Source organism: Burkholderia sp. AU30198 (assembly GCF_020419825.1).
Taxonomy (GTDB): Bacteria; Pseudomonadota; Gammaproteobacteria; order Burkholderiales; family Burkholderiaceae; genus Burkholderia.
Genome location: NZ_JAIZSA010000029.1, coordinates 1 through 57671 on the forward strand (window position 1 = coordinate 1; position 57671 = coordinate 57671).

Consider the following 57671-nt stretch of genomic DNA (forward strand, 5'->3'; position numbering starts at 1 on the left):
CGAACAGTCGGTGAACATCTACAACTGCGAGCGGCCACATGCCGCCCTCAAATACAAAACGCCCGATGCGGTGCATCGGGCGTTTAGCGGGTGAACACTGTCAACCTATTCCAGGACTTGACACCGGCTCCGGAAACACACCCCCATCGTCACGAACGAACCCATCGGTTCGGTTTGCGCGCCCAGCACCGGTGAGCCGTGACGGCTTACTGCGAATCCGGCGACAGCCAATTGTCCCGCGTGAATGCCACCACCCGCGCCACGTTGCGTCTGACTTTCCAGGTCACCGCAATCCGCACCCGATTCCTGACGCCCGACACCGCCATCCCCCACCTCCACCCAAAACCGGGATTTCCCTAGGCTGACATGCCGGCGCTCACGCGGTTAAATAAATCAACGTGATTTATTTAATGCGCCACCAACCGGCGCACCATGGAAGGAGACGCCATGAGAAGCCCGCACTTCGGCCAGGGAAGCAATTCGGCCAACGTGCGCCGTTACAACGAGCGCCTGCTGCTGAAGACGCTGCGCCGCGCCGGCAGCGCATCGAAGGCCGACCTCGCCCGCCTCGCGAGCATGACGGGCACGGCGGTCGGCAGCATCATCGCGTCGCTAGCCGACGCAAAGCTGATCGAATTCGCGGGCCGCACCGAAGGCCAGCGCGGCCAGCCGGCCTCGTTGATTCGCCTCGACCCGCGTGGCGCGTTCGGCATCGGCGTCCATCTCGACCGGATGCGCATCGAAACGGCGCTCGTCAACTTCGCGGGCGACGTGCTCGGCCGGCGCTCCCACGACACGCTGCTGCCTCCGCCCGCCGACGTGCTTGAAATCGTCCGTCACGACATCGACGCGATGCAGGCCCTGCTCCCCGACCACGAGCGCGCCCGCCTGACCGGCATCGGCGTCGCACAGCCGTACAACCTCGGCGCGTGGATGCGCGAACTCGGCCTCGCACCCGACACGTTCCGCGCGTGGGAAGACGTCGATTTCGCAAGCGACCTCGGTCGCGCGCTGTCGCTTCCGGTATTCGGCGAAAACGACGGCAACGCGGCCGCGATCGCCGAGCTGTTCTACGGATACGGCCGGCAGTGCGACGACTTCGTCTACCTGTTCATCGGGCCGGCGATCGGCGGCGGCATCGCGATCGACGGCGACTGCCTGCGCGGGGTGACCGGCAATGCGGGCGACATCGCCGTGATTCCCGTGCCGCCGAGCCGGCTGGCATCCGCGCCGCCGCCGCGCGGCCCGTGGGACATCCTGCTCGCGCGCGCGTCGCTGCATGCGCTCGTGCGCCATTTGCGCCATCACGGCGAGACGGTCGACAACCGGGCCGATCTCGAAGCGTGCATCGCCCGCGGCCTGCCCGCGGTCGACGAATGGATCGACGATTGCGTCGACGCGCTCGCGCCGGCGTTACGCGCGGTGCTGTGCGTGGTCGATGCGCCGGTGGTCGTGCTCGACGCCGATACCGACGCGGGCCTGCTCGACGCCGTCACGACTCGCCTGCGCGCGGCGCTCGTGGCCACCGCGCCCGAAGCGCGCGGCACGCCGGTACTCGTCCGCGGCACGTTCGGCGCCGACGCCGGTGCGATCGGCGCGGCCACGCTGCCGATGTTCTTCAACTTCTCCCCACGGGCCGGCATCCTCAAGGGCGCCCGCACCGACTCGCAGGAGGCCAGCCATGTCGCGATCTGAGTCGCCCCGCCCGCTGCTCGAGATGCGCGGGATCAGCAAGACGTTCCCGGCCGTACGCGCGCTCGACAACGTCAGCCTGACCGTCTATCCCGGCGAGATCCATTCGCTGATGGGCGAAAACGGCGCGGGTAAATCGACGCTGATGAAGATCCTGTCGGGTGCCTACCGTGCCGACGCCGGCGGCGAGATCCTGATCGACGGCGCCCGCCTCGACATCGACGGCCCGCTGGCCGCGCGCGATGCGGGCGTCGCGGTGATCTACCAGGAGCTGTGCCTGTCGCCGAACCTGACCGTCGCGGAAAACATCTACATCGGCCGCGAACTGCGGCGCGGCAACCGGCGCTGGGGCACGATCGACCGCGCGGCGATGGCGCGTGGCTGCGAGGACGTGCTCGCGCGCCTGGGCGCATCGTTCGGGCCCGAGACGCTCGTCGATACGCTGTCGATCGCGGAGCAGCAACTCGTCGAGATCGCGCGCGCCGTGCATACCCGCGCACGCATCCTCGTGATGGACGAACCGACCACGCCGCTGTCGTCGCGCGAGACCGAGCACCTGTTCCGCCTGATCCGCCAGTTGCGCGAGGAAGGTCTCGCGATCATCTACATCAGCCACCGGATGGCGGAAATCTACGAACTGTCCGACCGCGTGTCGGTGCTGCGCGACGGCGCGTACGTCGGCACGCTCGAACGCGCATCGCTGTCGGCCGAGCGTCTCGTCGCGATGATGGTCGGCCGCGACATCTCCGGCTTCTACAAGAAGGAACACGCGCCGTACGATCCCGGCCACCTGCTGCTATCGGTGCGCGACATCGCCGACGGCGCGCGCGTGCGCGGCTGCAGCCTCGACCTGCACGCCGGCGAAGTGCTCGGCATCGCGGGGCTCGTCGGCGCCGGCCGCACCGAACTCGCGCGGCTGATCTTCGGCGCCGAACCGCGCGAGCACGGCGACGTGAAGGTGGGCGACCGCACGTTCGGCGCGCACTCGCCGCGCGACGCGATCGACGCGGGCCTCGTGTACCTGACCGAAGACCGCAAGCGCCAGGGCCTGTTCCTCGACATGAGCGTGCGCGACAACATCAACATCTCGGTCTGCAACCGCGATGCGCGGCTCGGCGCGCTCGACCTCGCACGCGGCGCCGACCGCGCACGCGACGCCATTGCGTCGCTGTCGATCCGCGTGCCGAACGCAAACGTCAACGTCGGCGCGCTGTCAGGCGGCAACCAGCAGAAAGTGCTGCTGTCGCGCCTGCTCGAGACGAAGCCGCGCGTGCTGATCCTCGACGAACCGACGCGCGGCGTCGACATCGGCGCGAAATCCGAGATCTACCGGATCATCAACGAGCTTGCCCGGGCCGGCGTGGGCGTGATCGTGATCTCGAGCGAACTGCCGGAAATCATCGGCGTCGCGGATCGCGTGCTCGTGATGCGCGAAGGCGAGATCGCGGGCGAACTCGGCGGCCACACGCACACGCCCATCACGCAGGAAGCGATCATCGCGCTCGCCACCGGCTCGCAGGCCGAACTCGCCGACGCGCACTGAATCAGCCCTTTCATTTCACTTTTACATTCAGGTTACCGAAATGATCAACCCGACCAAGCAGCGGAACCTCGCTTCCGCGACGGCCCAGCCGGTGGCCAACCGTACGCCGATGTTGCGCGGCACCGATCACCGTGCCCGCATGCAGTCGCTGATCCGCACCGCCGGCATGCTGCCGGTGCTGCTGGTTCTGTGCATCGGCTTCGGCTTCCTGACCGACGGTTTCTTCACGCTGCAGAACCTGTCGATCGTCACGCAGCAGGCATCGATCAACATCGTGCTCGCGGCCGGCATGACCTTCGTGATCCTGACGGGTGGCATCGACCTGTCGGTCGGCTCGGTGCTCGCCGCCGCGGCTGTCGCCGCGCTGCTCGCGTCGACGATCCCCGGCTGGGGCTGGCTCGGCGTGCCGTTCGCGCTCGTCGTCGGCCTCGTGTTCGGCGCGATCAACGGCGGTCTGATCTCGTTCCTGCGCCTGCCGCCGTTCATCGTCACGCTCGGCGCGATGACGGCCGTGCGCGGTGTCGCACGCCTGATCGGCAACGACACGACCGTGTTCAATCCGCAACTGCCGTTCGCGTTCATCGGCAACGGCACGATCCTCGGCGTGCCGTGGCTCGTCGTGATCGCGTGCGCGGTGATCGCGATCTCGTGGTTCATCCTGCGCCGCACGGTGCTCGGGATGCGGATCTATTCGGTCGGCGGCAATCCGGAAGCCGCGCGCCTGTCGGGCATCAACGTGCGGGCAATCCAGATGTTCGTCTATGCGGCATCGGGGCTGCTTGCGGGCCTCGGCGCGGTGATGTCGGCCGCGCGGCTCTATGCGGCCAACGGCCTGCAGCTCGGCCAGTCGTACGAACTCGACGCGATCGCCGCGGTGATCCTCGGCGGCACGAGCTTCGTCGGCGGCGTCGGCTCGATCGTCGGCACGCTGATCGGTGCGCTGATCATCGCGGTGCTGACGAACGGCCTCGTGCTGCTCGGCGTGTCCGACATCTGGCAGTACATCATCAAGGGGCTCGTGATCATCGGCGCCGTCGCGCTCGACCGCTACCGCCAGCGCGATTCGGCGCGAACCTGAGCCCCTTCCCGTCCATTCGACCTTGCGGCGCAGGCCGATCCCTGCGCCCGCTCGCCAAGCAACTTCACGGAGACACAACGACATGTTCAAGCACAAAGCCGCCCTGACCGCCGCTGCCTGCGCACTCGCCTTCGGCGCTTCCGCCGCGCACGCGGCGGACAAGCCGCTCAAATCGATCGGCGTCACGGTCGGGTCGCTCGGCAACCCGTACTTCGTCACGATCGTCAAGGGCGCCGAGGCGCGCGCCAAGCAGCTCAATCCGAATGCGAAGGTCACGGCCGTGTCGGCCGACTACGACCTGAACAAGCAGTTCACGCAGATCGACAACTTCATCTCCGCGCACGTCGACATGATCCTGCTCAATGCAACCGACCCGAAGGCGATCGAGCCGGCGGTGAAGAAAGCGCAGGCGGCCGGCATCACGGTCGTCGCGGTCGACGTCGCGGCCGCCGGCGCGAACGCGACCGTGCAGACCAACAACGTGAAGGCCGGCGAGCTCGCATGCGATTACATCGCGAAGAAACTCAACGGCAAGGGCAACGTGATCATCGAGAACGGCCCGCAGGTGTCGGCCGTGATCGATCGCGTCAACGGCTGCAAGACCGTGCTCGCGAAAAACGCCGGCATCAAGGTACTGTCGAGCGACCAGGACGGCAAGGGCTCGCGCGAAGGCGGGATGAATGCGATGCAGGGCTACCTGACGCGCTTTCCGAAGCTCGATGCAGTATTCACGATCAACGACCCGCAGGCGATCGGCAGCGATCTCGCCGCGAAACAGCTGAACCGCCCGGGCATCGTGATCACGTCGGTGGACGGCGCGCCCGATATCGAAGTCGCACTCAAGACCAACACGCTCGTGCAGGCGTCGTCGAGCCAGGATCCGTGGGCGATGGCGCAGCAGGCCGTCAACGTCGGCTACGGCATCATGAACGGCCAGAAGCCGGCCAACCCGATGATCCTGATCGAACCGACGCTCATCACGCGCGACAACGTGAAGAGCTACAAGGGCTGGAGCGCCCCGCGCTGATCGCGCCGCCCCGCCGCAAAACCGGGCAGTGCCCGGCCGCATCGCCGCACGCGACGGCCGGCGCCGCCCGCCTCTGACTTCCCCCCGTGCATGGCCGCGCGCAACGTCGCGGTACAAGGTTTCGACATGACGACGACGTTTCCCCGCCTGATCGTATTCGGCGAAGCACTGACCGATTTCATCCGCGACGACGCGCAGCGCTGGCACAGCGTCGCCGGCGGGTCATGCTGGAACGTCGCGCGCGTCGGTGCGCGGCTCGGCGTGCCGACGGCCTTCGCCGGCACGGTCAGCCGCGACATCTTCGGCGACGAGCTGATGCGCAAGAGCGCCGACGCGGGGCTCGACCTGCGCTTCATCCGGCAAGTCGATCGCGCGCCGCTGCTCGCGATGGTCGTGTCGAAGCAGCCGCCCCACTATTTCTTCATCGGCGAGAACAGCGCCGATCTCGTGTTCGATCCGGCGGACCTGCCCGCCGGCGCACTCGACGCGGCCGAGATCGTGCACGTCGGTTCGCTCGGCGTCGTGCGCGAGCCGCTCGCGGCCCGCCTGATCGATGTGGCGCAGGCCGCGCGGGCCGCCGGCAAGCGGATCTCGTTCGACCCGAACTTCCGTGCGCCGATGGCCGCGCCGTCGTATCGCGACACGCTGCGCCGGCTGGCCGGGCTCGCCGACTGGATCAAGGTATCCGACGAGGATCTGCGCGGGCTGTTTCCCGAGTTCGACGAAGCCGCCGCGCTCGCGCAACTGCGCGCCTGGGCACCCGACGCAACGATGCTCGTCACGCGCGGCGCGTCCGGCATGCAGCTCCTGCATCGCGACACCGTGCTGTTCCAGCCTGCGTTTCCGACCGAGGTTGCCGACACCGTCGGCTGTGGCGATGCGAGCATCGGCGGCTGGCTCGCGAGCCAGCTTGCGCGGCCCGATGCGTCGGCCGCCGAGCATCTGCGCTATGCAGCCGCCTGTGCGGCGGTCGCCTGCGCGCATGCAGGCGCCTATGCGCCGACGGCGGCCGAAGTGACCGACATGATCGATCGCTCGGCCGACACCGTGGTTTCGCAATAACACGCGCCGGCGCGCCGCCCCCGCACTGTCAAGCGGCAGTCGTTCCGCCACTACCGTTCGGCGGCATCCCGGCCTGCAGCAGCTGCAGGCTCTCGTCGACGCTCAATTCGGACATCGCGTCTTCGCGCAGTGTTTCGTCCGCTGCGCGGCGCAACGCATGCAGCGCGTGCACCTTGAGCCGCACGATCGCAAGGCGCAACCCGCGCGCCGTGCATTCGGCCGCGAACGTGCGCAACGATTCGATCGTCGTGCCGTCGACATCCGGCGTTTCCTCGAGGCTCAGCATCACGGTACGCGTGTCCGGCGCGGCCTTCATCAGCGCACGCACGCGGTTCAGCATCCGGTCCGCATTCGCGAAGAACAGCTGCGCCTCGGGCCGCACGATCAGCACGCCCGGCACCGGCTTCGCTTCGGCGTGGCTCGCCACGTCGACGAAGTCGTGACTGTCGCGCAGCCGGCCGAGCACGCTGACGTTCGGCTCGGACAGCTTGCGCAGCGTCAGCAGCAGGCTCACGCCGATGGCCGCGAGCAGCCCGTGCAGCACACCGAGCACGAGCACCGCGAGCAGCGCGGCGATCACGACGACCCGGTCGCGATGCCAGGCCCAGTACGGCCGGAATACCGCCGGATGCAGCGAGTGGCTGACCGCGAAGATCACGATCGCCGCGAGCACGGGCTCCGGCGTGCGCGCGAGCTGCGGCAGCAGCAGCCAGACGATCAGCGCGACCACGCCCGCCGCCCACAGGCCGGCAAAGCGCGACTGCGCGCCGGCCGCTTCGTTCGCCGAGGTCGCCGAATAGCCGGCACCGACCGGCATCCCGTGCAGCAGGCCCGACACCAGATTCGCGCAGCCGAGCGCGACGAGGTCGCGGTTCGGCGACACGCTGTCGCCATGCTTCAGCGCGAAGTTGCGAATCGATCCGTACGACTCCGCGTACAGGATCAGCATCAGCGCGAACGCAAGCTCGATGGTCTGCATCCACGCATTGCGGTCGAGCGTCGGCAGCCCGAACTCGATGTGCTTGAAATCGATGTGGCCGACGATCGCGATCCCGTATCGCTGCCAGTCGATCGCATAGCCGGCCGCGATCGACAGCACGATCACGACGAGCGTCGCGGGCACGCGCGAACTCCGCCCGAGCGTGAACAGCAACGCCAGTGCAGTCGCACCGAGCGCGACGCTGGCGAGATTCGCATGCGGCGCGCCGGTGATCAGGTCAAGCGCGACATGCGGCGCATCGCTGTGCTGCACGGAAATCGCGAGAATCTTCGGCAACTGCTTGATGACGATCGTCACAGCGAGGCCGAACGTGAAGCCGCGCAGCACCGGCCGCGCGACGAAATCCGACATGCCGCCGAGCCGCGCGGCACCTGCCAGGATGAACAGCACGCCCGTCATTGCGACGAGCGCCGCCGCAAGCGCGAGCTGCGCGGCGAGCGCCATCCCCGACTCCGCGAGCACCGTCGCGGCAAGCACGGCGGCGGACGACGACGTCGACGACACGATCGCGAAGCGGCTGCTGCCGGTGAGCGCATAGACGACGAGCCCCGACAGCAACGCAATGAGACCGGCCTGCGGCGGCAGGTTGGCCAGCCCCGCGTACGCGACCGCCTCGGGTATCAGCAGGCCCGCGATCGACAGGCCGGCCAGCGCGTCCAGGCCGATGCGCCGCTTGGGTGGCGGCGAAGTCGTGTCGAGCACGGCGAAATGGTCGGCATGCTGCGGGCCGGCATCGGGGCGGATCGGGGTGGTCGTCATGAGGCGATCAGGGCTTGACGGCAATGACGCCCGACCAGCCGGGCAGATAGCGCGCATCCTGCTCGTGCGCGCGATGCAGTGCGATATCGAGCGCCTTCGCGAAGTTCTTGCGAATCTGGTCGAGCGGCACATGCTGGCGCAGGTAGTCGGCCCACAGGAATTCGCTGAACGGCGTCGCGTCCTTTGCATAGCCGCCCGCCGTGCGCAGCTCGCCGGCAAGGCTGCGGTACGGATCGTCCACGAGCCCCGTCAGCGCCTTCGGCAGATTCGCGTAGTCGCGACGCGTGCCGTCCGCGCCGAACGGATGCACCCATTGGTTGTGTTCCATCATCCGCCAGAAGATCGTGTGGTCGAGCCACGACAGATCCTTCAGCAGCATCGCGTTCACGCGCGCCTCCCCTTCCTCGATCAGCGCGAGGCCGAGATGGTGGTGATCGGTGATGTAGTGCAGCCCGTCCGGGCCGAGCACGGCCGGGAACCAGTGCGATTCGATCGCGGCCTTGCGCGCACGCTTGCTGAGCCCCTTCCAGTGTTTGCGCTTCGCCTTGACTTCGCGATAGCCGACCGTCATCTGCGTGGGACGCAGTTCTTCCAGCTTGACGGGAATCAGATGAACATCATTGCCGAGTGCCATGGTCGTACCCCATGTTGCGAAATTCCGGCAACGATACTCCTGATCGCGCGAGCCGTTAATACGTCATGACCTCGATACGCATCCGGTTGACGATCTCTGACAACCGCCCAACCGCCCAACCGCCCGCGCAGCGCCGCGCTACGCGCGCAGATCGTTGCGTTCGAGACGATGCCGGATGTAAGGAATGCCATCGTGCACGACGTTCACGCGACGCATCCCGAGCTTGCGCGCGACATTCAGCGAGCCGCTGTTGGCCTCTGCGATATCGGCGATCACGCGCGGTAGTCGCACGGTGTCGAAGGCGTGACGCACGACGGCTGCCGCAGCCTCGCTCGCAATGCCGCGCCCCCATGTCGCGCGCACCAGCCGCCAGCCGATCTCGACGTCGCGCGCGCCGTCCGCATAGTCGGGAATCAGCAGGATCCAGCCGATGAACGCATCGGGCGCGGCCTTCTCGAAGATCGACCAGTAGCCGAGTCCCGGCGGATAGTCGCGTGTGATCCGGTGCGTGACGAAGCGCCGATGCTCGACGGGATCGTGCCACGGGCCCGCGATGTGTCGCGTAACCTCGGGATCGCGATCCATCGCGACGCACGCATCGAGATCGGCCAGCACGCGCGGACGCAGCCACAACCGGGCGGTTTCGAGCACGGGCAACGTGGTGGCGGAAGGTTCGGTCATCGGGACTCCTGATTCGGTGACGATGTGCACCGGGCGCATTACAAAACAACTACAAACAGCCTTCCGGAATGATACAGATGCCTGTCGCCTGTTCCGCGCGACGCCGTTTCCCTTTCCGCAACAGTTCATTTCCTAGGGATTATTCCCGATTCGACGTTATCGCGCCCTACATCGCTCGGCGCCGCGGCCTACACTCGATCAATGCCCCCGCACCGCGCGCAAGCCGGGCCGGCATCCGCCTGCACATCGTGAGCGCGCAAGCCAACGAGGAGACCTCGGACATGAGCTGGACCCGCGAACAACGCAACGTCACGATCGCCGCCTATCTCGGCTGGACACTCGATGCGTTCGATTTTTTCCTGATGGTTTTCGTGCTGAAGGACATCGCCGCCGAATTCGGGTCGACGATCCCCGCCGTCGCGTTCGCGCTCACGCTGACGCTCGCGATGCGCCCGCTCGGCGCGCTGATCTTCGGCCGGCTCGCCGACCGCTTCGGCCGCCGCCCGACGCTGATGGTCAACATCGCGTGCTATTCGCTGCTCGAACTCGCGTCGGGTTTCGCACCGAGCCTGACCGCGCTGCTCGTGTTGCGCGCGCTGTTCGGCGTCGCGATGGGCGGCGAATGGGGCGTCGGCTCCGCGCTGACGATGGAAACCGTGCCGACCCATGCGCGCGGCTTCGTGTCGGGGCTGCTGCAGGCCGGCTATCCGAGCGGTTACCTGCTCGCGTCCGTCGTGTTCGGCCTGTTCTACCAGTACATCGGCTGGCGCGGGATGTTCATGGTCGGTGTGCTGCCCGCGCTGCTCGTGCTGTACGTGCGTGCGCACGTGCCCGAATCGCCGGCATGGAAGCAGATGGAGAAGCGCCCGCGCCCGAGCCTTGGCTCCACGCTGAAGCAGAACTGGAAGCTCACGATCTACGCGATCGTGCTGATGACCGCGTTCAACTTCTTCTCGCACGGCACCCAGGATCTCTATCCGACGTTCCTGCGCGAACAGCATCACTTCGATCCGCATACCGTATCGTGGATCACGATCGTGCTGAACATCGGCGCCATCGTCGGCGGCCTGTCGTTCGGCGCGATCTCGGAGCGGATCGGCCGGCGTCGTGCAGTCTTCATCGCTGCGTTGATCGCACTGCCCGTGCTGCCGCTGTGGGCGTTCTCGAGCGGCCCGGTTGCGCTCGCCGCGGGGGCGTTCCTGATGCAGATCTCGGTGCAGGGTGCGTGGGGCGTGATCCCGGTTCACCTGAACGAGATCTCGCCCGACGAGATCCGCGCGACCTTCCCCGGCGTCGTCTACCAGCTCGGCAACCTGCTCGCGTCGGGCAACGCGACGATGCAGGCCTCGCTCGCCGTTTCGCACAACAACAATTACAGCTTCGCGCTCGCGCTCGTGGCCGGCATCGTCGCCGTCGTGATCGCCGTGCTGATCCTGTTCAGCCGCGAGCGGCGCGGCATCGACATGACGCAATCGGTCAATACGCGTAGCGCGGTCAGCTGACCCCGCACATTGACGCATCGCACCATCGCGCGTGCCCCGCCCTGCCGAGGGCGCGCGCGATACTTTCCGCATCTGCACATCGAACTAGAGGAATTTGTCCAGATTCCGCGCTTGCCCGCTCCGCCCGCCCTTTTTTATCTTAATAAAAACGACTGTTTGAATCAGACAAACAAATCACCAGTTCGCGGCCGGGCGACCGGCATGGGAGGCGGGACATGGCAGTAAGTCAGGAAGGACGGCCATCCACGGGACGGCCGTCCGGGCAGCGGTCATCCGGCACTCGGCAGACCGGCGGGACGAAGGCGCGCATCCTCGATGCGGCCGAGGATCTGTTCATCGAGCATGGCTTCGAGGCGATGTCGATGCGCCAGATCACCTCGCGCGCGGCGGTCAACCTGGCCGCGGTCAACTACCACTTCGGCAGCAAGGAAGCGCTGATTCACGCGATGCTGTCGCGCCGGCTCGACCAGCTCAACCAGGAACGCCTCGGCATCCTCGACCGCTTCGATGCGCAACTCGGCACGCACATCACCTGCGAGCACGTGCTCGGCGCGATGTTCATTCCCGCGCTGAAGGCATCGCGCAATCCCGAGCGCGGCGGGCCCGGGTTCCTGCGTCTGATCGGCCGTGCGTACACCGATCCGTCGCCGTTCGTGCGCAACTTCCTGACTGCGCACTACGCGAGCGTCGCGGGCCGCTTCTTCGACGCGTTCCAGCGGGCCTTGCCGCACCTGCCGCGCACGGAGCTCGGCTGGCGGCTGCACTTCGCGATCGGCGCGCTGTCCGGCGCGCTCGCCGGCGCCGAAACGGAAAGCCTGATCGACGAGTTCTCGCAAGGCCGCACGATGAACGACGTGCAGATGATCGCGCGACTGTCGTCGCTGATCGTCGCCGCGCTGAAAGCGCCGATGCCAGACAGCGCGCAACTGTCGATCTTCGCGGCCGTGCTCGACGACGCAGGCGCGAGCGAAGCGTTCGGGCTGCCGCAGTCGTGCGCGACCACCGCCGATACGGCAACGCTGCATTCCACGAACTGAGCGCGCGAGGCCACGCGCGACTTCCTGTTCACGATTTGATTGAAACGCGCGGTCATGCGGGGCGTCGATGCGTCCCCGTCGATCGACCGTGCGGCACAGGGCACAGGCGGGTGCCGAAGCGCCCGCCGTCGCCGAGAGCAAAGACCGGAGACACGTCATGTCATCTTCCGCAGCAACCGCAGCGGCCCAGGTTCCGCCCAACTCCGACGGCATCTGGTACGCGTCATACCCGCCCGGCGTCCCGCACGACATCGACGTCACGCAATATGCATCGCTCGTGCAGTTCTTCGACGAATGCACCAGCCGCTTCGCCGAGCGCGTCGCCTATGTGAGCGCAGGCGCATCGATGACCTACCGCACGCTCGCGCAGAAAGTCGACGCGTTCGCGTCGTATCTGCAAAGCCTCGGCGTCAAGCCCGGCGACCGCGTCGCGATCATGCTGCCGAACACGTTCCAGTACCCGGTCGCGTTGTTCGGCACGCTGAAGGCAGGCGCGATCGTCGTCAACGTCAATCCGCTCTACACCGCGCGCGAACTCGCGCACCAGTTGAAGGACAGCGGTGCGCAGACGATCGTCGTGTTCGAGAATTTCGCGCGCACGCTGCAGGACGCGCTGCCGGAAACGCAGGTGAAGAACATCGTCGTCACCGCGCTCGGCGACCTGCTCGCCGATGGCTTCAATGCGAAAGGACGCCTGATCAATTTCGTGCTGAAGCACGTGAAGAAACTCGTGCCGACCTACCACCTGCCGCAGGCCATCCGGTTGCGCTCCGCCCTCGCGCTCGGTGCGCGCGGCAAGCCGCAGTCGGTGCCGATCACGCGCGACGACCTCGCGTTCCTGCAATACACGGGCGGTACGACGGGTGTCGCGAAAGGCGCGATGCTCACGCATGGCAACCTGATCGCGAACCTGCTGCAAGCGAAGGCCTGGATCGCCGACCAGGTATCGGGCGACGTCGAAACCGTGCTCACGCCGCTGCCGCTGTATCACATCTATTCGCTGACGGTGAACGCCTTCATCTTCATGGGGCTCGGCGGACGCAACATCCTGATCGCGAACCCGCGCGACATGACGATGGTGATGAAGATCATCCGCAACGAAACGTTCACCGGAATCACCGGCATCAACACGCTGTACAACGCTTTCCTCGACAACGAGGAATTCCGCAAGCGCGATTTCTCGAAGCTGAAGCTCGCGATGGCGGGCGGGATGGCGATGCAGCACGCGGTCGCGGAGCGCTTCCAGCAGGTGACGGGCCGGCCGGTCGTCGAAGGCTACGGCCTGACCGAATGCTCGCCGATCGTCACGATGAACCCTGTGGACCTGAACGACATGGCCGCGTTCAGCGGGTCGATCGGCCTGCCCGCTCCGTCCACCGTCGTGCGCTTTCGCCGCGAGGACGGCACCTGGGCGCCCATCGGCGAACCGGGCGAGCTGTGCGTGCACGGTCCGCAGGTGATGCGCGGCTACTGGCAGCGCCCCGACGAGACGGCCAAGGTGATCGACGCCGACGGCTGGCTCGGCACCGGCGACATCGGCGTGATGGACGAACGCGGCTTCATCCGCCTGATCGACCGCAAAAAGGACATGATCCTCGTGTCGGGCTTCAACGTGTATCCGAACGAAATCGAGGAAGTGCTCGTGATGCATCCGGGCATCAGCGAAGCAGCGGCGATCGGCATTCCTGACGAGGTACAGGGCGAACGGATCAAGGTGTTCGTCGTGCGCCGCGACCCGTCGCTGACGGTCGACGACGTGCTCGCGCACTGCCGCAAGAACCTGACCGGCTACAAGATGCCGAAATTCGTCGAGTTCCGCGACGCGCTGCCGCAAACGAACGTCGGCAAGATCCTGCGCCGCGCGCTGCGTGACGAGGAACTCGCCAAAATCAAGGCCGCGAAGCAAGGCTGAACGATCCATCGCCCCGGGAGACGCCGTCGATGAACGAAGGAAAGAAGCACCACGCGCGGCATGCCGCCGCCGTGGCGGTCGCCTGCCTGTTGTCGCTCGTACACGCGGGCCTGCATGCACAGGAAACGGCCGCCGCCGCGAGCGCGGCAGCGGGTGTCGCGCTGCCAGCGGATCTCGCGAAAGTCACGCGCGAGCCGATCGCACAGCAGGCGCGCTGGCTGCGCACGGCAGCACAGCGCGGCACGCTCGCGCAACTCGATGACGCGACGCTCACGGCGCTCTTCAAGGCACTCGATCCGCTCGCCGTACCGCTTTATATCCGTAACGGCCCCAACGGCTATCCGTCATACCAGTTCACGATGGTGCGCCAGGAGCGCATCAGCGGAAAATGGTCCGATACACCCGACCGCATGCTCGTGAAAACCACCCGCGAGCCGCTGCGCGTCTATGCGAAATGGCTGCCGGGCGGTGCGCATGCGGGCCAGGAGACGATCTACGACACGACGCAGCGCAAGGACGAGATGTACGGCCATCTCGGTGGCCTGCTCGGCAAGATTCCGCTGTGGACGGCACTCGACGGCGCACTCGCGCGCGCTCAGTCGAATCACCAGGTGACGGATCTCGGCACCGAGTTCATCACGAACCTGTACCTGACCGAAGGGAAGAAATACGTGGAAGCCGGCGTGCAGCGGCCGACCGATGTGGAAGCCAGAACGATCGGCGGCGTGCGCGTCGTTGCGCTCACCTACGAAACGCCGACCGGCCGACCGCAGTTCTACGCGAAGAAGGAAGTCCTCGGGCTCGACCTGCACGCGCCCTATTTCCGGACCGTCGAGTCCTATGACAACGACGGCAAGATCTTCGAACGGATCGTCATCGAGAAAATCGCGCCGGCGACGCTCGACGACACCGCGTTCGCCCCGAAAAACCCCGACTACGCGTTCTGATGCGCGCCGGCGGGGCTCGCCTCGGGCTCAATCGTCATCGTCGTCGCCGTGGTGCTTGCGCCAATGCTTGTCATAGTGCTTGTGCCACTTGCGATAGCGATCGTCGTCGTCATCGCCGTAGTAGCCGTATCCGTATCCCGGATAGGCGACCACGGCCGGCTGCGGCGCCACATAGACCGGTGCCGGCTCGACATAGACCGGCGCGACCGGCACACCGATGCCGACCGACAGGTCGACATGCCCCGCCATCGCACTGCCGGAAGCCAGCAACGCCACGGCCCCGACCCACCCTGCCCATCGTCTCTTGTTCATGTTCTGAATCCCTGATATGCCGGCCCGCCCGGCTCGCGCAGCCAATCTACGCGCGGCGCGCAAATCAAGGTGATACGGCACTGCGAGAGTCGTAACGCGGCGTAACGAAATGGCGCTGGCCGTTCGGCCGAATCGCGAAAATGCGCTGGAACGTCTATAGTGGGTTACGGTTCGACACAATCACGGCTACGCGCTCCCCGATCGAACAGGGTAGAATCCCGCCAAACACCTTGTGGACGAACACGCCACACACACGCACAACATATTCTCTGACGCAGGCTCCTGCCGCACCTCAATGGCCAATCCCGCAGAATCCCATCCGCAAAACGACTTCATCAATTCGGCGCGCAAGGAACGTAAGCGCGTTGAAATCTATCTCGTCAACGGCATTCGTCTGACGGGGTGCATCGAGTCGTTCGACCAGTACCTGGTGATGCTGCGCACCCCCGTGGGTCTGCAAGGCATCTACAAGCGCGCGATTTCCACGATCCAGCTCGACACGGGCGGCTCGCGTCCGGGCGGCAGCGGTCCCCGCGGGCCGCGCACCGGCGGGCGCCCGGGCGGCCGTGAAGGTGGCGGTCACAGCCCGTACGGCTCGCACGGCGGCCCGCGCGAATCGCGCGGCGATGGCGGTTACGGCTCCCGCGAACCGCGTGAAGGCTATGGCTCGCGCGAACCGCGCGAGGGTTACGGCTCGCGTGAGCCGCGCGAAGGCTACGGCGCCCCGCGCGAACCCCGTGAACCGCGCGAAAGCTACGGCGCGCCACGCGACGCCGGCGACGCATCCGGCAACGCATCGCCGTCGGATTCGCGCGGCGGCAACGGGCCAGTGATCGTGACACGCCGCCGGCGAATCGTGCCGGACGGCCAGTAAAGCAAAAGGGCAAGCCAACCGGCTTGCCCTTTTTACTTGTGCGGCTGGCGCGGCATGTCGCCGCACCGCCATCGGGTTCAGTGTGCCGTCGTCGGCAGGCCCGCATCGGCCTCACGCTGCAACGAACGCACCTGCTGCTGCAACGCCCGCAGTTGCGACTGCAGTTCGGCCTGCTGCGCCTGCAATGCGGCCGTCTCGTTACGTACGCTCTTCTGGCGATCCGCGACTGCCGTCTGCTGCTGGCGTGCGATCGAGATATCGGCCTGCAAGCGCCGCGCGCGATCCTGCGTGACTTCGATCTGCTTGTCCATTTGCGTCTTCTGCGATTCCAGCTTCGCTGCCCGCAGTTCGTTCACGGCCAGCCGCTCCGCCTGATGCGAGAAATCGCGATAGATCGCTTCCGCACGCGTTTCGTCGTAAGTCTTGATCACGCGCCAGAACGCCTTCTGCTGGAACAGTGCAACGAAGTACGCACCGTCCTTGACGTTGAACAGCAGGCTCGCACCGTAGCTGCCGTTGTAGCTCGTGCGCATTTCCGTCAGCGTGTGCGCCTGGATCTGGCGCTGCAAGTCGTCGACCGTGCTCGGGCCCGTCGACTCGCCCGCCTGCGGCTGCACCGACGCCTGCGAGTCGATCACCGGAATCGCCGCCACCGGCGCCGACGCCTGTTGTACGGCCGGCGAACCGCTGTCTGCCAGACTTTGCGCGTACGCGCCCTGCATGCCTCCCACCAGGGCGAGCAATACGCACGCCCTTCCCAACCCCGTCTTATGGCTCATGAAGTTCTATTCCCGCCCGAGTCGTTGTAATTCAGCGCGATTTTATCTCATTAATTACTCACTTTCGCGGGTCTCGGGCTCCTCGTCGAAGATCTGATATTTGCGCATTTTTTCCCACAATACCTTGCGGCTGATGCCGAGCTGCTGCGCCGTATCCTGACGCCGCCAGCCGTTTGCGTCGAGCGCCGCAATGACGCGGCTGCGCTCGTTCATGTCCCACTTGCTGCGGTCGACGAAGACCTCCGCCGCGCTCTCCGCCGGTACCGGCTGCGCCGAATTGCGCGCGTGCGCGATCAGTCGCTGCAACCGCGCGGCATCCCACCCGCCCGTCTGCCGCACCGTCACGCCGACACGCTCGGCGAGGTTGCGCAGTTCGCGCACGTTGCCGGGGAAATAGCTGTCCGCGACCGAATCCGTCAGCCAGTACGGCAGGTCGGACAACTGAGCGAGCCGATCCTCGCCGACGACTTGCGCGACGAACGACTTGAACAGCGCGATCTTGTCGACGGCGCCGCGCTCTTCCAGCGACGGAATGCTCAGCTCGATCACCGCGAGCCGGTAGTAGAGATCGGCACGGAACAGGCCGTCCTTCACGAGCTGCGGCAGCTTCTTGTTACTCGCCGCGACCAGGCGGAAATCGACCTTGACCGGCGTCGCCGCACCGACGCGCAGCACCGCGCCGTCCTCGAGCACGCGCAACAGCTTGACCTGCTGGTACAGCGGCAGATCGCCGACTTCGTCGAGGAACAGCGTGCCGCCCCCTGCCTGCTCGAAATAGCCTTTATGCGCAACAACCGCACCCGTGAACGATCCTTTCGCATGACCGAAGAACAGCGATTCGAACAGGCCGTCGGGAATCGCGCCGCAGTTCACCGGTACGAATTCGCCGTGCCGGTAGCGCGAATGCTTTTCGTGCAGCAGTTGCGCGATGCGCTCCTTGCCGACGCCGGTTTCGCCGTGCAGCAGCACGTTGGTGTCGCAGTCGGCGAACGTATCGACTTCATGCAGCAGTGCCTGCATCGATTCCGAGTGCGCGACGAGTTCGGTCGGATGCGACGTTTCAGCCGTATGCGCACGCAGCTGCGTGACGAGCTTGCCGATCATGCCGCGCAGTTCGGCGCAGGTGAAGTCGAGCGGCAGGATATGCGAATACTCGGGCGGATACTGTGACGCGTCGTGGTCGCGCGCCGCGCCGACCCAGACAACCGGCATGCCGATGTTGGCCTGCCAGTCGCGCAGGAACGCCGCGCCGGTTTCGATCATCGTCACGCTGATGATCGCCAGCGACGGCCGCAACGCGGCGCGCTCCGGCGAGATTTCCGCATTGTCGGCGCGGATCACTTCGACGTCGAAGCTCGCCATGCAGCGGGCAACGCGGTCGACAATGTCCGCTTTGCCTTCCCAGACGTACAGGTCGAGCTCTTCGATTGCGGAGGTGGGTCTCATCAATTTGATCCAGCTACTTCAGTTGAAAACGCACTTAATTACCTACTAGCTGCGGAACGGCGCATGTCAACGACATGTTATGGACGGTCGCAACCCCGACCTGAACGCCCAATAGCTGCAGCAATGGTACGAGCAGCTGGTCGAGAGCGCTAAAAATACCGTTCAGTACTGTATTCGACAGCATTCCGAGCAGGTCGCCGATCACCGATGTACCGACCGTGATCGGGACACCCAACAGCGTCACCGTCAAGGTCAGGCCGGTTCCCTTGGAAAGCGCAGCGGCAGGCCCCGATAGCGCGTTCGTCAGCACTTGTCCGACCTGGTTGGAATTGACGCTTTGATAGTCATCGCTATTTCCAGTAATGCCGTCAAATACCAAAGGACCGCCAACGGATGCGACAGCGGGTACCGAAATGGCGGGAACCGTCGCGGTGACCGATGTCTTCAAACCCAGCGCGCTCAGAACACCAACGTTCAGGAGCGTCGCAACCTGCGGCGAGCCGCACGAGTAGCCACCAGACACGTCCATCGCGCCCTGGCTGTTCAACGGCGCGTCTCCGATACATATATTCGCCAACCCAGGCTGCGCAACGATATTCGCGCGGCTATTGGCCCGCGTTGCTGCACAGCTCGTCGATGTCAACCATGCTGTTCCAGGGGCTACTTCGAGGTATAGCGGCAACTTCACACTCAAATTGAGAAGGCCGTTCAGCAGCCCGCCCAAGGAACCCCACGTTCCAAGCCCGACGTTCAGGTAGACCGCGATGTCTGCAGTGTGGGCGAGCGTGCGCCAAGGATTCCCTGGCTTCGTTGGATCGGTGCCGCCTTCACCAATGGCAATGACTGGCGGCCGGATTACCTGCACTTGCAGCGCGGCTTGTGCAAGACCGAGAAGATTGAGGCCGGTATTGACACTCACAGCGGGGCTGTTCGCGTTGGCATTCGCGATTTCTGCTGCGGTAAACAACAGATCGAGCAGGTTAACCGTCGCATTCGCTGCATTTTGCGTGTTTGCCAGACCGATTGACAACAAGCCCGGAGTAGACGCCGAGTTTCCAAGCGCGATTGGCCCAGGCACGTTCAGCTGAGTAAGCACCTTCAGTATCTTCAGGCTTTCGGTAACGTTCGCCTGCACATTCGCAACGGACGTCTGCCCCAGCGCAGTGATCATCAGCTTTGCAAGCTTGCTGATCGACGCGGTCCCATTCAACAGTTGATCGACAGTCCCCACCTGGAGCGCCGCGCGCAAATCGTCGATTTTGATGCTCGTGCATGCCAACGCCTGATACGTACCGATATTGAAGCTCAACGACGTATTGAGCAACGCACCCAACAACGAATTGACCAGGCCTGGATTGTATGCATTGCTCGTAATCACATTTCCGTTGCAGTCGGTGTTACTGCCGAACATCGCCAGCGACGTACCGATCGAAAATGCATCCACCGCCGCCGCGCGGGCCGTCGAAGTCGCAGAGATGGTCACCGGCCCGGCAACGGTCGACCAAAGCATTCCCAGGAACGAATAACGCAGCTTGCGTGTCATCGTCACTTGCGCGGCGTTGAGTTGGGGGCATGACTGAGTAGCAGGCGAAGCACTGGGTTGAGGACAGGCCATGCTCGCGTTGGCGACCTGATACGTCGACGATCCGCTCGCCGTTGCAGGAGGATCCCATCTGCCGCAACTCGACTGGATCTGGTCCGTGCCATTTACCGGAGCGATCGTACCGAGCTTGTATGAGTCATTCAACTGCGCCACGCTCTGCGCGGCCTGATTCGCACTGGAACAAGACATGTCCGTCGGATTGGTCGGCGCGGCGGCCTGCGCGGCCGCCAACGCAGCCATATCCGCAATCCTTTGCAGATCCCGCCGCTGCAAATACAGATTCCCGATATCGAGCGCCCCCAGCACGACAATCGCGACCATCACCCAGATCGCCGCCATGACCGCAATGGAGCCACGCTGACGACGCATTCCGGGCCAGCCAGTGCTGCGCCGCCGACGTACATGTGATTGATCTACACGCATCGCCATGTCGCTTATTGCGCAGCCTGCCCACCACCCGACATACCACCACTGGTGGAACCAATCTGCGAACTCATCGAGTTCGGAATCTTGTTCTTGAACGAATCCAGATAACGTTGATAGACAAGGGATGCAACGTCCCCGAGCATGGGCTGCGTCGGCGCCGCCGCGCGGTTGTCGCGCTGCATCGAGAGCCACGCCCTAGTCGAGCCGTTGACGTCGGATACGCCTGGCCTCGTAACCTGCTGCCCATATGCAGCAGCGGTGCTCATTGCCACCCCGACGATCGCGCCCAGAATCGCGATTCGACCCGCGCGTGTATTTCGCTGATGTTCATTATTCATATCGTTCCCCGCCTGTCCGTTCATTGTGCAAACCGTTGCAGCAGCGGCACGGTCTGGTCGTAGCCAAAATTGTTCGCCATCGGTTCACTCACGCCTCGCCGTTGCACGACGAGCGGCGTAGCGGCCGCACGCTTCTGTGCGCGTACGGCAGCAGCAACTTTCGCGGAGTCAATACCGATATCCTTGCGGATATCCGCAGGCAAATGCTGCTGAGTCATCAACATCTGCGCATCCTGCGTGTGCCCCGCCGCAAACAGATAAAGCGCAAGATTGCTGACGATCTTGGGATTATGCTGATCCAGTTCGGCCGCCTTTAGCAGCGGCACCCGCGCGCCAACGACATCACCATTGCGTAATTTCGCGTAAGCAAGATCGGATAACAGCGACGCATCGGTCGGCGCGAGTTCGGACGCCTGCGTCAACGCCTGCACCGCATGTCCAAAATCGCCCGCCGCGCCGGCGATCAGCCCAAGCCCTCTGTAACCGCGAGCCGCGAGCGGCGTTTTCAGCAACTGCGTGTACGCTGCCGCGCTGGCAGCCGGCTGATCAGTCATCCGAAGTGCATCCGCGCGCAGCAGGATCGTGTCGGGCGACACGCCGTACGCTTTGTCGTATGCGTCGATGTGCGCAAGCGACGCATAATAAAGACCCTGTACCTGCATCCGCTGGATCAGACCCAGATACATCGCCGGTGTGTCCGGCACCGACTGTTTCTGATCGGCCGCCTGAATCAGCGCAGCACGCTCGGTCTGCGTGTTGACGCCGTACCCGTTCTCCTTGGTCGCGCACGCGCCGAGCAGCAACGCTGCTGTCGCTACACCTGCGTACCGCACCATCCCGCTGGTCCGCTTCATCATTTTTCCTTCGTCCATCAATGGTGCGACGCCAGCGCATGCATCACCGCCAACATCCCGGGCCCGGCCGTCACGATCAGCAGCGCCGGCAACAGGGTCAGTACCATTACACCGGTCATCTTCACGGTCAATCGGCCAATCCGCTCGCGAAGCATCGCACGACGCGTCTCACGCAACCTGTCTCCGAATTGCTTGAGGGGCTCCTGGACTGCACCGCCGTGCTTGTCAACCTGAACCATCAATCGAACGATCGCGCGCAGATCCTCATTGTCGAATCCTCCGGACAGTCGTTGCATCGACTGCTCGCGCGTACGGCCTGCCGCAAACTGACGCTGCGCGATACCCATTTCCGACGACAGCACCGGCATCATCCCGCGGAAATCGTTCGTCACGACTTGCAGACTCTGATCGAGCGACAGCCCGACGCCCTGCAACAGGCGCAGCATGTCAACGAGCAGCGGCAACTCGTCGACAACGCTCTGTCTGCGGGCAGCTGCGCGACGTTGCACATAGAGCTTCGGCACCATGAAGCCGAACCCGAATGCGGCAAACATGCCGATCATCCAGTAACCGCTCTTCATCTGACCGCTCGCAAATATCGCAAACAGCAGCGGCAACCCGATCGCGCATGCAATTCGCACGCTCAGGAACAGTCCACGCGTACGCGCATCGATGTATCCACACTGTTCGAGCAAACGACGATCTTCTTCGGCAACGATGTATTTGCCGAACCCCGTGTCGAGCCAGCGCATTCCCGTCGACGACAATCGATCGAGAAAATGTGCAACGCGCTCGCCACCACTCGCGTCCGGCTTCGCAGAAGTGCTGTCAGCTGTTTCAGCCTTGGCCTTGGCTGCCTCAAGTACAGCCATGCGCCGATCCAGTGCGTCGACGAGCGCGCGTTCGGCGCGCGTCGTGGCACTCGCGCGCAGCACTGCCAGCATTCCGAACAGCAAAACGCCAAGCGCGCCCAAGGCCAAAGCAATCGCTCCAATCTGAGTTGCCGTCATACCGTTACCTGAGTCGAGCAATTCGATACAACCACACGCTGCCGGCCAACTGCAGCAGAAATGCCAGCGTGAGAATCAGTCGTCCGCTCGGATCGCCCCACATCCCTTGCAGATACTTGGGATTATTCACGATGACAAAACTGCCGATCACGATCGGCAACATTACAAGCACGAACGCCGACAGCCGCGTCTCTGCTGACATCGCAGTCAGCTCACGCTCCGCCTGTTCGAGATCGCGCATGAATACGGCCATGCGTTCGAGCATTACGTCTGCGCGACCGCCATATTTGACCGACAGACGCAGCACTGAACCGACGAGCTCGAACTCCTCGGTCCGATATATCTTCGCGATATGCGTCATCGCGCGATCGATCTCCACACCACCGCGCAGCATCCGCGATACGTGATCAAGACAGCCGCGCAGCGGCTCCTCCGTTGTCAGCAGTGCGGCCTGAAATGCGGCCGGCACACTATTGCCGAGCGTCACGAGACGTACGATTCCGTCCAGAAACGACGGAATCTGCCGAACGATTTTGAGTCGCCGCCGCTGAATTCGTGACGCCAGCCAAACCCCGAGTATCGAAACCCCACACGCAAACGCCGCGAAGCCAGCAAGCGCGCCGCCGTGGCTGCCGGCGATCACCACGATTGCAACGAGTACGATCAGCGCGACAATCGATTTGCCGCGTGCCCCGTCGATCCCCGCGCGAGACACGAGATTGTTCAAATACTCCGTGGCGATCACATACCAGTGCACCCGAAACGTATCGGACGCACTCCGTGCAACACCCAAGGGCGACGAGGGACGCGGCGCGCCTCCCGCCGCCGGCCGAGATGCTTGCGCCGCCGCCCGTACACCAGGTTCGAGCCGGCTGTCGATGAAGCGCTTCGCATCGGTTCTCACGCGCCGCGCTTCCGCGTGCCGCCACAACATCAGGGCCGACGCGACGCACAGCATCGCGATCGCGAGAACCCAGATCATCGGGCTATACATTGAAGCCTCCGCCGCGACCAAAGCCGCTGCCACCAAAGCCGCCGCCGAAACCACCGCCACCCAGGCCGCTGTTCACCAGCGCCTGACGATAGCGCGCAAGCTTCGGTGAATGTGGATGGATGCCGAGCGACTCCCAGTGGTCGATCTCCTCGCCTTCAGGGGTTACGCGCGCTTCGTAGCGGTAAAGTTCCTGCGTCGCGATGATGTTGTCGGACAAACCGGTCACTTCGGTAATCGACAAGATCCGGCGACGCCCATTCGACAGACGCCCGATCTGCACGATGAAGTCGATCGCGTTCGCGATTTGCCGGCGCAGACTCGACTCGGTGCCTTGGAAGCCTGCGAAGCCCGCCAGCATCTCCAGACGATACAGACACTCGCGCGGCGAACTCGCGTGCACGGTGCCCATCGAGCCATCGTGGCCGGTGTTCATCGCCTGCAACATTTCGAGCACTTCGCCGCCGCGAACTTCGCCGACGATGATCCGGTCCGGGCGCATCCGCAGCGTGTTGCGCAGCAGGTCGCGGATCGTCACGACGCCGGTGCCGTCGAAACCACCAGGCCGGCTCTCGAGCCGCACGACGTGCGGGTGGTTCAGCGACAGTTCGGCCGTGTCTTCGATCGTCACGACACGTTCCGCCTCGGGAATATGGAACGCCAGTGCGTTGAGCAACGACGTCTTGCCGGAGCTCGTGCCGCCCGACACGAGCACGTTGCAGCGGGCTTCGACCGCCGCCTCGAGCAGTGCGCCGATTTCTTCGTTGTACGTGCCGTTGCCGAGCAGGTCGGACGGCTTCAACGGATCCTTGCGGAATTTTCGGATCGAGACGATCGGACCGTCGATCGACAGCGGCTCGATCACGACGTTCACGCGACCGCCATCGGGCAGACGCGCATCGACCATCGGATTCGACTCGTCGAGACGACGCCCGATCGGCGCGAGAATGCGGCGCACGATCCGCAGCAGATGCGCGTTGTCGGTGAACCGCACGGGCAGCTTCGCCAGAATCCCGTGACGCGACACGTACACGTCGTTGTAGCCGTTGATCAGGATATCCTCGACCGCCGGATCCGCCAGCAGGTCCTCGATTGGCCCAAAGCCGGCAAGCTCCTTGGTCAGCGCCTCGGCAATGGCACGCACCTCGTTCTCGTTGAGCGGGATGCGGCGCAGGCGCACGAAGCTGTCGATCTCGAGATCGACGAACTGGTTGATCGCCTGGCGGGACCAGCGACCGAACTCGGCGCCGAGTTCCTCGATACGCGTCAGCAGATGCTCGTGCGCGGCATTCTTGATGTCGTGAAATTGCTGCGTCTGGGAAAACGGCGCTGCGCCGTCGGCGAATTGAATGTCGTGTGCCATCGCTTACGACCGCTTGGACGAAGGTTGAATGAAACGTTTCAATGCAGACAGGCTGGGCGCGATACGCGACGCGCCCGCCATGCCGGACACCCCGGGCAATCGTGTAGCCAGAGATTCAAGCGCTCGCACGTATGGATCGCGCTCGGCCATATCGACAATGAGCCGGCCCTGGTTCGCGGCATGGCAAATCGCAACGCGGCGCGCCGGCAGCGTACCGACCAGCGACAACCCCAAGCGCTCGGCGATTTGTCCGGGCATCAGGTTCAGGGCGGAGTCGTATTGATTAACCACGAGCTTGACGCGATCGGTATCGACGCCGGCGTCGCGTAGGCCTGTGAGCAGATCAGCCGCGGACACAATCGACGCCACGCCCTGATCGCAAACAAGCCATGCCTCGTCGACGGATGCCGTGATCTGCATGACAAACTCGCGGTTAGAAAAGCCGCCGAGATCGATGACCTGCTGATCGAAGAATGCGCGGAGACGGTTCAGCAAACCGATGCACGACGCATATGACACGTCGCGCAGCCCGGCAAGATCCGGCGGCAGTGTCGTCAGCGCGACACCGCTCGAGTGCCGCGTCAGCGCGGTGTTCACGAACGTGCGATCGATGCGGCGGAGGTTCTGCACAGCATCGACGAAATGGAATTCGCAGCGCGTGTTCAGAAACAGCGCGCAGTCACCGGCCGGCAGGCCCAGATCGATCAGCGCGGTTTGACGGCCGGCCGGTGTGCCGCCATCCGGAACCGCCGCCGCGCCCGGGCCGAGCGCGCGCTTTTGCAGCCAGACGGCGAGATTCGCTGCGAGCGTGCTGACACCCATACCGGCACGCGCGCCGACCAGCGCGAGGACCTTCCCATGGCGGCTCGCGGGCTCGCCGACATGCGCGAGCAGTCCACGCGTCGTCCGCAGCGCCTCCTCGGTCGATGCGGACACGTCAATGAAGTCGCGCACGCCGGCACGCAATGCAGCGAGCGTGCTTTCCGGTTGCGCGAGCGAACCCAGCGCGACGATCGGCAACCCCGGATGCGCAGCGCGCACCATCGCGGCGGCCACGCTCGCCGCCTCTCCTCCCTCTGAGAAATCGATGAACACCAGCGCCGGATTGACGCCCGTGATGCGCTGCGCAAGCACACCCGGCTCGAGCGACGCCGCCTCGACCGCGCCGGCCGACACAAGCGTATCGGCAAGCCAGCGGACGCGCGCTTCCTTCGGCGATGCGCAAACGAAATAGTCGGTCACGGCGGGTTCACACAATGACTGGGTTCGTGCGTTCATGTCGAACACCCCCGATTACGCAAGGCTTCGCGTTCATTTCGAAAATCCCGGCGCTGCATCCGGCGCCGCAATGCCGCCCAGATACGATCGCCAGACCGGCCCGTCACGCTGCTCGGACAACTCGCCGGGTGTCGCCGGCAACGCCGCGCCCTTCGCGATCGGCGCAACGAGATGCGGCGTCACGATTATCAGCAATTCCTTGTCGTTCTGCTGATAGTTCAAATTCTTGAAGAACGTACCGATGATCGGAAGGTCGCCAAGCAGCGGAACCTTGCTGACGTTCGACATCGTCTGGCGATCGATCAGGCCGCCGATCACGAAGCTCTCTCCGTCGCCTAGTTCGACCGTCGTGTCCGCGCGACGCGTCGTGATCCCCGGCACTGCGACACCGCTGATCGTCACGCTGTTCACGAAGTCAAGCTGGCTCGACTCGGGCGCGACCTTCAGCGCAATCCGCTGCGGACTCAGCACGGTCGGCGTCAGCGTAAGTCCGACGCCATATTGCTTCCACTGAATTGCGGTCGAACCGAGTCCTTGCGGTGACGGGACCGGAATTTCGCCACCCGCGAGGAAGCTCGCGCTTTGACCAGACAGCGCAACGAGCGTCGGTTCGGCGAGCACCCGGGCGAAATTGTTCGCTTCGAGCAGCGACAGCTCACCGAAGATGCCGCGTCCAGCAGCATTCACGACCAGGTTGAATGCCGACGTCACGGGTGAGCCGAGCGTCGGAATATACCCTGCAGAGCCGGGACCGGAACCGCCGCTATACGACTGCACGCCGCCCGGTGAAAACGAGCCGAACGAGAAACCGTTGTTCTGTTTGAAGAAGTTGAACCCGACCTGCTTGAGCACCGACCGGCTGAACTCGACGACGCGCACATCGACCTGCACAACGTTCTTGCCGGCAAGCGTCGACCGATCGATCACGATGCCCTTCCCGGCCATGTTCTTGGCGACTGCGACTGCGCGTTCATGTGCGTCAAGCGATGCCGACGCACCACGCAGCACCGCCGTTCCGCCATATGCATTCACGCGCGGTGTGGAATCATCGAGCACCGCTTGCGCGGCTGCGTCGACGACCTCGATGCTCCAGACCGTCGGCTCGTCGTGACCACGCTCCCACAGCATCACATTCGTCGCACCGGGCGCCTTCGCGGTCAGCAGTACCGAGCCGGACCGGCTGCCTTTCATGATCAGCACGTCGGCGATCGCCGGGTCGCCGACCGCCACGCGCTGCAATGCATGGCCAGCCGAAATCTGCCGCTGCGCGCCGACCGGCAGTTCGATCTTGCCGCTCGCGCTCGCGAGCGATGCGAATGTCATGGTCCAGATAGCAATCGCGAATGCAATCAGTGTGTTTTTCATTGTTTGGTAGACCGTCACACGGCCTTTACTTGTCGTCGCTGATATCGATGGCCATCGATGTCGTTCAATACGCAACCGTTTCCGACCGGCCGCCGCGGATCACCTCGATGCTGCTTCCGCCACCGCCACCAACCGACCGTACTGCCGGCGGCAGACGCGACGGCAACGGCGGTACGTTCACGTTAGCCACGGCAGTTCTCGGCGTGCCAGACAGTTGTTGCAGCGATACCCCGGCCGCAGCCAGTGCCGACGGCGACAGCTTGTTGTCCGTGCGCACGGCAACCGTTTGCATCGCAAGTTCGTCATCGCGGGGATTGCGCAGTGCCAGCGTCAACCGGCCGCTTGCCTCGCCAAGCGTCAGCGCATCGACCTGCGCGGTCGGTACCGCGAGTACAGCGATGCGCACGTTGGTCGGCTGGCTGCTATTGCCGTTGTTGTTTCCGCTGTCGCGATCCGGCGTCGCGTCGCCAAACGACAACACGCGCACCTTCGACATCAAGAGCCGCGCTTGCGTCTGCGAGACTTCGCCGTCGAGCATCGAGCCGCCTTCGCGCTTCAGATTCACGAACACGTCGACGAAATTGCCAGGCCGCAAACGGTTGCCGACCGCATTGGTCTCGTCGACCCGAACCGCAATCGCGCGCTCCCCCGGTTGAACGTCTTCGGCAAGCCCCGAGACCAGTGCGTCCGAGACGACCGGAGCCGATGCCAATATGTCTCTCGCCGGAACGCGACCAACCAATGTGGCCGGATCGGCAAACGCGCCTGTGGGTGCAGGCGCGGTCGGCTGGACCTTCAACGCGTCGGCCGCGATTGGTTGACCGACGGGCAGCGTGCGCGTGGCAATCACGACCGGCACCGGATTGGCCACAACGGGCTGCTGCTGTGTCGGAACGGCATGCGGTGCGCTGCGTCCGAGCATCCATGCGTAGATTCCGAGCAGAACGGCGATCGCAATCAGCAGCCCCGCGATGATTTTTGTCAGGTTGTTGGCCATGTTGATATTGGAATGCCGGAAGCAGGTTCTGGAGCGTAAATTCAGTGAGCCGGCTGATTCATAGGGAGCTGACTCGTTGCGTCAAAGCATGCTTGGGGTGACTTGCACCGTTGCACTGCCCTGCAACTGGGGAGCGGTAAATACAAACAGCCACGGAATCAACGGATTTTTCGCGTACGAATATGTCACTGTTACCATTACGTTAAATGTCGATGTAGCCGTAGGCACGAATGCAGATGCATCGCAAGTTACGCCCGTTGTTGAGCTCGTGGACGGCGTCGACGTTGAAACCTGCGCGGAGAACTGAACGTTTTTCCCCCACGGCGAGCCATTCAGCGCTTGCGTCACTGCCGTTCCCGCATTCACGTTTAACCGGTCACACGGTGTCAGCGTGTAATTCAATGCCGCACGCGCCCCTTCGGAAGCAGCAAACGTCAGGCTCTGCTGAATGACAAAAATCATCCCGAACGTGACGATCGCGTAGAAAATCAGGAAGAACAGCGGAAAAGTAAGTGCAACTTCGATTGCCGTTGCTCCTCGTTGACGCTCCAACCCGTGCAACAGCAAGCGGCGAGCCCTCATATTCCCCTCTGCACCAGAAGATATCCCAGCCAAACAACCGCCGGCATCACGAGAAATGCCGCATAAGGCGTTGCGCGACGATTACCGACTACCATCGTCGGCATACCACGGCCAAACAATTCGCCGACCGACATGCGGGATATAAACATCACGCCAAGCGCATGCGCGCACGCAGCCAAACTGGCCACAATCCAGATCCCCAACAACGCGTGTGTGCCGCACCACGCGCCCATTACGGCAAATATCTTGACATCGGCTGCGCCCATTAATCGCAATGCAAAAAATGGAAAAAGACAAATCAAGCCGCACAAGGCCCCAATAAGCGCCTGAACAAGTGAAATGCCGAACGGATTTTCGTTAGCAAACGCACATAGCAATGCGCCAACCAAACCCGCAACAGTTAGCGAATTCCGAATACGCCGAAAACGAATATCACTGATCGCGACAAGCACCGCCCAGGCCACAAACACGCCTGAGAAAAACAAGGATTTCATATCGACCGCCGATACAAGCGCAAGAAAGCGGCAAGCGAATCAACATATCTCGCTCACCGCTTTAGCGTGACACTTATGGCGAACACTGGGCAGAGGCGCCCGAGGCTGGCGATACGCAAAGCGCAATCTTCTGGAACATGCCTTCGAGGCCCGTCCCGATCGATGTAACGCTCGCCAAGATGACTACAGAAATCAACCCCGCGATCAGACCGTATTCGATCGCGGTAACCCCGCTCTCTTCCGTCAGGAAGCGCTTGATGAGTGCTTTCATTTTTGTTTCCTCGTGCCTATATATACGTTCTTGGCCTTTTATACGTCTTACATCCCCGCATATCTGGCCGCTTGCCCCGCGTCGTTCGTCACATTTCCGCAACGACGACCAGGTGCGCTTTCTTTATAGTTCGCCCCGAAGAGCGTGTATCGCAATTTGATGCAAGTTAACATTCGCGATAGGAACCCTCCTCGAACGTCGTGTACCGATCCGTACATTTGCTTACATCTGACCTGAATCTTATCTCTGATTCCCTCCAATTTCCAACCCATTTTTAGCGATGGGGATCGAAATTTTTTCCGTAAGCACAGCGTATTTGTACGGCGTTTCGGCACGTCTTACACATAGGACTTACGATAGGTTAGATGTGCACATCTATTCCACCAGTAAAACAACCGCCCAGCCAGCCTGCCGTGTCCGCACAAACCCGATGTTACGCCGCATCCGTAACGCCAATGTTGTGACGTTACGTTACGAAACGGTCGAAACCGTTCTCATTTGTCTGTACTTAAACAGATTCAACAATCTTTCAATTTCCATAACTTCCTTTTCCAACAAGGAATTGCCCCGTTTAAAACCTGTTGTCGAACCGTCGGGCATCGAAATGGCACGACTGTTGCAGAGTAGTCCGCGCACCACTCAACACAACGAAGTTCACAACACATTTTTAATGCGAGGACAAAATGGACATTAAGGTTATCCCTCATGGCGTGTTCCGGACGACTCTGATCGCGGCCACCGTTGCAGCCATGCTTTCCCTCTCCGCGTGCGGCGGTTCCGGCTCCATCAGCCAGGGGCTCGGCGGCGGCTCGAGCTCGGGCGCTGGCGATTCGATCTCCACGTCGGGTGGCGGTACGTCCGGCACGAGCGGCACCTCGGGCACGAGCGGCACTTCCGGCACCAGCGGTACGTCGGGCACGAGCGGTACCTCCGGCACCAGCGGAACCTCGGGCACGAGTGGTACCTCCGGCACCAGCGGTACGTCGGGTACGAGCGGTACCTCCGGCACCTCGGGTGTGTCGTCGAACGCAGTGGGAAATGTCCTCGCAAGCAGCAGCAACATCGTCACGGGTGTCGGCGGAACCGTCTCGGGTCTCGGCTCGGTCATCGCCAACCAGTCACTGCCGGGCGTCAACCCGGCCACTACGCAGGCCGCAGGCGGCATCGTGCAGAACGTCGGCGGTGCCGTGACCGCGCTCGGCAACGGCCTTGGCAACGGTCTCGGCCAACTCGGCGCGACGAAGGATCCGCTCGGCACCACGCTCGCCAGCACGGGCGGCGTGGTCAACCAACTCGGCGGCGCAGTCACGCAGACGGGCAACCTGGTCTCGAGCCTCGGCAGCGGCCCGCTGACGCCGCTCGCGCCGGTCACGGGCGCCGTCGGCGGACTTGTATCGACGCTGGGCGGCGCCGTATCGAACGGCGGCACCACCCTCACCAACGCACTGTCGACCGGCCCGATCCAGCAAGTCACGCAGACGGTCAGCTCGGCGATCACGCCGATCACGACGATGGTCGGCCAGACGACCCAGACGATCGGCACGGCGACCGGTCTCGGCGCGCCCGTCAATACGCTGCTCGGCACGGTCGGCAACGGTCTGAACCAGGCCGGCGCCCTGCTCGCGTCGACGGGCGGCAACCCCGTCACGACCGGCCTTGGCAACACGGTCTCGTCGACGGGCAACACGGTGAAGGCCGTTGGCGGCCTGCTCACGGGCGGCACCGGCGGCGTGACCAACCCGCTGGCTCCGCTCACCGGCCTCGTCTCGACGGTCACCGGCGCACTCGGCGGCGCAACGGGTGGCAGCAGCGGCCCGCTCGCACCGGTCACCGGCCTCGTCTCGACGGTCACGGGCGCGCTCGGCGGCGCAACGGGCGGCAGCAGCGGTCCGCTCGCACCGGTCACCGGCCTTGTCTCGACGGTCACGGGCGCACTCGGCGGCGCAACGGGCGGCAGCGGCGGTCCGCTCGCACCGGTCACCGGCCTTGTCTCGACGGTCACGGGCGCACTCGGCGGCGCAACGGGCGGCAGCGGCGGCCCGCTCGCACCGGTCACCGGCCTCGTCTCGACGGTCACGGGCGCACTCGGCGGCGCAGCAGGCGGCAGCAGCAGCCCGCTCGCGCCGGTCACCGGCCTCGTCTCCACGGTGACGGGCGCACTCGGTGGCGCAGCAGGCGGCAGCGGCGGCCCGCTCGCACCGGTCACCGGCCTCGTCTCGACGGTTACGGGCGCACTCGGTGGCGCAGCGGGCGGCAGCAGCAGCCCGCTCGCACCGGTCACGGGCCTCGTCTCGACGGTCACGGGCGCGCTCGGCGGCGCAACGGGCGGTACGAGCGGCGGCCCGCTCGCGCCGGTCACGGGTCTCCTCGGCACGGTGACGGGCGCACTCGGCAGCGCAACGGGCGGCGCAGGCGGCACCAGCCCGCTCGCCCCGGTGACGAACGCAGTGTCCACGGTGACCAGCACGGTCGGCGCGCCGGCATTGACCGGTGGCACGGGCGCCGTCACGAACTCGGGCTCGGCGTCGAATCCGCTGGCGCCTGTCACATCGCTGATCGGCGGCCTGCTCGGCGGCACGCACGGCAAGTAAACCAAGATCCATCAATCGACAAGACAGCGAGGAGTCAATCATGTCCCAGCAACGCTCTCTCACGACAGCCACCCTTCGCCAGTGGCGCGTGCCCCTCACGGCCTTCGCCGCGGCCTGCCTGCTGGCCGCCTGCGGCGGCGGCGGCGTCAGCTCGCCGCCGTCCAGCAGCAGCAACAACAACCCCAGCACGAGCGGTACGCCGAGCACGAGCGGCACCAGCGGCACGCCCACCGGCACCCAGGGAGTCGTCAGCACGGTTGGCCAGACGGCCACCGACCTCGGCAGCACGGTCGGCAACATCAGCGTGCCGGGCCTCGGCGACGGTGTGACGAAGGGTGTCGGCAGCACGCTCTCCAGCACCGGCACGATCGTCGGCGCAGCCGCCGATGCCGTGAGCAACGGTCTGGGACAGATCGGCACGACTAAGGATCCGGTGGGCACGACCGTCGCAGGCCTCGGCAACGTGGTCGGCGCGACGAGCAACACGGTGTCCGGCCTGAGCTCGACGGTCAAGGCACTCGGCACGGGCCAGCTCGCGCCGCTCGCGCCTGTCACGACTCCGGTCGGCACCGTGCTCGACACGGTGGCCAATGGCCTGACAGCCGCCGGCACGACGATCGGCTCGACGCTGTCGTCGGGCGCCGTGCAGCAGGTGACGCAGCCGCTCAGCTCAGCGATCACACCGCTCGTGATCACCGCCGGCCAGGTCACGCAACAGGTCGGCACGACGACCGGCCTCGGCCAACCGGTCTCAGGCCTGCTCGGCCAGGTCGGCGGCGCGATCAGCTCGGCTGGCAAGCAGGTCGGCGGCACGTCGAGCCAGCCGCTCGTCGGCGACGTCGGTCAGCTCGTGACCGCGGTCGGCAACACCGTGACCAACGCGGGCGGCCTCGTCAACCCGAACGGTCCGAACGGCGCGGCACCGATCCCCGGCCTGATCACGAGCCTCGTCGGCGGCTCGACGGCGACCGTACAGAACGGCACGTCGTCGGGCTCCGGTTCGACGAATCCGCTCGGCGGCCTGCTGTCGGGTCTCGGCTCGACGCCGCTCGGCTCGCTCACGGGCGCACTCGGCGGCGCGACCGGCGGTTCGGGCAGCGGCCCGCTCGCGCCGGTCACGGGCCTCGTCTCCACGGTGACGGGCGCACTCGGTGGCGCAGCAGGCGGCAGCGGCGGCCCGCTCGCCCCCGTCACGAATCTCGTGTCGACGGTCACCGGCACACTCGGCGGCGCAACGGGTGGCGCAGGCAGTGCAAACCCTCTCGCGCCTGTCACCGGTTTGCTGAATACTGTCACCGGAGCAGTGGGTGGCGCAGCAGGCTCCGGGGGAGCGAGCCCGCTCGCGCCGGTCACGTCGCTGGTCGGCAGCGTCACGGGTACGGCAGCATCGGGCGGCAGCTCGACGGGCCTGCTGGCACCGGTAACGGGGTTGCTGGGTAGCGTTGGGAAGTAAGGAGGACGATCGTATCTTCGCAGCCGGAGCGAATGGTGCGGCCGTACAAACACAACCGGCATTGCGGCACGCGGCGCGCGACACCCTGGTGTCGCGCGCCGGCATTACAAAGAAGACGAAAAGCAAGGCCTACGAGGAAGAACAATGAAATCCAGACTCGACAGATGGATGATGCTGCTCGCCATCGCGGCAGCCGGCACGGCACATGCACAAACGCGCGTCGGGGGTAACCCGCTCGACTCCCTCCCCCAGATCAACGCGCCGAAAAGCGGCCCGAACGTAACCGTGCAGGTCGCACCGCGGGCACCGCAGTTGCAGGAGTTGCTATCGCGCCACCTGACACCGACGACGTTCCAGGTCGAAGGCGTGAAGTCCGTGCCGTTCGAGGAAATCTCGCGTCGCTTCACCCCTCTCGTCGGCAAGGACATCACGATCGGCGAATTGATCGAAACCGCCAACGGTGTGACGAAGCTGTACCAGGATCGCGGTTACGCGCTGTCGTTCGCGTTCATTCCCGCGCAGACGTTCGAGAACGGCGTCGTGCGCATCACGGTTGTCGAAGGCTATGTGTCGGACGTCAAGGTCACCGGCAAGCCCGGCGCGATGGAATCGAAGATTCGTGCGATCGCCGCGCATATCACGGCCGATCGCCCGCTGCGCCGCGCGACGTTCGAACGCTACGTGAACACGTTCGGCCTGTTGCCCGGCCTCACGGTAAAGGCGAACGTACCGCCGCCTCAAACCACCGACGGTGCCACGACGCTCGAACTCGCGGTCGACCGCAAGCCGTTCAACGTCAGCACCGGCATCGACTTCAACCACCCGGGCGTCCAGGGTCTCATCACCGCGACCGAAAACGGCCTCACGTCGTTCGGCGAGCAACTGAGCATTTCCGCGCTGGCGCCGCCGGGGCGCGACAAGCAGACTTACTTCGCATTCAGCGGCGCACTCCCCGTCGGCAGCAGCGGCCTGATCACGCGCCTCGATGCGAGCACCTATCGCGGCAAGCCGACCGACAATCCGGGGTTGCCGTCATACGTGCAGCGTACGGTCAAGAACGAGAAGCTTGGTCTTTCGGCATCCTATCCGATACTGCTGAACAACCAGCGCAGCCTGCTCGGCACGGTGTCGGGCTACGCGGCACACAACGAGGACAATTACCAGAACCAGATCAATGGCGCGACGCTCAACAACCGGTCGCAGGTTCGCGTGCTGCAACTGCAGCTCGACTACACGAACGTCCAGCCGAAACAGGTGCGAAAGTTGAGCGTCAACGTCGCCAAGGCGTTCGACATTCTCGGCGCGTCGAAATCGCAGGTCGCCCAGGCGAACGGCTCGACGATTACGTACGCTGACCCGACATCACTGACCTTCGTCCGCACCGGCGCGACCTTCACGCAAACCAACGAATGGCCGTTCCGGATCGGTACGTCGGTCTCGTTGACCGGGCAATACAGCCCCGACTCGCTGCCGACGTCCGAGCAGATCTCGTTCGGCTCGACGCGCTACGCGCTCGGCTATCAGCCCGGCGAAGCGTCGGGTGACTCGGGATGGGGGATGTCGCTGGAGGTCAACCGCGGCTTCACGCCGGGCTGGACGTATATGAAATCCGTTACGCCATACATCGCCTACGACATGGCGCGCGTGTACCTGCATGCCGGCACACCGTCACCGAACCGCATGTCGTCGGTCGGTATCGGCGTGCGTTTCTCGGACAGCCGCTTCTACAGCCTCGACCTGAACGTCGCGAAGCCGGTGGGAGACGCGCCCGTCGAAAGCGCATCGCGCAGCCCGCGCATCAACGCCGCATTCTCGTATCAGCTCAACTGATCGGTCACCAGACAGCCCGCGCCACGCGGGCTGTTTCGATTAGAGCCCCCTCTATCAAACGTGGCGCGCGGTTTCACGTATTCTGGCGAAGCTCGCAACATGCCCGCCCCATGCAGACGGTTGTGCGGGCAAATCGAACACGACATGCAAAACAAGGAGGACGACAATGATTCAACTGACCCGCCCGTTGCGTGCAATCGCCGTCGCCGGCGCACTGCTCGCTTGCGCCGCCCCCACCTTCGCACAAGCTGACAACCCCATCGGCATGTGGCAGACGATCGACGACAGCACCCATCAGCCGAAGGCACTCGTGCAGATCTCCGAAGACGGCGACGGTGCGCTGAACGGCAAGGTCGTCAAGGGCCTCGGTGCGAACGATACGCCGGATCGCCGCTGCACCGCCTGCACGGACGAGCGCAAGGATCAGCTCATCAAGGGCATGACGATCATCAAGGCAATGAAGAAGGAAGGCGACCACTGGGACGGCGGCAACATTCTCGACCCGGAGAACGGCAAGGTCTACAAGTGCAAGATGACGCTTGAAGACGGCGGCCAGAAACTCGTCGTGCGCGGTTACATCGGCGTGTCGCTGCTCGGTCGTTCGCAGACCTGGGTTCGCCAGCAATAATGCGACTCGCGCTTAAACGCGCGGCTCAATGAAAAATCGGCCTGCGACGATGTCGCCAGGCCGATTTTGTTTTGGTGCGGGTGTAGCTCGAACTGACGGATATCACGCTGCATGCTTCAGCGTGTCCGACGCATAGCTGCCAGGTGCCCGATACGCGGGCGCCACATTGCTGCGCGCTTCCGCCGCCTTCGATTGCGTGTGCTTGCGCATCCGCGCGGACAATTCGTTGCACAGATTCACGCCTGCGTCGCCATAGAGTTCACGCATGACACTCATCAACGTACCCGTCTCGTGCCAGACCTTGAAGCGTCGATGGCAAGTTTGATACGACGGGTAACGGCGCGGCATGGCCGACCACGTTGCGCCGCTGTAGATCACCCAGAGCACGCCGTTCAGGACGGCACGCGTATTGGCCAATGGCCGGCCGCGCAACTCGGTGCGCGGCTGCATTTCGGGCAGAAGCGGCGCGACACAGCGCCACTCGTGGTCGGTCAAATCGCGATACGGTGTCATGGATATCTCCAGCCTTGGTAACCATGACACAACGATATCGACTCACCTCAACGATGAATATAAGACAAATCCGAAAATACCCTGAGATCGCCCTTATTTGACCGGAATTGACGTTTGAATCCCGCCAATTCCCGACAATCACACTCAGGTCAGCGACGTATCGACGATGCGGCGCGGCGTTTCGATATATTCCTTCGACTGCATCTCGACGATTCGCGACACCGTACGTGCAAACTCGTTGGCCATCGGGCCTTCGATGTACAACTGCTCCGCCGGCACCGCCGCGGACATCAGCAGCTTGACCTTGTGGTCGTACAGCACGTCGATGAGCCACGTGAAGCGGCGCGCTTCGGACGCCATCCGCGGTGACATCTGCGGCACCTCGGACAGCACGATCGCGTGGAAGCGGCTCGCGAGTTCGAGATAGTCGTTCTGCGAGCGCGGGCCACCGCACAGCGTCGCGAAGTCGAACCAGACAACACCGTCCGCCTTGCGCAGCGCCTTCAGCTCGCGTTTCTCGATATGCAGGAGCGGGCTTTCATCAGGAACGGCAGCGAGCTTCTGGAACGCATGCCGCAATTCGCGATCGGCGTCCGCGCCGAGCGGCGTGTGATACATCTTCACCTGCGCGAGCGTGCGCTGGCGATAGTCGACACCCGCATCGACGTTGAGCACATCAAGCTTGGACTTGATCAGCGCGATCGCCGGCAGCATGCGGTCGCGATGCAGGCCGTCCGGATACAGGTCATCGGGATCGTAGTTGGACGTCATCACGAACTGCACGCCGTTGTTGAACAGGCGGTCGAGCAGACGATACAGGATCATCGCATCGGCAATGTCCGACACGTGGAACTCGTCGAAGCAGATCAGCCGGTAGCGCTTCGCAATACGCCGTGCGAGTTCGTCGAGCGGATCGGCCTGCCCTTTCAGTTCCTCGAGCTCGCGGTGCACTTCGCGCATGAATTCGTGGAAATGCAGGCGCGTCTTGCGCTGCACGGGCACGACCGCGTAGAAGCTGTCCATCAGGAAGCTCTTGCCACGACCGACGCCGCCCCACATGTAGACGCCGCGCGGGAGGTCAGGATGATTGATGAGCTTCTTGAACGCGTTCGAGCGGCGCGCCTTGTACTCGACCCACTCGTCGAAGCATTGTTGCAGGCGATCGACGGCCGCGCGCTGCGCGGGATCGGACTGATAGCCGCGCGTGGTCAGTTCGCGCGTGTAGTATTCGGTGACGTTCATCGGGTAAACCGGAAAAAACGAAGGCGGACGGGAAACCCCGCCCGCCTTCGTCATGAGACGGTTGCGCCGGCCGTTGGCCGGCCGGCGCTATACCGCGCTCAGCTGTTCAGCGAGCGCTTGTCGACGGCGAGCGCCGCTTCGCGCATCACTTCCGACATCGACGGGTGCGGATGGCAGATGCGGGCGATGTCTTCCGACGCCGCCTTGAATTCCATCGCGACCACGGCTTCCGCGATCAGGTCCGACGCGTTCGCAGCGATCACGTGCACGCCGAGCAGTTCGTCGGTCTTCGCATCCGCGATCATCTTCACGAAACCGTCCGGCGCGTTCATGCCGAGCGCGCGGCCGTTGATCGAGAACGGGAACTTGCCCGACTTGATCTCGCGGCCTTCCGCCTTCAGCTGCTGCTCCGTCTTGCCGACCCATGCGATTTCCGGGTACGTGTAGATCACCCACGGAATGCAGTTGTAGTCGATGTGCGGCTTCTGGCCGTCGATCACTTCCGCGACCAGCACGCCTTCGTCTTCCGCCTTGTGCGCGAGCATCGGGCCGCGCACCACGTCGCCAATCGCGTACACGTTCGGCACCGCCGTGCGGCAGTGGTCGTCCACGTCGATGAAGCCGCGTTCGTTCGCCTTCAGGCCGATTGCCTCGAGGCCGAGGTTGTCGGTGTTCGGCACGCGGCCGACCGACACGATCAGGCGGTCGGCGTCGAGCGTCTGCGCGTTGCCGTCCTTGTCCGTGTAGGCGATCGACACGCCGTCCGCGGTCGTCTTCACTTCGCCGATCTTCACGCCGAGATGGATGTCGAGGCCCTGCTTCTTGAACAGCTTGGCCGCTTCCTTCGCGAGCGCTTCGTCGGCTGCGCCGAGGAACGCCGGCAGCGCTTCGAGCACCGTCACTTCGGCACCCAGGCGACGCCACACCGAGCCGAGCTCGAGGCCGATCACGCCTGCGCCGATCACGGCGAGCTTCTTCGGCACCGCGTCGAACGTCAGCGCACCTTCGTTGTCCGACACGATCTTGTTGTCGACCGGAAGACCCGGCAGGTGACGGGCCTTCGAGCCCGTCGCGATGATCACGTTCTTCGCGGTGACGACTTCGGCTTCGCCTTCGCCGCTCACTTCGATCTGCACGCCGGCGTCGGTCTTGCCGGTGAACTTGCCATGGCCCTTCAGCCAGGTGATCTTGTTCTTCTTGAACAGGAACTCGATCCCGCTCGTCATCTTCTCGACGATCGCGTCCTTGCGGCCGAGCATCTTCGCGACGTCGATCTTCACGCCGTCGACCGTGATGCCGTGGTCGGCCAGGTGGTGCGACGTGTTCTCGAACTCTTCCGACGACGCGAGCAGCGCCTTCGACGGGATGCAGCCGACGTTCAGGCACGTGCCGCCGAGCTTCAGCGCGCCGGCCGGGTTCTTCCACTTCTCGATACAGGCAACGGTCTTGCCGAGCTGCGCGGCGCGGATCGCGGCGATGTAGCCGCCGGGGCCGGCGCCGATCACGACGACGTCAAATTCCTTGGACATGACAATCCTTTCTTCTTGTGCAACCGCACGGGCAGCGCGTGTCGCGCGCCCGTGCGGAGCGGGTCAATGCGGTGAAACTCGGCTTACAGGTCGAGCAGCAGGCGTGCCGGATCTTCCAGCGCATCCTTCATCGCGACGAGCGACAGCACGGCTTCGCGGCCGTCGATGATGCGGTGGTCGTACGACAGCGCGAGGTAGTTGATCGGACGGATCACGATCTGGCCGTTTTCGACGACCGGACGCTCCTTCGTCGCGTGCACGCCGAGGATTGCCGACTGCGGCGGGTTGATGATCGGGGTCGACAGCATCGAGCCGAACACGCCGCCGTTCGAGATCGAGAACGTACCGCCCGTCATTTCCTCGATCGACAGCTTGCCGTCCTTCGCCTTCTGGCCGAACTCGGCGATCTTCTTTTCGATCTCGGCGAGGCTCAGTTGATCCGCGTTGCGCAGGATCGGCACGACGAGGCCGCGCGGCGAGCCGACAGCGATACCGATGTCGAAGTAGCCGTGGTAGACGATGTCGTTACCGTCGATCGACGCGTTCACGAGCGGGAACTTCTTCAGCGCGTGCACGGCCGCCTTCACGAAGAACGACATGAAGCCGAGCTTCACGCCATGTTCCTTCTCGAACTTGTCCTTGTACTTGTTGCGCAGTTCCATGACCGGGGCCATGTTCACTTCGTTGAACGTCGTCAGGATCGCGTTGGTCTGCTGCGATTCGAGCAGACGCTCGGCGATACGCGCACGCAGGCGCGACATCGGCACGCGCTGCTCCGGACGGTCGTTCAGCCAGGTCGTCGCCGACGCCGGCACCTTCACGTCCGGCAGTGACGGCTTCGCAGCGGCGGTCTTCGCCGGTGCTGCTGCCGGAGCGGCCTTCGGTGCGCTGCCTGCTGCCAGCGCGTCGCCCTTCGTGACGCGGCCGTCGCGGCCCGAACCTGCGACGTCGCCTGCCGACAGGCCCTTCTCGGCCAGCAGCTTCGATGCGGCCGGTGATGCGGTGGTCGACGATGCGGCGGCTGCGACCGGCTGTGCTGCCGGTGCGGCTGCAGCAGGCGCTGCTGCCGGCTTGACTTCGGCGGCGCCCGCCGCGGCTTCGGCTGCACCTGCCTTCGCTTCGGTGTCGATCGTTGCGATCAGCTGATCAGCAACGACGGTGTCACCGTCGTTCTGCAGCACTTGCGCGAGCACGCCTGCGGCCGGTGCCGGCACTTCGAGCACGACCTTGTCGGTCTCGAGTTCGATCAGGATTTCGTCTTGAGCAACTGCTTCGCCCGGCTTCTTCTTCCACTGCAGCATGGTGGCTTCCGAAACCGACTCCGAAAGCTGGGGGACTTTGACTTCTACGATAGCCATGTGATTTTCCTGGATGCTTAATCTGGGTAATGACGAGGTTCGTGCGATTCCTTCGGCCGGTGCGGCGCGCTACGCGCCCGGCGGGCCAAAAGAGACGGGAAAGCGCATGGCGCCTTCCCGTTTCGCGTCCGTCGGTTATTTCGCGATCGATGCGCTCTTCAGGCGGCCGAATGCACCTTCGATGAGGGCCTTCTGCTGCTCGTAGTGCTTCGCGTAGTAGCCAACCGCCGGCGAGGCCGAAGCCGGACGGCCGCTGTATGCCAGCTTCTGCCCTTCCTTCATGCCTTCCTTCAGATGGTGCTCGACGTAGAACCAGGGACCCTGGTTCTGCGGCTCGTCCTGCACCCAGACCACTTCAGTCGCGTTCTCGTACTTCTTCATTTCAGCTTCGAACTGCTTGTGCGCGAACGGATACAGCTGCTCGATACGGATGATCGCGACGTCGTTCGCCTTCGCTTCGCGGCGATGGGCGACGAGGTCGTAATACACGCGGCCCGAGCATGCCAGCACGCGCTTGACCTTCTTCGCGTCGATGCCGCCGTCGGTTTCGCCCAGCACCGGCTGGAACGAACCCTTCGCGAGTTCCGACAGATCCGACACCGCTTCCTTGTGACGCAGCAGCGACTTCGGCGTCGCGACGATCAGCGGCTTGCGGAACAAGCGGATCATCTGGCGACGCAGCAGGTGGAAAATCTGCGCCGGCGTCGTCGGTTGAACGACCTGCATGTTGTGATCTGCGCACAGTTGCAGGAAACGCTCGATACGCGTCGACGAGTGTTCCGGACCCTGGCCTTCGTAGCCGTGCGGCAGCAGCATCGTGAGACCCGACACGCGGCCCCACTTCACTTCGCCCGACGAGATGAACTGGTCGATCACGACCTGCGCACCGTTGACGAAGTCGCCGAACTGCGCTTCCCACAGCACGAGCGTGTTCGGCTCGGCGGTCGAGTAACCGTATTCGAAGCCCAGCACCGCTTCTTCCGACAGCACCGAGTCGATCACCGTGAACTTCGCCTGGCCTTCAGCGATGTTCTGCAGCGGCACGTACGTGCCGTCGTTCCAGCGCTCGCGGTTCTGGTCGTGCAGCACTGCGTGACGGTGCGTGAACGTGCCGCGGCCCGAGTCCTGGCCGGTCAGGCGCACCGAGTAGCCCGATGCGACGAGCGACGCGTACGCGAGGTGCTCGCCCATGCCCCAGTCGAGCGGCTGGTCGCCACGCGCCATGTTGCGGCGGTCGTTGATCACGCGCTCGACGAGCGGGTGAACCTTGAAGTTTTCCGGGACCGTCGTGATGCGTTCGCCGAGGCGCTTCAGTTCTGCGAGCGGCACGGCCGTGTCGGCTGCATCCGTCCACTTGCGGTTCAGGAACGGAACCCAGTCGACCGCGTACTTGCTCTTGTAGTTCGACAGGACCGGGTCGACCGTGTGGTGACCGTCGTCCATCGCCTTGCGGTACGCCTTCACGTAGGCGTCGGCGTCTTCCGCGCTGATCACGCCCTGCTGCACGAGCTTCTCGGCGTACAGCGCACGGGTGCCCGGGTGCTGCGCGATCTTCTTGTACATCAGCGGCTGCGTGACTGCCGGCGTGTCCTGCTCGTTGTGGCCCAGCTTGCGGAAGCAGACGATGTCGATCACGACATCCTTGTGGAACTGCATCCGGTAGTCGATCGCGATCTGGATCGCGAGCACGACGGCTTCCGGATCGTCGCCGTTCACGTGCAGCACCGGCGCCTCGATCATCTTGACGACGTCGGTACAGTACAGCGTCGAGCGCGCATCGCGCGGGTCGGACGTCGTGAAGCCGATCTGGTTGTTGATGACGATGTGCAGCGTGCCGTGCGTGCCGTAGCCGCGCGTCTGCGCGAGGTTCAGCGTTTCCATCACGACGCCCTGGCCTGCGAAGGCCGCGTCACCGTGGATCTGCACCGGCAGCACCTGCAGGCCGTCTTCGTCGCCGCGACGATCCATCCGCGCCTTCGCGGAACCTTCGACCACCGGGTTCACGATTTCGAGGTGCGACGGGTTGAACGCGAGCGACAGGTGGACCGGGCCGCCTTCCGTCGACACGTCCGACGAGAAGCCCTTGTGGTACTTCACGTCACCGGCCGGCAGGTCGTCGACGTGCTTGCCTTCGAATTCGGCGAACAGGTCGGCCGGCATCTTGCCCAGCGTGTTGACCAGCACGTTCAGACGGCCACGGTGGGCCATGCCGATGATGATTTCCTGCACGCCGCGCTTGCCCGAGTGCTGGACGACTTCGTCCATCGCCGCGATGAAGCTTTCGCCGCCTTCGAGCGAGAAGCGCTTCTGGCCGACGTACTTGGTGTGCAGATAGCGCTCGAGACCTTCCGATGCCGTCAGGCGATTCAGGATGTGCTTCTTCTCGTCTGCCGAGAAGTTCGGCGTCGCGCGGATCGACTCCAGACGCTCCTGCCACCAGCGCTTCTGTTCCGGGTCGCTGATGTACATGTATTCGGCGCCGATCGTGCCGCAGTACGTGTCGCGCAGACCCTTGACGATGTCGCGCAGCGAAGCCTGGTCGAAACCGAAGTACAGGTTGCTTGCGCTGTACGTCTGGTCGAGGTCGCCTTCGGAGAAATCGTAGAACGCGGGTTCGAGTTCGGGAATGGCGGGACGTTCGCGACGCTTCAGAGGATCCAGATTGGCCCATTGCGAGCCGAGGAAGCGATAGGCGCTGATGAGGGACTGGACGTGCACTTGCTTGCGTGCCGCAGCCAGATTGCTGGTGCTTTCGCGCGGAATGAAGGCATTGGCCTTCGCGCGCTCGGCGAACGATTCGACGATCGGAAAATGGGCGACGTCATTGGCATTCGAACCGTCCGTTGCAGGCACATTCTGCAGCGCGTCGAAATACTCTCGCCAGTTCTCCGGCACCGATGCCGGATTGTTGAGGTATGCATCGTACAGTTCTTCAACGTACGAAGCATTGCCGCCGAACAGATAGGAGTTCAGCTGAAACTGCTTCATTACATCTGACATTTTACGCTCACCTTTCTTCGAGCTTCTCGAGAAATAGCGGGTTACTCAACCTTCCGCGACACGGCCTGACCGTTTAGCGGATTGCGAATCAAGTCTTGCTTGGAAGGACCTAAACTTGCGTGCGCGCAGCATATCACAGAACCGATACCGAAGTTCACGGTGAAATGTGCCTGAAAGCACCGCGCGACGGGGTTTTGCCGGATTGCCACACCCCTCAGAAACAGTGTTTTGCAGGCAACCCGGTTGCACGTCGCGCAGATGCAAAAAAGGCTGCCCGCAGGCAGCCTTTTCCGTGACGCAGCGAACGGTCGAAATGCTTAGTCGACCGCACCTTCGCGGCTCGCGCGGCGACGCTCGTGCTCCTTCAGGTGACGCTTGCGCAGGCGGATCGACTGCGGCGTCACTTCGACGAGCTCGTCGTCGTCGATGAATTCGACCGCGTATTCCAGCGACATCTGGACCGGCGGCACGAGGCGCACGGCTTCGTCGGTACCCGACGCGCGCACGTTGGTCAGCTGCTTGCCCTTGATCGGGTTCACGACGAGGTCGTTGTCACGGCTGTGGATACCGATGATCATGCCCTCATAGAGCGCGTCACCCGGCTTCACGAACATGCGGCCGCGATCCTGCAGCTTCCACAGTGCGTAGGCCACGGCAGCACCGTCGTCCTGCGAGATCAGCACGCCGTTGCGGCGCTCGAAGACCGAGCCATCCTTGACCGGTGCGTACGAGTCGAAGATGTGGCTCATCAGGCCCGTGCCGCGCGTGAGCGTCAGGAATTCGCTCTGGAAGCCGATCAGGCCACGCGCCGAGATCTTGTACTCCAGGCGCGTGCGGCCGCGGCCGTCCGACGCCATGTCGAGCATCTCGCCCTTGCGGCGACCGAGTTCTTCCATCACGCCACCCTGATGCTCGTCCTCGACGTCGACGGTCAGCAGTTCGTACGGCTCGTGGCGCACGCCATCGATTTCCTGCATCACGACACGCGGACGCGACACGGCCAGTTCGTAGCCTTCACGACGCATGTTCTCGACGAGAATCGTCAGGTGCAGTTCGCCGCGGCCCGACACTTCGAACACCGTTTCGTCGCCGGTGTCCTTCACGCGCAGCGCGACGTTGTGGTTCAGTTCCTTCATCAGGCGGTCGCGGATCTGGCGGCTCGTGACGAACTTGCCTTCGCGGCCGGCGAGCGGCGACGAGTTGACGAGGAAGTTCATCGTCAGCGTCGGCTCGTCGACGGTGATCATCGGCAGCGCTTCCGGCGTATCCACCGCGCAGATCGTTGCGCCGATGCCGACGTCTTCAATACCGTTGATCAGCACGATGTCGCCCGCTTCGGCCGATTCGACCTGCACGCGCTCAAGGCCCGTGAACGACAGCACCTGGTTGATCTTGCGGTTCAGCACATCGCCTTCCGGCCCGAAGCGCATCGCGACCGGCTGGCCCGGCTTGATACGACCGCGCGTGATGCGGCCGACGCCGATCCGGCCGACGTACGTCGAATAGTCGAGCGACGTGATCTGCAGCTGCAGCGGCGCCTCCGGATCCGCCGGACGGACCGGCACGTACTCGAGGACCGCTTCGAACAGCGGGCGCATGTCGCCTTCGCGCGCAGCCGGGTCGAGCGACGCATAGCCGTTCAGGCCCGATGCGTAGACGATCGGGAAGTCGAGCTGCTCTTCGGTTGCGCCGAGCTTGTCGAACAGATCGAAGGTCTGGTTGATGACCCAGTCGATCCGCGCACCCGGACGGTCGATCTTGTTGACGATGACGATCGGCTTCAGGCCGAGCGCGAGCGCCTTCTTCGTGACGAAGCGCGTCTGCGGCATCGGGCCTTCGACCGCGTCGACGAGCAGCAGCACCGAGTCGACCATCGACAGCACGCGCTCCACCTCGCCACCGAAGTCCGCGTGCCCCGGCGTGTCGACGATGTTGATGTGCGTGCCTTCGTACTCGACCGCGCAGTTCTTCGCGAGAATCGTGATCCCGCGCTCTTTTTCGATGTCGTTCGAGTCCATCACCCGTTCCGCAATCTGCTGGTTCTCGCGGAAGGTGCCGGACTGGCGAAGCAGTTGGTCGACGAGCGTGGTCTTGCCGTGGTCGACGTGGGCGATGATGGCGATATTGCGAAGGGCGCGGGTCATAGAAACCTGGAAATCGTTTGAACGCGCAAAAGCGCCCGCTCGGTTTTCACGGGCGCGCGCATTGCAGCTTGGAAACCACAAATTATAGCACGTGAGAATGTCGAAAGCTGGCGGACACGTTGCGACGCAGCCAGCAGGCCCGCGCGCCCTCCCCTCGAACACGCCAATCGATCGAAGCCCACGTCGTCGCCGAGGTCAAAAACCTTATTGAAATAAGGGATTTGTCTGACGCGAAGCGCGCCCTTTGCCGTTCGATTAACATTTGCCGCGGCAAGCAACTGTGCCTATACTGCTGCCTAGTCAACTATTGCAGCTTCAGGGTTTTATGCCGGATTCTTCTACCCAACCACCCGTTTCGCCGCTGTCTTCGTATCAGATGAACGACAGCGTCGGCTATCTGATGTCGCGCGTGAAGTCGGTGATGACCAACCTCGTCACGCAACGCACGCAGGAAGAGCTCGGCATCACGGGCACGCAGGCGAGCATGCTGTTCATGATCGCGGTCGGCAAATGCTCGACGGCCGCCGAGCTCGCGCGCGAGTACGGGATCGACGCGAGCGCGGTCACGCGCCTGCTCGACCGGGTCGAGAAACGCGGCCTGCTGTCCCGTGTTCGCAGCATCGAGGATCGGCGTGTCGTGCGCCTCGAGCTGACCGACGAAGGCCGTGCGCTCGCCGAACGGCTGCCGCCGATTTTCCGCAGCGTGCTCGACCAGGTGCTGGACGGGTTTACGCCGGAAGAAGTCGGGTTCCTGAAGAGCATGCTGCGCCGCATTCTCAGCAACTACTGCGAGACCGCCGGCGGCAGCATCACGTAATAGTTGCCATAACAATTACTTTTGACAGATTAATGTAAGGAAATCCTTGCAGTGTCCATCATTCATTCCGAGTCAGGGATCAGCGCGATGAAATCCTCCCCGTTGTCCGTGCGCGCCGGGTCGTGCCGCGCCGCCGTTGCCGCCGCGGTCGCCGCACTGGCGCTGGCGGGCTGCGCAAATTACATCGGCATCAAGAGCGACAAGCAGATCGCCCCCGCGTCGCAATTCGAATCCGCCCAGAGCCTGCCGGCCCAGGGCGGCCAGTGGCCGGCGCTCGACTGGGCCAGCCAGTTCGGCGATCCGCAACTGCCGAAGCTGATCGACGAAGCCCTGCAGGGCAATCCTTCGATCGCGCAGGCGCAGGCGCGTATCGCCAAGGCGTCGTCGTACATCGAATCGTCGCGTTCGAGCCTGCTGCCGAAGGCGGAAGCCAGCTATTCGTGGACGCGCGAGCTGTATTCGGGGAACGCGCTGTTCCCGCCCCCGTACGGCGGCCAGTGGTACAGCGAGAACAACGCGCTCGCAAGCGCGTCGTGGGAACTCGACCTGTGGGGCAAGAACCGCGAACGCCTGCACACCGCCGTGTCGCAGGAAAAGGCGGCCGAAGCGGACATGCAGCAGGCACGCATCACGCTCGCGTCGTCGGTCGCACGCACCTACAACTCGCTCGCGCAACTCTATGCGCTGCGCGATATCGCACAACGCGAGATCACCAACCGCGAGACGGTCGGCAAGATCACCGACGGCCGCGTGTCAGCCGGCCTCGACACCAACGTCGAACGCCAGACGGCCCGCGGCAATATCGCGACGACCCAGGCTTCGCTGTCGGATCTCGATGGCCAGATCACGACGGTGCGCTACCAGCTCGCGGCACTGCTCGGCAAGGGCCCGGATCGCGGGCTGCAGATCGCGGCGCCCGTGCTGAACCCGAGCGGCGAAGTCGCGCTGCCCGGCAACCTGCCGGCCGATCTCGTCGCGCGCCGCCCCGACATCGTCGCCGCGCGCTGGCAGGTCGAAGCCGCGATGCACGACGTGAAGGAAGCGAAGGCCGAGTTCTATCCCGACGTGAACCTCGCGGCGGGCTTCGGCTTCGATGCGTTCGGCTGGGGCAAATTCCTGAATTTCGCGAGCCGCCAGGCACAGTTCGGCCCGGCGATCCACCTGCCGATTTTCGACGCCGGCGCGCTGCGCGCGCAGCTCAAGGGCCGCTACGCGGACTTCGACCTGTCGGTGGCGAACTACAACCAGACGCTGATCAGCGCGCTGAACGACGTCGCGACGCAGGTCGCGTCGATCCGCGCGGTCGATCGCCAGATGGGCGATGCGCAACGCGCACTCGACGCATCGACGCGCGCCTATGACCTCGCTGTCATCCGCTACAAGGCCGGCCTGTCGCCGCAGCTGCAGGTGCTGAACGCGGACAGCAACCGCCTCGCATCGGAGCAGACGGTGACCAACCTGAAGATGCGCCGCCGCGACATGCAGCTCGCGCTGATCAAGGCGCTGGGTGGCGGGTTCGACGCGACCGGCACGCCGCTCGCCGCACCCGATGCCGACAAGCCGACAAAACAGGCCGCCAACTGATCCGGCGCCACCACTACGCAGACACTCGAAATAACGGACGGAGAAAATCGCCATGAGCGACCAACAAAACGCCGCCAGCGCGCAGCCGCAGAGCAACGGCAAACGCAAACGAATGATGACGCTGCTCATCGCGGTCATCGTGATCGCGGCCATCGCGTATGGCCTGTATTACTTCCTCGTCGCCCGCTTCCATGAAGGGACCGACGACGCGTACGTGAACGGCAACGTCGTGCAGATCACGCCGCAAGTCACCGGCACCGTGATCGCGGTGAAAGCCGACGACACGCAGACGGTCAAGGCCGGCGATCCGCTCGTCGTGCTCGACCCGGCCGATTCGCAGGTCACGCTGCAGCAGGCCGAAGCCAATCTCGCGCAAACGGTGCGCCAGGTGCGCGGCCTGTTCGTCAACGACGACCAGTACCGCGCGCAAGTCGCGCTGCGCCAGTCCGACCTGTCGAAAGCCGAGGACGATCTCCGTCGCCGCGTAGCCGTCGCGCAGACGGGCGCCGTGTCGCAGGAAGAAATCTCGCACGCACGCGACGCCGTTCGCGCCGCCCAGGCATCGCTCGACGCGTCGCAGCAGCAGCTCGCATCGAACCGCGCGCTGACCGCGAACACGACGATCGCATCGCATCCGAACGTGATGGCCGCGGCCGCGAAGGTTCGCGACGCCTACCTGGCAAATGCGCGTAACGTGCTGCCCGCACCGGTCACCGGCTATGTCGCGAAGCGCTCGGTGCAGGTCGGCCAGCGCGTGTCGCCGGGCACGCCGCTGATGTCGGTGGTGCCGCTGAATGCGGTGTGGGTCGATGCGAACTTCAAGGAAGTCCAGCTCAAGCACATGCGCATCGGCCAGCCGGTCGAACTGACGGCCGACATCTATGGCTCGTCGGCGGTCTACCACGGCAAGGTGGTCGGCTTCTCGGCCGGCACCGGCTCGGCGTTCTCGCTGCTGCCGGCGCAGAACGCGACGGGTAACTGGATCAAGGTCGTGCAGCGCCTGCCGGTGCGGATCGAACTCGATCCGAAGGATCTCGACAAGCACCCGCTGCGCATCGGCCTGTCGATGCAGGTCGACGTGGACATCAAGGACGAACGCGGCGATCAGCTCGTGAACGCGCAGAACACCGTCTACGAGACCAACGTGTTCGCGAAGTACGGCGACGAAGCCGATGCCGAAATCGCCCGCATCATCGCCGAGAACGCAGGCGGCAACGCATCGGCACCGGCCGCGGCGAAGTCGAACGCCATCGCGAAGATGATGTAACCGTTCCGACTCCGGAAAAACAACCGACATGGCACAGGCTCCTGTCTCTCACCCGCCCCTGCAGGGCGGGCAACTCGTGATCGGGACAATCGCGGTATCGCTCGCGGTGTTCATGAACGTGCTCGACACGTCCATCGCGAACGTCGCGATCCCGACCATCTCGGGCGACCTCGGCGTGTCGTCCGACCAGGGTACGTGGGTCATTACGTCGTTCGCGGTCGCGAATGCAATCTCGGTGCCGCTGACAGGCTGGCTGACCGACCGCTTCGGTCAGGTTCGCCTGTTCCTCGCGTCGATCATCCTGTTCGTCATTTCGTCGTGGATGTGCGGACTCGCGCCGACGCTGCCGTTCCTGCTTGCGTCGCGCGTGCTGCAAGGCGCAGTTGCGGGCCCGATGATTCCGCTGTCCCAAGCGCTCCTGCTGTCCAGCTATCCGCGCGCCAAGGCGCCAATGGCGCTCGCGCTATGGGCGATGACGACGCTGATCGCCCCGGTTGCCGGCCCGATCCTCGGCGGCTGGATCTCGGACAACTACTCGTGGCCGTGGATCTTCTACGTCAACATCCCGGTCGGCATCGCTGCCGCCGCCGCGACGTGGGCGATCTACCGCAATCGGGAGTCAGCCGTGCGCCGCGCGCCGATCGACGGCGTGGGCCTCGCGCTGCTGGTCATCTGGGTCGGCTCGCTGCAGATCATGCTCGACAAGGGCAAGGATCTCGACTGGTTCGCGTCGACGACCATCATCGTGCTTGCACTGACCGCGGTCATTGCGTTCGCGTTCTTCGTCATCTGGGAATTGACCGCCGAGCACCCGGTCGTCGACCTGTCGCTGTTCCGCATGCGGAACTTCACCGGGGGCACGGTTGCACTGTCGATCGGATACGGCCTGTACTTTGGCAACCTCGTGCTGTTGCCGCTGTGGCTGCAGACGCAGATCGGCTACACCGCGACCGACGCCGGTCTCGTGATGGCACCGGTCGGGCTGTTCGCCATCCTGCTGTCGCCACTCACCGGGAAGTATCTGCCGCGTACCGATCCGCGCTTTATCTCGACTGCGTCGTTCCTGACGTTTGCGCTGTGCTTCTGGATGCGGTCGCGCTACACGACGGGTGTCGACGAATGGTCGCTGACGCTGCCGACGCTCGTGCAGGGCATCGCGATGGCCGGCTTCTTCATCCCGCTGGTGTCGATCACGCTGTCCGGCCTGCCCGGCCACCGCATCCCCGCAGCATCGGGCCTGTCGAACTTCGTGCGGATCATGTGCGGCGGTATCGGCACGTCGATCTTCCAGACGGCCTGGGACCATCGCAACAACTTCCATCATGCGCAGCTGGTCGAGCAGACGAACGTCTACAACCCGACGTTCAACCAGGCCGTCACGCAGATGGGCAACCTCGGTCTGACGCAGGAGCAGGCGCACGGGTTGATCAACAACATGGCCACGCAGCAGGCCGCGCAGCTCGGCGTGAACGACCTGTTCTACATCTCGGCGGCGATCTTCGTGCTGCTGATCGGGCTGATCTGGATCACGAAGCCCGAGCGCTCAGGCGGCGGCGATGCAGGCGCCGCGGCATCGGCTGCACACTGAACGCGCAGCCAGAACGCAAACAAAAAGCCCGGTCGACATCGACCGGGCTTTTTTATTTCGACGGGAGCGCGTTCGCTCGGCTGCGTCAGGCGGCCGTGACAACGAGCCGCTCCGGCGCCAGTACGCCGTTCGCCTTGCGGGCCACGCCGAGCAGTCGCGTCGCGTCGTAGACACGCACCCGCTCACCTTCGGCCGCGTCGATCGGGTCGAGCGCCGACAGCGGCAGACGCTGGCCATGCAGGAACCGCTTCGCGCCGGTTTCATCGAGACGCACCAGCGGAAACGTCGACAGCAACGCGTCGACCGGCTGGAGCCACGCATCGCGCGACGCTTCGTCGGCATCGGACAGCGCATCCAGCGTCACCGCATGCTCGAGCGTCAGCGCACCGACGCCCGTGCGACGCAGCATCGTCAGATGCGCACCGCAACCGAGCGCCTCGCCGATATCCTCTGCCAGCGTGCGCACGTACGTGCCCTTGCTGCAGGTCACGCGAAACGTCACGTCAGGCAGGTCGCACGCGAGCAGGTCGAGTGCGAGGATCGTCACGTTGCGGCCCTCGCGTTCGACGGTTTGCCCCGCGCGCGCGTATTCGTACAGCGGCTTGCCATCGCGCTTGAGCGCCGAATACATCGGCGGCACCTGCACGATCTCGCCGGTGAAGCGCACGAGCGCGGCTTCTACCGCCGCGCGGTCGCATTCGACCGGCCGCGTGTCGATTACCTCGCCTTCCGCGTCGCCGGTGGCCGTACGCTGACCGAGACGCATCGTCGCTTCGTAAGTCTTGTCCGCTTCGAGCAGATCCTGCGAGAACTTCGTCGCCTCGCCGAAGCACAGCGGCAGCAAACCCGAAGCCAGCGGATCGAGCGTGCCGGTGTGACCGGCTTTCTTCGCGAGCAGCAGGCGCTTCGCACGAATCAGCGCATCGTTGCTCGACAGGCCGATCGGCTTGTCGAGCAGGAGGACGCCGTCCAGCACGCGCCGGGGCACGCGCGGACGTTGGGGTGCTGCAGTCGTCATAGGTCGGTCGAGCTCAGTCGTCCTTGGCGGCCGCGTCGGCCTCGTCGTCGTCCTTCGCGCGCGTCGAGTTCGCTTCCTTGATCAGGCGCGACATTTCGACGGCCTTCTCGATCGTCTGGTCGTAGTGGAAATGCAGCGTCGGCACCGTATGAATGTGCAGGCGCTTGAACAACAGGTTGTGCAAGTGACCCGACGCGTGGTTCAGCGCTTCCTGCGTCTTGGCCGGATCACCGGTCAACGCAGTGAAGAAGACCTTCGCGTGCGCGTAATCCGGCGTGAGTTCCACGCTCTGGATGGTCACGATGCCGATGCGCGGGTCCTTGACCTCGCGCATGATGAGTTCGGACAGATCGCGCTGAATCTGGTCAGCGATCTGCACGTTGCGATTGGGGGAAGTACGTTTCCTGGACATGATCGATCCGTGATCCGTTTATCAGGATAAAGCGGCGGCCAGTATTGGCACGCCACCATGAAAATGGGCGGGACAGGCCCAAGCCTGCCCCGCCCATGAGCCGATGCGCGAGGGTTACAGCGTACGCGCGACTTCGGTCACTTCGAAGACTTCGAACTGGTCGCCTTCGACGATGTCGTTGAAGTTCTTCACCGACATACCGCACTCGAAGCCTTGCTTCACTTCCTTCACGTCGTCCTTGAAGCGCTTCAGCGATTCGAGTTCGCCCGTGAAGATCACGACGTTGTTACGCAGCACGCGCACCGACGACGAGCGCTTGACGATACCGTCCGTCACCATACAGCCGGCGACTGCACCGATCTTCGGTACCTTGAAGACCTGGCGCACCTCGACCATGCCGGTGATGACTTCGCGCTTCTCCGGTGCCAGCATGCCCGACATCGCCGCCTTCACCTCATCCACTGCGTCATAGATGATGTTGTAGTAACGGATGTCGATGCCGTTCGACTCGGCCAGCTTGCGCGCCTGTGCATCTGCACGCGTGTTGAAGCCGATGATGACCGCTTTCGATGCCGTTGCGAGGTTGACGTCGTTTTCGCTGATGCCACCCACCGCGCTGTGCACGATCTGCACGCGCACTTCGGCGGTCGACAGCTTGAGCAGCGACTGCACGAGTGCTTCCTGCGAGCCCTGCACGTCGGCCTTGATGATGAGCGGCAGGTTCTGCACTTCGCCTTCGCCCATCTGCTCGAGCATGCTCTCCAGCTTCGCGGCCTGCTGCTTCGCAAGCTTGACGTCGCGGAACTTGCCTTGACGGAACAGTGCGATTTCACGCGCCTTGCGCTCGTCCGGCAGCACGATGACTTCTTCGCCCGCACCCGGCACTTCCGACAGACCCTGGATTTCGACCGGGATCGACGGGCCGGCTTCCTTCGTCGGCTTGCCGTTCTCGTCGAGCATCGCACGCACGCGGCCGTAGGCCGTACCCGCCAGCACGACGTCGCCTCGGTTCAGCGTACCGGACTGCACCAGGATCGTCGCGACCGGGCCCTTGCCCTTGTCAAGCTTCGCTTCGATCACGATGCCCTTGGCCGGCGCCTCGACCGGTGCCTTCAGTTCCAGCACTTCGGCTTGCAGCAGCACGTTCTCGAGCAGATCGTCGATACCCGCGCCCGTCTTCGCCGAAACCGGCACGAACGGCGAATCGCCGCCGTACTCTTCGGGCACGACGCCTTCCGAGACCAGCTCCTGCTTGACGCGATCGAGATTCGCGTCCGGCTTGTCGATCTTGTTGATCGCGACGACGATCGGCACGCCGCCTGCCTTCGCGTGGGCGATGGCTTCCTTCGTCTGCGGCATCACACCGTCGTCGGCTGCCACCACCAGCACCACGATGTCGGTCGCCTTCGCGCCGCGTGCACGCATTGCCGTGAACGCTTCGTGACCCGGCGTATCGAGGAACGTGATGACGCCACGCGGCGTGTCGACGTGATAAGCGCCGATATGCTGCGTAATGCCGCCCGCTTCGCCAGCGGCAACCTTCGCGCGGCGGATGTGGTCGAGCAGCGAGGTCTTGCCGTGGTCGACGTGACCCATGACCGTGACGACCGGCGGACGCGGCAGTTGCTCCGCATCGGTACCCGTTTCGCCTTCGACGAGCAGCGCTTCCGGATCGTCCAGCTTCGCGGCAACCGCGCGGTGGCCCAGTTCCTCGACGATGATCATCGCCGTTTCCTGGTCCAGCACCTGGTTGATCGTGACCATCTGGCCCATCTTCATCATCACCTTGATGACTTCGGAGGCCTTGACCGACATCTTGTGCGCGAGATCGGCAACCGACACGGTTTCCGGCACGTGCACTTCGCGGACGATCGGTTCGGTCGGCGCCTGGAACGTCGAGCTGTCCTGGTGACGGCCGCGACCCTTCGGGCCGCCGCGCCAGCCGCGGTCGACGCCGCCGCTCGAGTCGCCGCGCGTCTTGATGCCGCGACGCTTCGATGCGTCGTCCTGCCAGCCGCCCTTGCCTGCGCCCGGCTTCTTGTTGCGGTCGCCCGCGCCTGCCGGCGCAGTCGTAGCCGGCGCTGCAGCGCCGGCCGGCTTCTTCACGGCCGGACGCGCCTGCGCACCTTCCGGCTTTGCCGGCTTGTGCAGCGTGCCCTTCGCTTCGGCCGGCTTCGGCGGCTCGACCGGCTTCGGCGGCTCGACTGCCTTGACCACGGCCTTGCGCGGCGTGTTCATCATTTCGCGAATCGCACGCGCTTCGGCTTCTGCCGCCGCACGACGCTTGCTGATCTCTTCCTGCTCGGCGCGCGCCTTGTCCGCCGCCTCGCGAGCTGCGTCCTCAGCCTTCTTCGCCGCTTCGCGCTGCGCCGCACGTTCGGCGGCTGCGCGTGCTTCGTCCTGCGCGGACTGCGCAGTTGCCGCTTCCTGTTCGGAAGCAGCAGCCTGCTGTGCGGCCGCCTGCTGCTGCGCGGCTGCCTGCTGCTGCGCCGCCGCAGCTTCGGCCGCGGCACGCTTCGCCGCCGCTTCTTCCTCGGCACGACGGCGCTCGGCTTCAGCCGCTTCCTCGCGGGCGCGGCGATCTGCTTCCTCGCGCTCGAGGCGTTCCTGACGCTCGCGCAGTTCCTGCGCCTGCTTCTCGAGCAGTTCGGCCTCGCGGCGCGCTTCTTCTTCGCGACGCTTCAGTTCTGCATCGTCGTCCGCTTCGGCGACCTGCGCCTGACCCTGTTCCGCACCCTCGCTCGCGTCGTCGCGCTTGACGAACGTACGCTTCTTGCGGACCTCGACCTGAATGGTGCGAGCCTTGCCCGTCGCGTCAGATTGCTTGATCTCCGACGTATGCTTGCGGGTCAGCGTGATCTTGCGCTTGTCGCCGTCGGTTGCGCCGTGCGACTTGCGCAAATGATCGAGCAGACGCGCCTTGTCCGTTTCGGACAGCGCATCGTCTTCACTCGCTTTCTGGACGCCCGCTGCCTGCAGCTGTTCGAGCAGCACACCAGCAGGCATTTTCAGTTCCGCGGCAAATTGGGCTACGTTGTTACTCGCCATTCATTCCTCTTAGTGCAAGGACCGATTCCTTGCGGTTAGCATCGGGTCAGGCCATACGGCCGCCATCAAATCAGTGCGCCATGGTCATTTCTCACTGGAACCAGTGTTCACGTGCTTTCATGATCAACGCCTTAGCGGCATCCTCTTCCATCCCGGTCATGTCGACCAGTTCATCCACAGCCAGCTCGGCGAGATCGTCCCGCGTCTGCATGCCGTGTTCGGCCAGCTTCGCGAGCAACTCCGGCGTGATGCCGTCGAGGCTCTTGAGATCCAGCGCTGCGTTCTCGACCTTTTCTTCGTTCGCGATGGCCATCGTCAACAGCGCGTCGCGTGCGCGGTTGCGCAGTTCATGCACGGTGTCCTCGTCGAACGCCTCGATTTCGAGCATTTCGTTGAGCGGCACGTACGCAATCTCTTCCAGGCTCGTGAAGCCTTCGTCGATCAGGATGTCGGCAACTTCTTCGTCGACGTCGAGACGCGCCATGAACAGCGCACGCAGCCGGTCGCGTTCTTCACCCTGCTTCAGGGCGGATTCGTCCGGCGTCATGATGTTGATCTGCCAGCCGGTCAGCTCGCCTGCAAGGCGAACGTTCTGACCGCTGCGGCCAATCGCGACAGCCAGCTCGTTCTCGTCGACGACGACGTCCATCGAGTGCTTTTCTTCATCGACGACAATCGACTGAACAGCTGCCGGCGCGAGCGCGCCGATCACGAACTGGGCGGGATCCTCCGACCATAGCACGATGTCGATGTTTTCGCCACCGAGCTCGTTGCGCACGGCTTGCACGCGGGAACCGCGGATGCCGACGCAGGTGCCGATCGGATCGATCCGCTTGTCGTACGCGATGACGCCGATCTTCGCGCGCACGCCCGGGTCACGGGCAGCCGCCTTGATCTCGAGCAGGCCCTGCTCGATTTCCGGCACTTCCATCTCGAACAGCTTCATCAGGAATTCGGGCGCCGTACGCGACAGCTCGATCTGCGGACCGCGCGCAGTGCGGTCGACCTTCGCGATGTACGCCCGCACGCGGTCGCCCACGCGCAGGTTTTCCTTCGGGATCAGCTGATCGCGGCGCAGCAGCGCCTCGACACGGCCCGATTCGACGATGAAGTTGCCCTTGTCGAGGCGCTTCACCGTACCTGTCATGATCTTTTCACCGCGCTCGAGGTAGTCGTTCAGGATCTGCTCGCGCTCGGCGTCGCGCACGCGCTGCAGGATCACCTGCTTCGCGGCCTGCGCACCGATGCGGCCGAACTCGATCGACGGCACGGGTTCCTCGACATACTCACCGACTTCGACGTCGGCATTCTGCTCACGCGCTTCGAACAGCAGGATCTCGCGATCCGGCTCCTGCAAGCCTGCCTCATCGGGCACGACGAGCCAGCGACGGAAGGTTTCGTGCTCGCCGCTTTCGCGATCGATATGGACGCGGATTTCGGCGCCTTCGTCGAACAGCTTCTTGGAAGCGGACGCGAGCGCAGCCTCGAGGGCGCCCAGCACCACATCCTTGTCGACGTTTTTCTCGCGCGCCAGCGCATCCACCAGCATCAACACTTCGCGACTCATTATTTGCGGCTCCTAAAGTCAACTTGCGGAATCAGGCGGGCTTTGTCGATATCGGCCAGCGTGAAATCCAGCATGGCCGCCTCGCCCTTCTTCCTCTCAAATTCCAAACCGATCGTTTCGCCATTCGGCGCGTGCAGAATGCCCCGGTACGTCTTGCGCCCGTCCAGCGGCTTTTTCAAGGTCACGGAAACTTCGCTGCCGGCGAAGCGCTCGAAGTCGGCCAGC

At 64.2% G+C, this 57671-nt stretch carries 48 protein-coding genes (1 of these 48 running past the window's edge); 19 read left to right on the top strand and 29 right to left on the bottom strand.

From position 1 onward, the window contains the following. Positions 1 to 447 precede the first annotated feature (447 nt). The 5 genes from LGN19_RS37155 (at position 448) to LGN19_RS37175 (ending at position 6402) form a co-directional block, all read left to right on the top strand. A complete protein-coding gene (locus tag LGN19_RS37155; protein ID WP_226219985.1) occupies positions 448 to 1695 on the top strand; it encodes an ROK family protein in 1248 nt (415 codons plus the stop codon). After that, on the top strand, positions 1682 to 3235 hold the full coding sequence (locus LGN19_RS37160) for a sugar ABC transporter ATP-binding protein (RefSeq protein WP_226219986.1): 1554 nt from the start codon (positions 1682 to 1684) through the stop codon (positions 3233 to 3235). Before LGN19_RS37155 ends, LGN19_RS37160 begins: the two co-directional genes overlap by 14 nt. Positions 3236 to 3275: 40 nt before the next feature. Further along, positions 3276 to 4313, top strand: a complete 1038-nt coding sequence (locus tag LGN19_RS37165; protein WP_174962560.1) for an ABC transporter permease subunit — start codon at positions 3276 to 3278, stop codon at positions 4311 to 4313. A gap of 82 nt (positions 4314 to 4395) precedes the next feature. After that, positions 4396 to 5340 carry an ABC transporter substrate-binding protein gene (locus LGN19_RS37170; RefSeq protein WP_122945199.1) on the top strand — a complete coding sequence of 315 codons (945 nt, stop codon included), beginning with the start codon at positions 4396 to 4398 and terminating at the stop codon, positions 5338 to 5340. Between the two features lie 126 nt (positions 5341 to 5466). Further along, complete coding sequence (locus LGN19_RS37175; protein WP_226219987.1) at positions 5467 to 6402, top strand: carbohydrate kinase family protein; 936 nt, start codon at positions 5467 to 5469, stop codon at positions 6400 to 6402. 28 nt (positions 6403 to 6430) lie between these two features. Here the strand turns inward: LGN19_RS37175 and LGN19_RS37180 are convergent, their stop codons facing one another. The 3 genes from LGN19_RS37180 to LGN19_RS37190 form a co-directional block, all read right to left on the bottom strand. Then, a complete protein-coding gene (locus tag LGN19_RS37180; protein WP_226219988.1) occupies positions 6431 to 8161 on the bottom strand; it encodes a SulP family inorganic anion transporter in 1731 nt (576 codons plus the stop codon). A gap of 7 nt (positions 8162 to 8168) precedes the next feature. Then, complete coding sequence (locus LGN19_RS37185; protein ID WP_226219989.1) at positions 8169 to 8795, bottom strand: ParB-like protein; 627 nt, start codon at positions 8793 to 8795, stop codon at positions 8169 to 8171. Between the two features lie 138 nt (positions 8796 to 8933). Continuing rightward, positions 8934 to 9476 carry a GNAT family N-acetyltransferase gene (locus LGN19_RS37190; protein ID WP_226219990.1) on the bottom strand — a complete coding sequence of 181 codons (543 nt, stop codon included), beginning with the start codon at positions 9474 to 9476 and terminating at the stop codon, positions 8934 to 8936. A 281-nt stretch (positions 9477 to 9757) separates the two neighbouring features. Here LGN19_RS37190 and LGN19_RS37195 point away from each other — a divergent pair, with 281 nt between their 5' ends. The 4 genes from LGN19_RS37195 to LGN19_RS37210 all read left to right on the top strand — a co-directional run bounded on the left by LGN19_RS37195 (position 9758) and on the right by LGN19_RS37210 (position 14874). Continuing rightward, entirely contained in the window at positions 9758 to 10978 is a 1221-nt protein-coding gene (locus LGN19_RS37195) for an MFS transporter (RefSeq protein ID WP_226219991.1), read from the top strand. 215 nt (positions 10979 to 11193) lie between these two features. Continuing rightward, positions 11194 to 12015, top strand: coding sequence for a TetR/AcrR family transcriptional regulator (locus tag LGN19_RS37200; protein ID WP_226219992.1), 822 nt, complete (start codon positions 11194 to 11196; stop codon positions 12013 to 12015). Positions 12016 to 12172: 157 nt separating this feature from the next. Beyond that, positions 12173 to 13927, top strand: a complete 1755-nt coding sequence (locus tag LGN19_RS37205; RefSeq protein WP_226219993.1) for an AMP-binding protein — start codon at positions 12173 to 12175, stop codon at positions 13925 to 13927. A gap of 29 nt (positions 13928 to 13956) precedes the next feature. Next, positions 13957 to 14874 carry a DUF1571 domain-containing protein gene (locus tag LGN19_RS37210; RefSeq protein WP_226219994.1) on the top strand — a complete coding sequence of 306 codons (918 nt, stop codon included), beginning with the start codon at positions 13957 to 13959 and terminating at the stop codon, positions 14872 to 14874. A gap of 27 nt (positions 14875 to 14901) precedes the next feature. Here the strand turns inward: LGN19_RS37210 and LGN19_RS37215 are convergent, their stop codons facing one another. Continuing rightward, positions 14902 to 15186, bottom strand: coding sequence for a PXPV repeat protein (locus LGN19_RS37215; protein ID WP_174962545.1), 285 nt, complete (start codon positions 15184 to 15186; stop codon positions 14902 to 14904). Between the two features lie 295 nt (positions 15187 to 15481). On the opposite strand from LGN19_RS37215, the gene hfq reads away from it, so the two are divergent. Then, positions 15482 to 16060 (top strand): RNA chaperone Hfq, encoded by a 579-nt coding sequence (gene hfq, locus LGN19_RS37220; protein ID WP_174962583.1) that lies wholly within the window; start codon positions 15482 to 15484, stop codon positions 16058 to 16060. 77 nt (positions 16061 to 16137) lie between these two features. Here hfq and LGN19_RS37225 read toward each other — a convergent pair whose 3' ends face one another. The 14 genes from LGN19_RS37225 to LGN19_RS37290 all read right to left on the bottom strand — a co-directional run bounded on the left by LGN19_RS37225 (position 16138) and on the right by LGN19_RS37290 (position 29857). Then, positions 16138 to 16839, bottom strand: a complete 702-nt coding sequence (locus tag LGN19_RS37225) for a DUF2968 domain-containing protein (RefSeq protein ID WP_226219995.1) — start codon at positions 16837 to 16839, stop codon at positions 16138 to 16140. Between the two features lie 54 nt (positions 16840 to 16893). Further along, on the bottom strand, positions 16894 to 18285 hold the full coding sequence (locus LGN19_RS37230; protein ID WP_174962543.1) for a sigma 54-interacting transcriptional regulator: 1392 nt from the start codon (positions 18283 to 18285) through the stop codon (positions 16894 to 16896). 34 nt (positions 18286 to 18319) lie between these two features. Then, positions 18320 to 20317 carry a pilus assembly protein TadG-related protein gene (locus tag LGN19_RS37235; RefSeq protein ID WP_226219996.1) on the bottom strand — a complete coding sequence of 666 codons (1998 nt, stop codon included), beginning with the start codon at positions 20315 to 20317 and terminating at the stop codon, positions 18320 to 18322. Positions 20318 to 20322: 5 nt separating this feature from the next. Beyond that, positions 20323 to 20652 (bottom strand): DUF3613 domain-containing protein, encoded by a 330-nt coding sequence (locus LGN19_RS37240; RefSeq protein ID WP_174962541.1) that lies wholly within the window; start codon positions 20650 to 20652, stop codon positions 20323 to 20325. 20 nt (positions 20653 to 20672) lie between these two features. Further along, on the bottom strand, positions 20673 to 21506 hold the full coding sequence (locus LGN19_RS37245) for a pilus assembly protein (RefSeq protein ID WP_174962578.1): 834 nt from the start codon (positions 21504 to 21506) through the stop codon (positions 20673 to 20675). A 17-nt stretch (positions 21507 to 21523) separates the two neighbouring features. After that, positions 21524 to 22516 (bottom strand): type II secretion system F family protein, encoded by a 993-nt coding sequence (locus LGN19_RS37250; protein ID WP_226219997.1) that lies wholly within the window; start codon positions 22514 to 22516, stop codon positions 21524 to 21526. Between the two features lie 4 nt (positions 22517 to 22520). Continuing rightward, entirely contained in the window at positions 22521 to 23510 is a 990-nt protein-coding gene (locus LGN19_RS37255) for a type II secretion system F family protein (protein WP_226219998.1), read from the bottom strand. After that, a complete protein-coding gene (locus LGN19_RS37260) occupies positions 23503 to 24870 on the bottom strand; it encodes a CpaF family protein (RefSeq protein ID WP_174962535.1) in 1368 nt (455 codons plus the stop codon). The genes LGN19_RS37255 and LGN19_RS37260 overlap by 8 nt, the downstream gene beginning before the upstream one ends. A gap of 3 nt (positions 24871 to 24873) precedes the next feature. After that, entirely contained in the window at positions 24874 to 26148 is a 1275-nt protein-coding gene (locus LGN19_RS37265; protein ID WP_226219999.1) for a fimbrial protein, read from the bottom strand. A 33-nt stretch (positions 26149 to 26181) separates the two neighbouring features. Continuing rightward, entirely contained in the window at positions 26182 to 27513 is a 1332-nt protein-coding gene (locus LGN19_RS37270) for a type II and III secretion system protein family protein (protein ID WP_174962531.1), read from the bottom strand. 64 nt (positions 27514 to 27577) lie between these two features. Continuing rightward, a complete protein-coding gene (gene cpaB, locus LGN19_RS37275) occupies positions 27578 to 28510 on the bottom strand; it encodes a Flp pilus assembly protein CpaB (RefSeq protein WP_174962529.1) in 933 nt (310 codons plus the stop codon). A gap of 81 nt (positions 28511 to 28591) precedes the next feature. Continuing rightward, positions 28592 to 29092 (bottom strand): TadE/TadG family type IV pilus assembly protein, encoded by a 501-nt coding sequence (locus LGN19_RS37280; protein WP_226220000.1) that lies wholly within the window; start codon positions 29090 to 29092, stop codon positions 28592 to 28594. Next, positions 29089 to 29586 (bottom strand): prepilin peptidase, encoded by a 498-nt coding sequence (locus LGN19_RS37285; RefSeq protein WP_226220001.1) that lies wholly within the window; start codon positions 29584 to 29586, stop codon positions 29089 to 29091. Before LGN19_RS37285 ends, LGN19_RS37280 begins: the two co-directional genes overlap by 4 nt. 73 nt (positions 29587 to 29659) lie before the next feature. Further along, positions 29660 to 29857, bottom strand: coding sequence for a Flp family type IVb pilin (locus tag LGN19_RS37290; protein ID WP_089450374.1), 198 nt, complete (start codon positions 29855 to 29857; stop codon positions 29660 to 29662). A 367-nt stretch (positions 29858 to 30224) separates the two neighbouring features. Here LGN19_RS37290 and LGN19_RS37295 point away from each other — a divergent pair, with 367 nt between their 5' ends. The 5 genes from LGN19_RS37295 to LGN19_RS37315 all read left to right on the top strand — a co-directional run bounded on the left by LGN19_RS37295 (position 30225) and on the right by LGN19_RS37315 (position 36359). Further along, positions 30225 to 30551: a hypothetical protein gene (locus LGN19_RS37295; protein WP_226220002.1), complete on the top strand. Its 327-nt coding sequence runs from the start codon at positions 30225 to 30227 to the stop codon at positions 30549 to 30551. Further along, positions 30541 to 32448, top strand: a complete 1908-nt coding sequence (locus tag LGN19_RS37300; RefSeq protein WP_226220003.1) for a collagen-like triple helix repeat-containing protein — start codon at positions 30541 to 30543, stop codon at positions 32446 to 32448. The genes LGN19_RS37295 and LGN19_RS37300 overlap by 11 nt, the downstream gene beginning before the upstream one ends. Positions 32449 to 32488: 40 nt before the next feature. Continuing rightward, entirely contained in the window at positions 32489 to 33901 is a 1413-nt protein-coding gene (locus LGN19_RS37305) for a collagen-like triple helix repeat-containing protein (protein ID WP_226220004.1), read from the top strand. 144 nt (positions 33902 to 34045) lie between these two features. After that, positions 34046 to 35731: a ShlB/FhaC/HecB family hemolysin secretion/activation protein gene (locus tag LGN19_RS37310; protein WP_174962519.1), complete on the top strand. Its 1686-nt coding sequence runs from the start codon at positions 34046 to 34048 to the stop codon at positions 35729 to 35731. Positions 35732 to 35897: 166 nt separating this feature from the next. Continuing rightward, entirely contained in the window at positions 35898 to 36359 is a 462-nt protein-coding gene (locus LGN19_RS37315) for a DUF2147 domain-containing protein (protein WP_226220005.1), read from the top strand. A 102-nt stretch (positions 36360 to 36461) separates the two neighbouring features. Here LGN19_RS37315 and LGN19_RS37320 read toward each other — a convergent pair whose 3' ends face one another. From LGN19_RS37320 to typA, 6 genes are all read right to left on the bottom strand, one after another. Continuing rightward, a complete protein-coding gene (locus LGN19_RS37320) occupies positions 36462 to 36872 on the bottom strand; it encodes a transposase (RefSeq protein WP_226220006.1) in 411 nt (136 codons plus the stop codon). 144 nt (positions 36873 to 37016) lie between these two features. After that, positions 37017 to 38114, bottom strand: a complete 1098-nt coding sequence (zapE, locus tag LGN19_RS37325) for a cell division protein ZapE (RefSeq protein ID WP_089439955.1) — start codon at positions 38112 to 38114, stop codon at positions 37017 to 37019. A gap of 98 nt (positions 38115 to 38212) precedes the next feature. Then, on the bottom strand, positions 38213 to 39643 hold the full coding sequence (lpdA, locus tag LGN19_RS37330; RefSeq protein WP_226220007.1) for a dihydrolipoyl dehydrogenase: 1431 nt from the start codon (positions 39641 to 39643) through the stop codon (positions 38213 to 38215). 83 nt (positions 39644 to 39726) lie between these two features. Then, the gene (gene odhB / locus LGN19_RS37335) at positions 39727 to 41001 is read right to left on the bottom strand and encodes a 2-oxoglutarate dehydrogenase complex dihydrolipoyllysine-residue succinyltransferase (protein ID WP_089450367.1); all 1275 of its coding nucleotides are present in this window, start codon (positions 40999 to 41001) and stop codon (positions 39727 to 39729) included. A gap of 135 nt (positions 41002 to 41136) precedes the next feature. Continuing rightward, a complete protein-coding gene (locus LGN19_RS37340) occupies positions 41137 to 44001 on the bottom strand; it encodes a 2-oxoglutarate dehydrogenase E1 component (RefSeq protein ID WP_226220008.1) in 2865 nt (954 codons plus the stop codon). Positions 44002 to 44318: 317 nt separating this feature from the next. Further along, positions 44319 to 46145, bottom strand: a complete 1827-nt coding sequence (typA, locus tag LGN19_RS37345; protein WP_226220009.1) for a translational GTPase TypA — start codon at positions 46143 to 46145, stop codon at positions 44319 to 44321. A gap of 325 nt (positions 46146 to 46470) precedes the next feature. Here typA and LGN19_RS37350 point away from each other — a divergent pair, with 325 nt between their 5' ends. The 4 genes from LGN19_RS37350 (at position 46471) to LGN19_RS37365 (ending at position 51401) form a co-directional block, all read left to right on the top strand. After that, positions 46471 to 46962: a MarR family winged helix-turn-helix transcriptional regulator gene (locus tag LGN19_RS37350; protein WP_122945170.1), complete on the top strand. Its 492-nt coding sequence runs from the start codon at positions 46471 to 46473 to the stop codon at positions 46960 to 46962. 87 nt (positions 46963 to 47049) lie between these two features. Next, the gene (locus LGN19_RS37355) at positions 47050 to 48546 is read left to right on the top strand and encodes an efflux transporter outer membrane subunit (RefSeq protein WP_226220010.1); all 1497 of its coding nucleotides are present in this window, start codon (positions 47050 to 47052) and stop codon (positions 48544 to 48546) included. 52 nt (positions 48547 to 48598) lie between these two features. Further along, positions 48599 to 49813, top strand: a complete 1215-nt coding sequence (locus LGN19_RS37360; protein ID WP_226220011.1) for an efflux RND transporter periplasmic adaptor subunit — start codon at positions 48599 to 48601, stop codon at positions 49811 to 49813. A 28-nt stretch (positions 49814 to 49841) separates the two neighbouring features. Continuing rightward, positions 49842 to 51401: a DHA2 family efflux MFS transporter permease subunit gene (locus tag LGN19_RS37365; protein ID WP_226220012.1), complete on the top strand. Its 1560-nt coding sequence runs from the start codon at positions 49842 to 49844 to the stop codon at positions 51399 to 51401. Between the two features lie 85 nt (positions 51402 to 51486). Here LGN19_RS37365 and truB read toward each other — a convergent pair whose 3' ends face one another. The 5 genes from truB to rimP all read right to left on the bottom strand — a co-directional run. Beyond that, positions 51487 to 52419, bottom strand: coding sequence for a tRNA pseudouridine(55) synthase TruB (gene truB / locus LGN19_RS37370; RefSeq protein WP_226220013.1), 933 nt, complete (start codon positions 52417 to 52419; stop codon positions 51487 to 51489). Between the two features lie 13 nt (positions 52420 to 52432). Next, positions 52433 to 52831 carry a 30S ribosome-binding factor RbfA gene (rbfA, locus tag LGN19_RS37375; protein WP_122945165.1) on the bottom strand — a complete coding sequence of 133 codons (399 nt, stop codon included), beginning with the start codon at positions 52829 to 52831 and terminating at the stop codon, positions 52433 to 52435. A gap of 114 nt (positions 52832 to 52945) precedes the next feature. Beyond that, complete coding sequence (gene infB / locus LGN19_RS37380) at positions 52946 to 55879, bottom strand: translation initiation factor IF-2 (RefSeq protein WP_226220014.1); 2934 nt, start codon at positions 55877 to 55879, stop codon at positions 52946 to 52948. 91 nt (positions 55880 to 55970) lie between these two features. After that, the gene (gene nusA / locus LGN19_RS37385) at positions 55971 to 57446 is read right to left on the bottom strand and encodes a transcription termination factor NusA (RefSeq protein ID WP_226220015.1); all 1476 of its coding nucleotides are present in this window, start codon (positions 57444 to 57446) and stop codon (positions 55971 to 55973) included. Continuing rightward, positions 57446 to 57671: the final stretch of a ribosome maturation factor RimP gene (rimP, locus tag LGN19_RS37390; RefSeq protein WP_014897219.1), read on the bottom strand. It continues 233 nt past the right edge of the window; only the last 226 of its 459 coding nucleotides appear in the window; its start codon lies beyond the right edge, outside the window; the stop codon is at positions 57446 to 57448. The genes nusA and rimP overlap by 1 nt, the downstream gene beginning before the upstream one ends.

Bases quoted from the DNA above. Each gene is read 5' to 3' on its own strand.
- LGN19_RS37305 (WP_226220004.1), top strand. From the start codon at position 32,489: ATGTCCCAGCAACGCTCTCTCACGACAGCCACCCTTCGCCAGTGGCGC.
- LGN19_RS37280 (WP_226220000.1), bottom strand. From the start codon at position 29,092: ATGAGGGCTCGCCGCTTGCTGTTGCACGGGTTGGAGCGTCAACGAGGA.
- LGN19_RS37230 (WP_174962543.1), bottom strand. From the start codon at position 18,285: ATGAGACCCACCTCCGCAATCGAAGAGCTCGACCTGTACGTCTGGGAA.
- LGN19_RS37270 (WP_174962531.1), bottom strand. From the start codon at position 27,513: ATGAAAAACACACTGATTGCATTCGCGATTGCTATCTGGACCATGACA.
- LGN19_RS37190 (WP_226219990.1), bottom strand. From the start codon at position 9,476: ATGACCGAACCTTCCGCCACCACGTTGCCCGTGCTCGAAACCGCCCGG.
- LGN19_RS37245 (WP_174962578.1), bottom strand. From the start codon at position 21,506: ATGAAGCGGACCAGCGGGATGGTGCGGTACGCAGGTGTAGCGACAGCA.
- LGN19_RS37255 (WP_226219998.1), bottom strand. From the start codon at position 23,510: ATGTATAGCCCGATGATCTGGGTTCTCGCGATCGCGATGCTGTGCGTC.
- LGN19_RS37195 (WP_226219991.1), top strand. From the start codon at position 9,758: ATGAGCTGGACCCGCGAACAACGCAACGTCACGATCGCCGCCTATCTC.
- cpaB (WP_174962529.1), bottom strand. From the start codon at position 28,510: ATGGCCAACAACCTGACAAAAATCATCGCGGGGCTGCTGATTGCGATC.
- LGN19_RS37225 (WP_226219995.1), bottom strand. From the start codon at position 16,839: ATGAGCCATAAGACGGGGTTGGGAAGGGCGTGCGTATTGCTCGCCCTG.
- LGN19_RS37240 (WP_174962541.1), bottom strand. From the start codon at position 20,652: ATGAATAATGAACATCAGCGAAATACACGCGCGGGTCGAATCGCGATT.
- LGN19_RS37235 (WP_226219996.1), bottom strand. From the start codon at position 20,317: ATGGCGATGCGTGTAGATCAATCACATGTACGTCGGCGGCGCAGCACT.
- LGN19_RS37250 (WP_226219997.1), bottom strand. From the start codon at position 22,516: ATGACGGCAACTCAGATTGGAGCGATTGCTTTGGCCTTGGGCGCGCTT.
- LGN19_RS37285 (WP_226220001.1), bottom strand. From the start codon at position 29,586: ATGAAATCCTTGTTTTTCTCAGGCGTGTTTGTGGCCTGGGCGGTGCTT.
- LGN19_RS37360 (WP_226220011.1), top strand. From the start codon at position 48,599: ATGAGCGACCAACAAAACGCCGCCAGCGCGCAGCCGCAGAGCAACGGC.
- LGN19_RS37365 (WP_226220012.1), top strand. From the start codon at position 49,842: ATGGCACAGGCTCCTGTCTCTCACCCGCCCCTGCAGGGCGGGCAACTC.
- odhB (WP_089450367.1), bottom strand. From the start codon at position 41,001: ATGGCTATCGTAGAAGTCAAAGTCCCCCAGCTTTCGGAGTCGGTTTCG.
- LGN19_RS37165 (WP_174962560.1), top strand. From the start codon at position 3,276: ATGATCAACCCGACCAAGCAGCGGAACCTCGCTTCCGCGACGGCCCAG.
- nusA (WP_226220015.1), bottom strand. From the start codon at position 57,446: ATGAGTCGCGAAGTGTTGATGCTGGTGGATGCGCTGGCGCGCGAGAAA.
- LGN19_RS37340 (WP_226220008.1), bottom strand. From the start codon at position 44,001: ATGTCAGATGTAATGAAGCAGTTTCAGCTGAACTCCTATCTGTTCGGC.
- LGN19_RS37175 (WP_226219987.1), top strand. From the start codon at position 5,467: ATGACGACGACGTTTCCCCGCCTGATCGTATTCGGCGAAGCACTGACC.
- hfq (WP_174962583.1), top strand. From the start codon at position 15,482: ATGGCCAATCCCGCAGAATCCCATCCGCAAAACGACTTCATCAATTCG.
- typA (WP_226220009.1), bottom strand. From the start codon at position 46,145: ATGACCCGCGCCCTTCGCAATATCGCCATCATCGCCCACGTCGACCAC.
- LGN19_RS37160 (WP_226219986.1), top strand. From the start codon at position 1,682: ATGTCGCGATCTGAGTCGCCCCGCCCGCTGCTCGAGATGCGCGGGATC.
- LGN19_RS37155 (WP_226219985.1), top strand. From the start codon at position 448: ATGAGAAGCCCGCACTTCGGCCAGGGAAGCAATTCGGCCAACGTGCGC.
- LGN19_RS37310 (WP_174962519.1), top strand. From the start codon at position 34,046: ATGAAATCCAGACTCGACAGATGGATGATGCTGCTCGCCATCGCGGCA.
- LGN19_RS37300 (WP_226220003.1), top strand. From the start codon at position 30,541: ATGGACATTAAGGTTATCCCTCATGGCGTGTTCCGGACGACTCTGATC.
- LGN19_RS37315 (WP_226220005.1), top strand. From the start codon at position 35,898: ATGATTCAACTGACCCGCCCGTTGCGTGCAATCGCCGTCGCCGGCGCA.
- LGN19_RS37210 (WP_226219994.1), top strand. From the start codon at position 13,957: ATGAACGAAGGAAAGAAGCACCACGCGCGGCATGCCGCCGCCGTGGCG.
- LGN19_RS37350 (WP_122945170.1), top strand. From the start codon at position 46,471: ATGCCGGATTCTTCTACCCAACCACCCGTTTCGCCGCTGTCTTCGTAT.
- LGN19_RS37215 (WP_174962545.1), bottom strand. From the start codon at position 15,186: ATGAACAAGAGACGATGGGCAGGGTGGGTCGGGGCCGTGGCGTTGCTG.
- LGN19_RS37180 (WP_226219988.1), bottom strand. From the start codon at position 8,161: ATGACGACCACCCCGATCCGCCCCGATGCCGGCCCGCAGCATGCCGAC.
- LGN19_RS37260 (WP_174962535.1), bottom strand. From the start codon at position 24,870: ATGGCACACGACATTCAATTCGCCGACGGCGCAGCGCCGTTTTCCCAG.
- LGN19_RS37170 (WP_122945199.1), top strand. From the start codon at position 4,396: ATGTTCAAGCACAAAGCCGCCCTGACCGCCGCTGCCTGCGCACTCGCC.
- LGN19_RS37265 (WP_226219999.1), bottom strand. From the start codon at position 26,148: ATGAACGCACGAACCCAGTCATTGTGTGAACCCGCCGTGACCGACTAT.
- LGN19_RS37355 (WP_226220010.1), top strand. From the start codon at position 47,050: ATGAAATCCTCCCCGTTGTCCGTGCGCGCCGGGTCGTGCCGCGCCGCC.
- infB (WP_226220014.1), bottom strand. From the start codon at position 55,879: ATGGCGAGTAACAACGTAGCCCAATTTGCCGCGGAACTGAAAATGCCT.
- LGN19_RS37290 (WP_089450374.1), bottom strand. From the start codon at position 29,857: ATGAAAGCACTCATCAAGCGCTTCCTGACGGAAGAGAGCGGGGTTACC.
- LGN19_RS37205 (WP_226219993.1), top strand. From the start codon at position 12,173: ATGTCATCTTCCGCAGCAACCGCAGCGGCCCAGGTTCCGCCCAACTCC.
- zapE (WP_089439955.1), bottom strand. From the start codon at position 38,114: ATGAACGTCACCGAATACTACACGCGCGAACTGACCACGCGCGGCTAT.
- LGN19_RS37185 (WP_226219989.1), bottom strand. From the start codon at position 8,795: ATGGCACTCGGCAATGATGTTCATCTGATTCCCGTCAAGCTGGAAGAA.
- truB (WP_226220013.1), bottom strand. From the start codon at position 52,419: ATGACGACTGCAGCACCCCAACGTCCGCGCGTGCCCCGGCGCGTGCTG.
- LGN19_RS37200 (WP_226219992.1), top strand. From the start codon at position 11,194: ATGGCAGTAAGTCAGGAAGGACGGCCATCCACGGGACGGCCGTCCGGG.
- LGN19_RS37320 (WP_226220006.1), bottom strand. From the start codon at position 36,872: ATGACACCGTATCGCGATTTGACCGACCACGAGTGGCGCTGTGTCGCG.
- lpdA (WP_226220007.1), bottom strand. From the start codon at position 39,643: ATGTCCAAGGAATTTGACGTCGTCGTGATCGGCGCCGGCCCCGGCGGC.
- rbfA (WP_122945165.1), bottom strand. From the start codon at position 52,831: ATGTCCAGGAAACGTACTTCCCCCAATCGCAACGTGCAGATCGCTGAC.